We start from the raw sequence: 57671 nt of genomic DNA, 5'->3' as shown, positions 1-57671 counted from the left end.
TGCCGAGATTAATCTTCAAGATCGAGATGGTGAAACTGCCTTACACCTTGCCGTTGTCGAAGGCTACGTTGATGTGGTGCAAGTCTTACTCAACAAGGGTGCAGATGTCCAAATTAGAAACCACCTGGGTGATACCCCATTGCTGGTAGCAGCGTTACAGGGACACAGCCAAATTGTCGAAGCACTGCTGCGTTCTGGAGGAAATATCAATGGCAAAAACCTCGGTGAAGTACCTTTGACGCTGGCTGCATCACAAGGGCACAGCCAAACAGTGAAAGTACTGCTAGATTATGGTGCTGATGCCAATATTTCAGCAGATGATGGCAAAAGTGCTTTGATTAAGGCAACCGAACGCCGGCACGCACAGGTGATACAAATGCTTTTAGCAAAGGGAGCAGATGTGAATTTTCAAGACTCAGCGCGAGCAACAGCATTGATGTGGGCTGGTTCGGCGGGTTATGGAGAGATTGTGCGGTTATTAGTCCAAGCTGGAGCAGATGTAAATTTGAAAAACTGCGGCGGTTACACTGCTTTGATGATTGCAGAATTTAATGGTTATCAAAATGTAGTGCGAAGTCTGCAAAAGGCTGGAGCACAAGAGTAAGCTGATGCACTTTTAAGTTGCATAGTTCAATCGCTCGTTGTGAACGCAACTTAGTATGAGTTCTGATAACTGACGAGTTTATTCTCTTTTGATAAAAAAATGTTACAAACATCTTGACAAACTATTAAATCAAAGTTATTTACTTAAATACCAACAAGGTTTACAAGAACTAAAGTTGGAGTTAATTAATTTATTGCGTTTGGCTAAAGCGTGAAAGCTTATTCAAGGGTAGCCGCTCTCATGCTACCTATAAACTAAGAAATAAATGTCTAGATTTATTTAGCATTTATATAGCAGAAACTAAAGAAAGCAAAAATCCGTCGCAGCTGTTGTGAGCTTGCTGCAACGGATGAAGGAAAAATTAAAACGCCAAGATGGAGCAGGGAAAATGCTTGCGCCATAAGGATAGAAAGTGAGCAAAAATGAAGAAGGAAATTTACCTTAATAATTTTGTACCTTTTACCTTATACCTTTTACCCAATCTCCCCCTCGGCGTTTCCTACTGTGCTAGATGTGCAAAATATATAGTTTTTATTTGAAAAGAAAAGTATTATAAAGCTCATTTTTGATGTATAATATTACACGTTAAATACAAACAAGTTATCAAAAAAGCCTAATCTACCAGTGTTTGAGCGATCGCTACGTAAAGTACCACAGAAAATAAATAAAATATTAAATTTAGTAGAATCACTGTATTTAATTCTCAATCGTTAGTCATTCGATGAGTATCGAAATTCCGAACTAGCAACTACCTAGCTTGAAAAATAAAGTAAAAGCTGACACTTTTGGCTGCGGCGAGCTGCGCCAACAAAGCAAACCTAGCAAAAGACTTTTTGCAAAATCTAAAATTTTCTGAAGTAGGTAGGCACAAATAAGCCTAACCACGTAAAGAGAGATGAATAAGGTTCAAACCTTTTTGCCTTCTGCCTTATGCCAAGGAGAAATTTTGCCGCTCGTCTACTTAGTTTTAAATTATTTAATAGCAGCATAGTTAGCTTTATAAATAGGAAGCGTTTCTTTAGCTTGTATAGAGACAGAGCTATTCTCTGGAATAGCTTCTAGTATATTAATTGCTTGCTTCCATTTATTTTTTGCTTGCTGGCGAATTCTTAGTGAATAAGGCGAATTTTGTACAAATAAAGTTGCTTCTATTGCTAGTTTTTGGGCTTGTTTGAAGTTAGTGACTGCTTTTTTTTCAGTTAAGACTCTTTGGCTGATAGCATTATAGTTAATTCGATAATCAGCTAATTTATTTTTTGCTTGCTGATCAACTGATGTTTGAGCGGGAATATTATCTAATAAGTAGATTGCCTGATACCATTTAGTTTCTGCTTCTAGCCAGACTGGGAGAGAATGTGGCGGTTTTTGAACAAGAGAAGCAGCCTGCATAGCGAGTTGTTGAGCAGATTGAAAATTAGCGATCGCTTTTTGCTCTTGAGTTAAGCTTATACTTTGTAATTGCGAGTTTTGGTCTTGCCTTTGCGAAAAATTAAAACTAAATAATAAAATTGAGATTAAAATAAAAACTGAACCTGCTATTTCTTGTATAAAAAAAGTTGTTAAATTTTCTAACCATTTATGAATAATTATTTTTTTAGTACTTTGCTGTTCAATCTTTTTCAGAGCATTTTCTGCTTGTTCCCTTAAAATGTCAGCCTGGATAATTAAAGTAGCAATTTGCTCTTTAAAAATATCACAATCATTCAAAATATAAGTCAATTCTTGAACTTTGCCATCACTTGAGATAATTAGTTCATGGTCATCATCTAGCCACTCTAAAGTAAATCCAGATTTTCCACAAAAAGCGGAAACTCCTAATAATATATCTAATAAACTATGACTATTTTTTATAGCATTATAAATATCATTTATTTTTTGTTGTAATTGTAATAATTCTTTTTGATAATTGCTGATTTTTTGAAGTTGACACTGCAAATTATTATAGTTGTCAATTAAGTTAATTTGTAAGTTTTCAGCAATTGCTTTAAATCTATTTGGCAAACTAAGATGCTGGCTATCAAAATTAAGTTGATTCACCAACTGAACATCACTGAGAATATCAGCAGCTAAAGCTTGTAAAAAATAACCCCATTCAATCCAAACTTCAATTTTTTTTTGTAAATCAGTTAATGAAAGTTTAGTTTCTAAATTACCAAAGTTTGCAGCTATACCTAGATTTACTAATTCAATATTTGGCATAAATAAACTAGTGACTGTACCAGTTCGAGGAAGTGTAACAGACGAACTTTTGATATTGTTAAAATTTAACTCTTGAGCAATTAACTTTTGAATATTCTTGAGTTGTTCGTGAGCATTATTTATTGGAATAATTTGTTGCATGATTTCACGAGAATTGCCAATAGTCAGCTTCAGACTTTGAATCAATTTTGGTAGTTCATTAACAAGTAATTCTAAGTTAGCCATAAATACCCCTTAGGGATTTTTCGAAAATATCTGCCAAACAATTAGAATGACTGGAGTAAGAACATAACCCCGCCTATTGCATCTGAACATCCTAAATGAATGACAAATTTCAAGAACTATAGAATTTATAGTTCCCGAAAATCCTACTAAAGTAACAATTTCAGTTTAAAAGTCCCAGACAAAGGCAAAATTACCAATTCACTAACGTATGAATGAAGTTGATTTAGCATTTACTCCAGCACTAGAGTTAGCGCAATTAATCCGTCGCCAGGAAGTATCACCGCTAGAGTTGGTAGAAATATATTTAGAACGGATTGAGCGGTTGAATCCCCAATTAGGAAGTTATTTTACAGTCACGGCGGAAATGGCGATCGCAGATGCCAAAGCCAAAACAGAATTACTGACAACTACCTTAGAACTACCGCCATTTTTCGGTGTGCCAATTTCGATTAAAGACCTGAATTCTGTAGTAGGTGTTACGTGTACCTATGGAAATCCGGCATTAATCAATAATATCGCTAACTATGATGATGGAGTTGTAACACGAATTAAACAAGCTGGTTTTACTATTCTCGGAAAAACAGCCACTTCTGAATTAGGTTCATTCCCTTACAGCGAACCTACGGGTTTTCCCCCAGCCAGAAATCCTTGGAATTTAGAATACACTGCTGGCGGTTCCAGTGGTGGTGCGGCGGCGGGGGTAGCAGCAGGATTATGCACCATCGCTCAAGGTTCTGATGGTGGCGGTTCGATTCGCGGTCCTGCGGCTTGTTGTGGTTTAGTGGGACTCAAACCATCGCGGGGTAGGGTGAGTAAAGCACCCGTCGGCGAACGCCTCGCCGGAATTGCCACCAACGGCCCAATAGCTAGGACTGTAGCTGATGCTGCTGCGCTTCTGGATACCATATCTGGCTATGTTACAGGCGATCCTTACTGGTTACCAGATCCCGAAACATCATTTCTCGCCGCCAGCCAAACAAAACCTGGCGCTTTGCGAATAGCTTTTGACACTAGCATTTTTCCTTTGGGAGAAGCTGACGCCAACTGTCAGCAAGGTGTGCGAGAAACAGTCGAGTTGTTAGAACAACTCGGTTATCAAGTTGAACAGAAATCTCCAGATTTTAGCGGTTTGGTTGAACCATTTCAAATTGTCTGGCAAGCTGGGGTAGCGGCGTCTGGACTTCCAGTTGAAGCCTTGCAGCCGCTGAATCGCTGGCTATTTGCTCGCACAGGTTCTGTGGCTGAATATCTACAAGCAGTTGCCAAAATGCAAGTAGTGGCACGGCAAATTGTAGCGTTTTTCGATACCGTAGATGTGCTGGTATTGCCAGTTTATTTACATTCACCCATCCGGGTTGGAGAATGGGCAAATTTGAGTCCAGAAGAAACATTCCAAAATATTATTCGATGGGTTGCCCCTTGTCCGCCAGCAAATGCAACTGGACAACCAGCGATCGCAATTCCTGTAGGATTTGATAGTAAGGGTTTACCCATCAGTGTGCAGCTAATTGGCAAGCCAACAGCTGAAGCTACACTCATCAGCCTAGCAGCACAAATAGAAGCGGCTAAACCTTGGATTCACCATCGTCCAGCCTTGGTAATATAAAGCAGCTTCCCAACAGGCAGCAATCCCTCAATGCTGCCCAGTTATTTGCCTAAGCAGTTAACTACCAGCAGCAGCAGTTCGACCAGGCACTAACTCCTTATCAACAAGTCTTAGCTATTGATCCCAAATACAAAATAGTACTAGTATACTATTCACTTGATGCTATAGATAAATCGGAAACACTGAGTATGTGTACTTAACTCAATCTCAAACTACTTTAAAAATAGACAGATAGCTGCTATTTCTTCCACTCGCGATCAAGGATAGCGTAAAGAAAATTGTCGTACCATTTACCTTTAATTAACTCTTTTTCTTGCAGATGACCTTCACGACGCATACCAATTTTTTCTAGTACCTTAAAAGAAGCGATATTTTCTGCAACACACCAAGACCAAATACGATGCATTTGTAATTCTTCAAAGCCGAACTTTAAAATGGCCTCTGCTGCTTCTGTTGCATAACCTTGTCCCCAATACTCAGGGTTTAGTTCATAACCGATGTTTGCTTCTCTCAGTTCTAAGTCGTTAACACGGATACCACAATTACCAATGAGTTGATTTTCTTGTTTGAGAATAACAGCTAACTGAAACTTTGTTCGTGGCAGCTCTTTTTGTTGATTAATAAACATTTGAACAAACTCACAGGTATCTTTCTGTGTACGATGCATCCAGTTACTATAAAGCAAATATAAAGGGTCAGATTGATAAGCAAAAATTGCTTGCAAATCTGCCTCGACAAACTCACGTATTAGCAAGTGGCTTGTTTCTAATTTCATTTCTTTTTTTATCTGCTTAGCACAGGCTATTAATAAATATTAAAAGAGGAAATTATTTGCTTAATTTTTATGATCCTCTTCAATCTCTAATCTCCCGTTGGACTTATACATTTTGCACCTTGAGGAGTAGCGTCAGGATAATAGGTCATAATTGCTTTTTCTTCTCTGATAAAAACTGTAGGAAAGGATTTACCAGTTTGGCGATCGCGTACATCATAAATACACGTTCCCTCATTGTTTCCTTGAAGTTTAAATATTTTGGTGGCATCTAAAAGTATTTCTTCAGCATTACTAAGATAGCCATAGCCTTTGATAACATCTGTGACTGTATGATTTTTTTGCTTAATCACTACACCCATAGTATAAATAATCCCAGGAATAACTTCCTCTCGCCCTTGATTATTTGGTAGACGTCCTCCTATACCGTCATTTTGTAACTGTAAATATCTGTCATAAAAATGTAAGCCACCAATATCATTAGCATTATAGATTTCGCCGCAAAATATATGTTCAAAACCGTGACGTTTGAACCAAATATTAGTTAAATCTTCAATAAATTGTGCTTTATTCTTACGCCCCTGACGCAGCTCACCGCCGCTAGCTTGTTGAACTTTTTGTAACACATTTGGATAAAAAGATAATAATTTTTGAAAATTGTTAGCACTTACTCTTGTACCAATGGTTCCACAAATTTTTAATACAGATTCGTCAAAAGAATTTAGCTGCGGTGGTGGTGGTGTAATATCGACTTTTTGTCCTAAAGGAAAATGAACAGTAACTGGATTATCTACATTATCAAAAAATGGTAGAAGCTTGGTAGTTGGCTGTGGTTGTGCCTCTACTGGATTTTGGTAGTAAAAGAGGGAAAGTAGTAGAAAAAATACTTTCACCATCTGCTTTAACCTATTGATTATAGAAATTGGTTGCATAAATTTTAGTTTAATTACTGGAATGATAGTGCCATGCCAAGTTTAATTTAATGGATAGTCTACTTGATAAAAAACCCGATTTATTAAAAAACCGGGTTAATAAACTATTTTATAAGTATGTTTATTTGGAATATTGATTAAGTTGCCTGATCAATTTTTTGCACTTCTTCATCAGATAGTTTTACATTGATAGCTTTTGCTGAATCTTCAATGCTGGAAATTTTACTAGCGCCAGGAATAGGCAAAATAGCAGGCGACTTTGAACGCAACCACGCCAAAACAATATTATACACTGATACGCCTTTTTCTTTAGCTAACTGAGCGATCGCTGGGATATCTTCCAAGTCCTGATGACGACGCTTACCGCCAAAGGGACTCCAAGGTAAAAAGGTCAATCCTTGCTGTTCGCAATACTCCAATACGCCGTCAATTTCTGGCTGTCGTTCCCAAGGACTGTATTGATTCTGTACTGAGACAATATCTACCACATCCTGCGCCCGCTTAATTTGTTCAACCGAGAAGTTAGAAACTCCTACAAACCGAATCAAACCTGCTTCTACTGCTTCTTTGACTGCTGTAAGGGATTCTTTAATAGTGTAATTATTATCTGGGGAATGGTACTGCCAGACATCAATAGGTTTAGCGCCACCCAAAGCTTCAAAGCTGACTCTAATTGTTTGACGCAAGTGTTCTGGGTTACCATTGCGTGTCCAGTTACCATCGGGACGCATTAAACCGCCTTTAGTTGCGACAATCACTTGGCTAATATCGCCTTTGTAACTAGCAAGTGCCTTGTGAATTAGCCGCTCGTTGTGATGCTTATCTGACTCATCTTTGCAGTACGAGTCAGCAGTGTCAATAAAAGTAATACCAACATCTAAGGCACGATGAATCACTTGGATTGATTCTGATTCGGGAGGGCGATTAGAGATTGACATTGGCATACCACCCAAACCGATCGCACCCACAAAGATACCAGTTTTTCCTAGCTGTTTGGTTTCCATGCTTTTAGTCATAGCTTTCTGCCCCCAATTATGAATCAGCTAGTCACAGATTTTGTAGCGATTCATCAGAAATCCTCCCTAGTACTTAGACTCGAGAATAAGTAATAAAAAAACTACGACAAAATACTTACTCAATATTTAACTATTATATACACATTTACCGATGAAAATTGTAGAGGAAACCCGTACTATCTTGCAGCTAAAGCATTGACCTCTTAGGAAATAACGAATAAAAATATCCCCTTGCTCATACTAAACAGTCAACAGGAGCCAGTGTGTTGGGCGGCTCTGCCGACAGTCAAGCAAGTGGCTCTCATCAGTCAGCAACTTCAAGTGATTGTTTTTATTTCTTGGAGTTCCTTTAGGTTATTAAATCCGCCTGGATAATAGCTGCAACTTCCCGATCCTCAGTCTTGCGGATGATTAACATTACCTCCTCAACTACAAATACCTATTTTGTCAGTTTGTCTATTTCAGATATGTTTGGTAAATAAAATAAATAGCCGACAAAATTGGCTGTTATTCTACACTTGACATAAAGCATTGTGAGTGCCAAACGTTTGCCAGAAACCATTGCCCATGTCAAAATTACCCGCCAATCCTGGCAACACGGCTTCCTTGAAGGTGAAGTGAGTGCAGGTGAGTTTGAGTGGCATTTCCAGTGGCATTTTCGTAGGGGAGAACTTGCCGTCAAGCCTTCCCAAGGTCGCGCTTTAATCAAAGAACCCCTCGGTCGATTTTTAGAGAAACAGGATTATCAGTTAGAGCCTGGAGGAGACTATGCTTTTACTATTCGGGCAGAATTCTAAGAGTTAGCAGCCATTAAATTTTGGATTTTAGATTTTGCACATCACCAGCGTCAGCTTTTGGCACAGACGCTGGGTCGGCTTGTCGTCAGATATTGTTAGCGTAGCTCTGTTCAACGCAGGGCAAAGTCACCATCTGTACTCCTTAAGAGTAGGTAACAGAGGCTTCCGACACTAGAACACAAGAGGGTGTCACACAAAAGACTCGGCTAAGCTGCGCTATCAGATTGAAACTTTGTCACAGAGGAGCATCACTTTCCAAGACAGATTTGAGATTTAAAATTTATCCTTAAATCCAAAATTTAAGATTTTAAATTTTGGATTCAGTGAGGCGATTTAAGTATCTTTCGATTAACAGAATGGCAACAATGTCATCTATCGGTCTTGGAGGCTGTCGCATTCCCTGTGGCAGTAGTTTTATAAGCCCTTTGGGTGGATACATTTGCCAATAGCGATCGCGTGCTTCTAAGCTTGTGTAACGCTCATCTACTAAAATGATATTCAGCGGTTCTGGTAATTCTTGAGATATTTGCTGTTTCCACTGATTAGCTGTAGTTTGGTTGCCCATCACCATCAAGGAAATGGGAAATCTCTGACATAGTGTCTCAATGCTAACTATCGCCTCTTTTGCCAGCACAACTTGATGATAATGTAGTTGCCTATCCAGCCCCATCACCGCTAAACCACACTTATCTCGACCTGGATCAAAACCCAAAATCGCTGGCTGTGTCGGTAAAAATTCACGGAAAGTCATAAGTAATTTAAAATTAACAAGAAAAAATTTAGAACTCAGGAGCTATAATTCAGGGAATTCTGTGCGACTGGTGAAGCAGTGCGTCTATAGCGGTAGTCCAAATTTACCAGACGCTACCTGAACGGAGAACCAAAAGGGGTAGCTGTTAATGGTGACTTTTTGCTGAATCTTCCACTAATTGTATTCTGACTTCTAACTCCTGAATTCTATAGTTGTGAATTCTTTTTTAAGTACTAAAAATAATTTGTCCGTTGGCTACTGCAACTAATTTCACTCTCAAAGGGCCGGCCGTATAAGTGTCCTCTGCGGCGATCGCTTTAATTTCCAATGCTTGATTGTACTGCCTTAATTGGGTGACAAAACGCAGAAAAGTGCCATCTATCTGCACATTTTCGACAATTCCGGCGTTACGCGCACGAAATTGGGAAGCAGAAATCAGTAGTTCCAATCGCTGTTGTAACTGATAGGATGTCATGGTTCTGGGGTCAGCAGTAGTTGTGGCTAGCTGAGTGCCTCCAGAAAAAACTAGTTCATTGCGAGCTATATCAGTAAAAAATTCTATTTGCTTTTCTCCTCTAACGTAATTACCCGCAGAGAAAATTCGCACTACGTAGTCTCTACCATCCTCAATTTGCTTGCTCAATTGCTCAACTCTCTCTTGAGTCACGCGCACAAGCTCTACATTTGCAGAATTTGTCCCAGGTTCACTTAATTCTAGATTGGCATTGCGATTAGCTTGTTGTAAAAGTTGTACCACCGCCTCACGAGCCGCAGCAGGTTGGGTAACCCGAACGACACCAGCAGCCAAAACTTGACCGCGAACCAAGGCCAGTTTACCCAGACGCAGGTCTTGGTAAGACTGATAATATTTTTCTAACCTTGCAACTTCTTGTTCTAGTTGCTCCTGTTGTCCTTCCAATTCTTTGAGGCGAGATTCCCGTTTAGCAATCACTTGTTCTCGAACTGTAATTTCTAGATTACGCTTTTGAATCAATTGATCGAGTTGGGCTATTTTGCGATCGCGCTGTTCTATGGCTTCTTGGCGGTTAGCAAGTTCTTGATCACGTTTTTGTATAGCTGTTTTGGCTTCATCAATCGCTTTTTTGGCCTCAGCATACAGTCGCTGACGTTCTGTCTTTAGTAGTTCAACTGCTGCCTGTAGTTCCTTTCTCTGATTGTAAACGCTTTGCAGTTCTGCTATAGCTTTTTGGTACTGACTGACAACTTGATCTAGTTGCCCTTGAGTGCGTTGAAGTTGAGTTTGAGTTTGAGCTTGTTGGCTAATGGTGCGGTTGAGCTGGGCCTGGGTTTCTCTTTGCTTGGCATTCACTGCCTGCAAAGATTGATTAATTGCTTGCAAGTCTTGTTGTGCCTTTGCTTGGGCAATTCTTGCTTGATTTAGCTCACTCTCTACCTGACTTTTCTGGGTTTCTGCGGTTTTTAGCTGTTCCCGCTTTTGCCTGAGGTCTGTTTGAATATCTTCTAACTCAAATACTCCCTGCCGTAATTTATCATCGGCAGTGAATAAAATCCCTAAGGTTGATGCTGAAATCAGGCCACCAGTAAAGATAGTTACTAGTACTGCGGTATTTTTGGGACGAAGGTTAAAAAGTGAGAGGCGCGCTTTACCAACCCGTGTGCCGATGCGATCGCCCACGGTTGCAATTACGCCTCCCAAAATTAAAATTGCTGCGATGAGGATGTATCCGGTGGTCATGTTTAGCTACCGAAATCCTTCCAGATACAGCCTACTACTTTTAACCATTGTCTGTGGAGAAGTGGAGGTTGGCAATAGCTGAAATTACTCAATTTTAGATTTTCCTTTAGCTATTAGTGCGACCTTGAAAAACACAACACGCGCCGACTCCGCTAACTCCAATTGTTTTTATGTGAACTGCCTACTTAAAGTAACGGGTTTATGCACAGTAATCTTCTTCTTGTGGATAGAAATCATCTTCTTTTCACGCAAATCACCAAGTAACCTAGTAACTGTAACACGAGTCGAACCAATTGCCTCAGCGATCGCTTGATGAGACAATTTCAAATCAATTGTGATTCCATCTGCACAGGGAACTCCAAAATCACGACAAAGAATTAATAAAAAACTCACTAACCTAGAACCCATGTCTCGGTGAGCAAGAGTTTCAATCATCATCTCTGTTTGTAAAATTCGCGAAGACAGACCCCGCAACATTAACATTGATAATTCTGGATTTTCCTTTAGTGCTTGCTCGACTTGTTCGATTGGTGCCGACAGTAATTCCACAGGCGTAAATGCAACCGCATGGTAAAACCTATCCGATTTATTTCCTGTCAGCAATGACAATACACCAAAAACACTATTTTCCCGCAGCAGTGCTACCGTTATTTCCTCTCCTGCCTCGTACACCCTGGAAAGTTTAACAGCACCTTTTAAAAGAAAATAAACTCGTTCGGCAGGATCGCCAGGAAAAAAGATCGTTTTATTGCGTTCAAACGTTTCCACAACTGGTGGAAACGCCCCGGTCGCCATCTGACGAAAAACATTTGCTAGGGCTTTATCTTGTGCCACGATCATCTCCCTTCCCCTACCCAATGCCGGAAAAACAAAAACTGATTACCTAAGAATACACCTGAAAATTCAATAAAGCACCGTCAATCTTTCTGTACTTTCCTATACTTCAACTAATTGCTTCCTAGCTCTTTGTTTATAATGATACATAATTGTCGATCTATTCAGTTATAAATTATTGATAAACGCTTCCAATTAGCTGTATTAAAAAGTTTTTTTAATAATAGATAAAGACAGTTTGAGAATATCTTTAGAAAAAATCAAGAATTTTATGATCATAAACATCCCGATCAATAATTCATTTTTGCAAATCCTGTGTAAAACAAAGACAAAGTAGCCTCAGATTCTAGTATGCTCCTAATCATTGATCGCATTAACAATTTCTATGCTGAATCTGACTGGAAAAAATGCTCTGGTTACAGGTATTGCTAATAACCGCTCCATCGCCTGGGGCATTGCCCAACAACTACACAAAGCTGGAGCAAATCTCGGAATTACCTACATGCCCGATGAACGCGGCAAAATGGAGACAAAAGTTGCCGAATTAGTACAACCCCTGAACCCCAGCTTATTTATTCCTTGTAATGTCCAAAATGACGAACAAATTCAATCTACTTTCAAGACAGTACATGATAAGTGGGGAAAGCTAGACATCTTGATTCATTGTCTTGCTTTTGCCAACAAAGAAGATTTGAGTGGAGATTTTAGCCAAACTTCTCGTTCTGGCTTCAAAACTGCTTTAGAGATTAGTACTTACTCGCTAGTGCAGTTAAGCGGTGCAGCTAAACCATTAATGACACAGGGAGGTAGTATCGTCACTCTGACATATTTAGGTGGTGTCAGGGCAATTCCTAACTATAACGTTATGGGAGTTGCCAAAGCGGGGTTAGAAATGAGTGTGCGTTACCTGGCCGCTGAATTAGGGCCCCAAAATATCCGCGTTAATGCCATCTCCGCAGGTCCCATCCGCACTTTGGCATCTTCAGCAGTCGGTGGAATTTTAGATATGATTCATCATGTAGAGCAAGTAGCTCCCTTACGACGTACAGTCACTCAGCTTGAAGTTGGCAACACTGCAGCTTTTTTGTGTAGTGATTTGTCTAGCGGCATTACCGGACAAGTTCTGTATGTAGATGCAGGATATGAAATTATGGGAATGTAATTAGGGACTGGGGATTAGGTACTGGGTATTAAAAAAATTGAGTCTTTAATCCCCAGTTCTTATTGCCCAGTCCCCAGTCCCTAGTCCTTAGTCCCCATTCTCCATTCCCCAATCCTTATGCAAATTACCAAAGTTAATTCAAACTCCGATCAGTTAACTAGAACCCCTCGGATTGCCACTGTTCATCGCATTACTGGAGAAACTGATGTCCAAATCACTATCAACCTTGATGGCACAGGAAAATGCACAGCAGCAACAGGTATTCCGTTCTTGGATCATATGTTGCATCAAATAGCTTCCCACGGGTTGATTGACTTAGATGTCCAAGCTAGGGGAGACTGGGAAATTGACGACCACCACACCAACGAAGATGTAGGCATTACCTTAGGACAAGCTCTCAACCAAGCATTAGGTGACAAAAAAGGCATTGTCCGCTTTGGTAATTTCCTTGCCCCATTGGATGAAGCTTTAGTTCAGATAGCGCTGGACTTTTCCGGTCGCCCTCACCTGAGCTACGGTTTACAAATTCCTACTCAGCGGGTGGGAACTTATGACACCCAACTGGTACGCGAATTCTTTGTGGGATTGGTGAACCATAGCCAAATGACACTACACATTCGGCAACTGGATGGCATTAATTCTCATCATATTATTGAGGCAACATTTAAAGCCTTTGCAAGGGCAACACGCTTAGCAGTGGAAATCGATCCTCGTCGTGCTGGTTTAATTCCCAGTTCTAAAGGCGTTTTATGAGAGCAGTCAAATGCGCTATAAGGTATTGGGCATGAGGCATGGGTCAAAGAGGGAGTGTGATAAGGATAGGAAGGTTTTTTAATTTTCCTACACTCCCGCAATCTCCCCACTCCCTTATCTGTGACATCTCCCTGGTCTCCAGCCCCCTGTTTGGGATAATTATCAAACTAGGTAGTGATTATTATCAGTCTACCGGGTAACTTGTAATTAATATCAAGCTGCTAATTGGTGATTGAACCGAGATGAAGTCTATTGCAGATGACCCCGATTCTCAACTGAATATGACAAACATGCCGCCAGTAGTTCTAACTTCTGAGTTAGCAAAAGTATATCGTACTGGTTTTTGGTTAAATCAAAAAGTCGTATCTCTTAAAAGCTGTTCTTTAAAAGTTTACAAAGGTGAAACCTTTGGGTTGCTAGGGCAAAATGGTGCTGGTAAAACTACCCTTTTAAAACTTTTATTGGGGATTATTCGTCCGACTGGTGGACGGGGATTATTGTTAGGTAAGCCACTTGGCGATCGCAATGTTAAGCAACATATTGGCTACTTACCAGAAAATCCTTATTTGTATGATTATCTCACTGGCTGGGAGTTTTTACAGTTAGCAGCGGGGCTATTCCAAATTCCTGAGAATATACAACGCCGACGCATTCCCCAACTGCTGGAACTAGTAGGTTTATCCCAAGCTGATGCCCGCAAAAAGCTACTGCGCCGCTACTCCAAAGGAATGTTACAGCGTGTTGGTATGGCACAAGCGCTAATTAACGAGCCAGACTTGGTTTTTCTAGATGAACCAATGTCTGGTCTCGATCCGGTGGGACGTTACCAAATGCGGGAAATCATCTTAGCGCTAAAAGCCGCTGGCAAGACGATTTTTTTTAACAGCCACATTCTCAGTGAAGTAGAACAGATTTGCGATCGCATTGCGATCCTCGCTCAAGGTGAATTAATTTGCTCTGGTTCCCTGAATGAACTTTTAGGTACAAACAACACATATCAGGTTAAAGGTCAAGGAGGTGACTGGGAAATTCTTAAAAAATGGCTACCCACTTTTATATTTGAGCCTGATGGTTCCTGGCAAGGTACACTACAAGATGATTACTATGATTTTCTCGCTAGTGTCCGTTTAATGGAGGGTAAAATCATTGCCATGAGCTTGTCCCGCCAGTCTTTAGAGGAGTTTTTTATTCAACAAATCCAAATAAAAAATAACTCACTTAATTAAGCTGATTGCCAAATAATTCTCTATCTTAAAACTTAATAGTGCCAATGATAATTTTGGCAATCACTGTTATTATGAGCCAAATTGAAATCATAATTCAACTATTATGTAATTTTTTCTAAAACAAAAAACATATTAGTAATTAACTCATCTGATTTACAGATAACTTAATGTATTTTATACATTAAGTTATCAAGATATTATATTTGATGATTTTTGTATTGCAACAAAATAAACTTTCAATTAAATTCACTAAAAATTCAAATGTTCACAACAAATTTTATCCGGAAAATCACACTGATAAAGGAAAATAAGAGTGTTGGGGAACTTGAATAATTAGGTATAGTCAAAATAAAAATGTTTAGACAGTACTTTATTAATCGTAATTTGAGAATCTCAGTGAAATATGCTTAACACAAATTTGTTTAAATTACTTACTCAATCACTTGTGGGTGCGGCTTTATTAACTACTGTCAATGCTGCGACACCTTTTGCTAGCTTAGCTCAGGGACAACCAGCATCACCAGCTACAGAAACAGCAAATACACAAACACAATTAGATACTAATTATTTATTAGGAGGGGGCGATCGCATACGTGTAAATGTATTTGAAGTACCTGAATATACAGGTGAATATCAAATTCCCCCAGGAGGAGCGATTAACTTACCTTTAATTGGCAGTGTTCCAGTTCTTGGATTAACAACTGAACAGGCCTCTGATGAAATAGCCAGAAGATATGCTCGCTTCCTCAAACGTCCTTTGATCTCAGTCAATTTATTATCGCCTCGTCCGATTAATGTTTTTGTAGCTGGAGAGGTAACACGTCCAGGAGCTTATACATTGAGCTTGAGTGGAGGCGCTGGAGACAATCCAGGCGTACAATATCCTACTGTATTAGCTGCATTGACAACAGCCCAAGGAGTGACACTGGCTGCGGATGTAACTCAAGTTCAATTACGGCGTAAATTCGGACGTTCTTCAGAGCAAGTCGTCACCCTAAACTTGAAGCAACTTATCCAAACGGGTACATTATCACAAGATATTACCTTGCGGGATGGAGACACAATAGTTGTGCCAACAGCAAATAACTTTGACGTAGCAGAATCTCGCAATTTATTTGCAGCTAACTTTGCCGCCAGTCAAACCACACCCCGCACAGTAACAATTATTGGTGAAGTTAACCGTCCAGGTTCCTATCTAGTCACCCCTGGTAGCCTAAACGATCAGGGAGGTGCAACTCCTAACAGTGGTACAGCTACTCCCACTGGTTTACCAAATGTCACACGAGTAATTCAACTAGCTGGTGGAATTACAGCACAGGCAGATATTCGTAATCTTAAACTACGCCGACTTACAAGAACTGGCTCAGAACAAGCCATAGATATCAATCTTTGGCAATTGTTGCAGAGTGGTGATGCCAATCAAGATATCATCGTCCAAGACGGAGATACAATTATTATTCCAACAGCAACTGAAATCAATCCAGCAGAAGCTACTCAACTAGCTACAACTACTTTGTCGCCTGCAAACATTCAAGTTGGTGTAGTTGGGGAAGTTAAAAAACCAGGATTAACGCAAATTCAGCCGAATAGCTCTTTAAATCAAGCTATCCTAGCTGCTGGCGGATTTAACGATGCCAGAGCTAGTGATGATGCTGTTGATTTGATTCGTCTTAATCCTAATGGTTCTGTCACTAAACGTGTAGTAAAAGTCGATTTCTCCGCTGGGATTAACGAGCAAACTAATCCCATACTCCGCAACAATGATGTTGTAGTAGTCAGCCGCTCTGGAGGAGCAAAAGTCGGCGATACTGCAGGCCTTGTTGCTTCACCTCTAGGTCTTATTTTCAGTGTTTTGAGGCTGTTCGGACTTTAGTTTAACATTGAAATTTAAATTGGGGGCTTTGGTTAACTTTTCCTGTCCCCATAATCTTATGATCATTACATCCATACTCGTAGAAAAGCAAGTGCTTCACAATAAATCAAGCTATCAGTTAAGGTTCAATAGTTTAAGATAAACACAAAACAACTATACACTAAATGATGCAAAACAAGAGTAGGTTATACAATAGGCTGTCCTTAGGTTATCGCCTACTTAAAAATAAAATTTGAGTATAAAACAAAGATTTTACATCTTGTTGAGTACTATTACTTATTGACAAATATTATATATTCTCTAAGCTTAGCCAAAATTTTTACACTGCATTCATAGTCTTTTTAAAAGTTTATTATAGTTACTCTAAATTCTTCTGATAATGAGAATATTTTAGAACCTAAGGTGAGCAATACTAGTCTGTGTCTTGTTTTTACCCATATGATGATTCTTATTAATATAAGTATTATTTAAGTAAATTAACTGATTGATGAGATATACACGATCTTAATTACAGATCCCACATATACACAGTAGAATGATGTCCAATTAGAAATGACGCCATTTGTACGGGTGCTTGGTGTCCATTAAAAAGGTAATTGTGAATACTGATAATCTATTTTCAGTATTTTTCATACAGCTTTACCAATTTTTGAAACACAATCTCAAAAAGCATTTGCACAATGATTTACGCGGAAATTCGCAGGTGAAAACCTAAAAAAACGTGTATAAACTTACAAACGGCAGTTATACGCTCGTATTGAACGCTGAGTTACTTACTAAGGCTAGAGTTAGTAACCGTTGACAGTTCAGTTTTTGCAACATAACCTTTTTTTCCCTATGATGATTCATGGTTTGAGTTTTCTCAGTTTGAGTGCATCTGCTGTACTTCCCTGGGCATTGACTGGTATGCTTCAAGGGCAGAAAATAAGAGAGTCTGTAGTTACAGATGTTCCTCAATCATCTACTGTTCAGGAAAAGAAACTACCTAACCGTAACCTAATTAGTGCTACTACGGCTGCTACAACAACATACTATGTTAGCGGTAGTGGAAAAGATACAAATAGCGGACTCACTGCATCATCTCCCTTTAGAACACCTCAAAGGGCGGCAAACCTTACCCAACCTGGTGATACAGTACTCCTGATGAACGGAGTATACACGAATTCAAACCCAAATGGGTCAGGAATAGATATTACACGATCTGGTTCGGCAAATGCATGGATTGTATATAAAGCATATCCTGGACATTCGCCGAAAATTCAGTTCAATGGATGGCATGGAATTTGGATTAAAGACGGAGCTTCCTATATCGAAGTAAACGATCTGGAAATTGAGGGAAACAATCGTAATATAAGTCTTAGTTATGCCCTGAGCCAAAAAAAGAACACTAACAACCCGCTAACAAGTGGAAGCTGTATCACTGTAGATGGACGAACCAAATCTCATCCTCATCATGTACGTATTCTCAACAGCAAACTACATGATTGTGGAGCGGGAGGCATTTCCGCAATTGAAACTGACTATCTGACAGTGGATGGGAACGAAGTATTCAATAATGCCTGGTATTCACCGTTTGGGGGTAGTGGGATTTCGATGCTCAGAAATTGGAACTATGGCAATGACAATAGCCAGAAGTATAGAAATATCATAACAAGGAACAAGGTCTACAGAAATCAAATGTATGTTCCCTGGATTTTTAACGGCAAAATCCAAGATGGTAACGGAATAATTTTTGATCGCTTAAGAGAATCTGGATATCAAGGCAGTAGTTTGGTTGCGAACAATGTCGTATACCTAAATGGTGGTGGCGGCATTCATTCATTCAGAAGTGACAAGCTCGATATTATCCATAACACTTCTTATCTAAATAACCAGTCTCCAGGAATTCCATATGGAAATGTCTCCCTGAATGATGTTAGGAATGCCAATGTTCTCAATAACATCCTTTATTCTCGGAGTGGCGCACCGATAAACGTGGACAGCAGCAAAAATACCAATACTACTTTTAACTATAACCTTTACAACGATAACGGTTATGATGCAAGTGGTAGTGGACCGAATGATATTATCGCAGATCCACAGTTTATTAATGCATCCGGAGGTGATTTTAGACTTAAATCAACCAGTCGAGCAATCAATAGTGGTTCTAGATTTAGTTATTTGACAACCGATATTTTAGGCAACCCTCGTGTAAGGGGTTCAGGACCCGATAGAGGAGCATACGAAATGCAGTAGTAATCAATAGCATAGTATTGGGTTGTATGACGAAATTCTGATTTCTACAGAGTTTTTGTCTACAACCTGTTTTGTAATTTATAAATGAATGGGAAATGGGCTATTTTGGTGATGCGATCGCTTTTAGAACTTACCCATTATACAAGTTAATTATAAAGTGTGTTCCTGGATTTGGTTGTTTCAGGCACTTTATATAACCCTGATTTATTTGCTGGCTTGGCCTATACGTAGGTAGTCCCTCGTAGAAATCAGTGGGTGCTAAAGATGGCTAAAAATAATCAAATAGCGTAATATTTGTGTGTATACATGATTTTTACCTTTTATTCCTTGATCTCATGTCCACTCAAATAATCTTATTGCAACCTGATGTTAAGTAATCTAGAAAACATTGCGATTATGTCGTTTCACTCACAATTCCTATAACTGATGATTTGGCAATAAATCATAATCAGACCATTATTACAATCATCTTGTACTATTAAACCTTGCCCATAAGCGGAGCTAGGAAAGCTCCGCTTATTTTGCCTTGTCATATAAAGGAATTGGTACAAGTCAAGATAAACTCTAAAAGTTTTTATTTTTTTGCAAGTCCCTTAAGCTCTTTTTTCAACTCTCTTGGTTGAAAATATTCGTGACCATGATACAAATAAGTACTAGATTCATTTTTGTCAATGATTCCATTGACCACTAAACCTAATACATTATAGTTAGATCTCTCTAACATTTCTTGAGCAGCATTAGCACTGTTAGAATCAATTACACCAGGTCGAGCCACTAATAAAATCCCATCAGTCATTTGGCTTAAAGTCAAAGCATCAGCTGCTAAAAGAAGCGGAGGAGCATCAATAATTACAAAATCATAGTTATACTGAGATGAGAAATTGTCAATTAATGATGCCATGCGTTTTGAGTCAAGCAGAGCAAGTGGGTTAGGAGGTCTAACTCCAGCACTTAAGACATCAAGATTATCCATTACTTTGGATACAGCTACATTAAATTCAGCTTGACCGACAAGAACCTCACTTAAACCAACTGCATTTGTTAGTTGCCACAGATGATGCTGAGAAGGAACTCGCATATCTGCATCAATTAATAAAACTTTACGTCCTAACTGAGCGATCGCTGCTGCCAAATTAGCTGAAACTGTAGATTTACCTTCTTTAGGAACTGCGCTAGTTACTACAATCGTTTTGAGTACTTTATCTGAACTCAAGAATTTTAGATTAGCTTGAATCATCCGATACATTTCACTCGTTAAGGAGTAAGGTGTATCTCGGACAGCAATCTTTTGAGTTATTGATTCTGCACTTGAATAACGAGAACGAAGCTTTTTAACAGATAAAGGTACAATTCCCAGTAAAGTATATCTAAATATATCTCTGACTTCCTTAAGCGTTTTTAGAGATCTATCTCTCATACCTAACAACATAACAGTTGTAGCAGCCAAGAATAAACCAAACATTACTCCTAGCAGCAAAACGATAATTTTTTTAATTATTAGGGGGTCAGTAGGCACTATAGCTTGAACAATAATTCGGGAACTGGGCGTATTTGTATTCTCAACTAACTGTAATTCTTGAACCTTTTTCAACACAGTTTGATATGTTGATTCTGCAACTTCAACTTTCCGCTCTAACTCACGCTGATTCTGTATTAGCTGTGGTATAACTTTCACGCGCTGTTCATAATTAGAGCGGGAATTATACAAAGAGGCGAGTCTTTGGCTTAAGCCAAAACGTTGGACTTCTGCTTGTAGAAAATTTTGGATGAGGGTTTGTCTGAGTTCTCCAATTTGCAATAAATTCTGAGGAACTTGTGTGTTGTTACCAACAGTCTGAGAAATTTGCTGCTGTAGCAAAGCTCTTAAGTTAGCTTTTTTTGCTTCCAGATTAATAATTGTTGGGTTATTATCTTGGAAGCGGCTACGCTCAGTAGCTAACTGTCGGTCAGTATCTTGAAGTTGTGTCAGGATTCCCTGTACAGCAGGTGACTGACTAAGACTGCTTACAGCAAGGGCGTTTTGGGAATTTAAATTTACTTTCTGCCGCAGTTCATTGGTTTGAGCGTTGACCTCATTTAATTGAGCCTGAACAGTATTAATATCGTTGTTTAAATTTCCAATAATCCCAACTGCTGACCTTGTTTCTTCTGATAAATCTGTAATGCGGTTTTTCTGTTTAAATATACGTAGCTCTCGTTCTGCTTTATCAACAGCCTCTTGAGTTTTCGGAATCTGCTTAGCAATAAACTGACGAGTTAGTGATGCCTCTGAGCGATTTGTACTTATATCGTTTTCTAGATAATTATTCATCACTGTATTGACAATTGCTGCGGCTTCTTCAGGATTATGGCTGGAATAAGTAATTCTCACCACATCTGTTCCGGGGACAATTTTTAGTACCAGTGATTTTAGTAGATCTTTTGCTGTCAAAGGTTCGCCGTCATCGTCTTGGAGTTTTAATTTATCTATTGTCTTCTGCAATAAAGCAGGGGAAGAAATAACTTCTATTTGAGTATTTATAGGATTTTGAGTGGCTAATAGAGATTTTAAATCTCCAGGAGATTCTCCTTCAGTGGTTGTCGGCAAAAGATTAGATCCTAATACTTGATAAGAGGGAATTTTAAACAAGAGTTTTCCTTCTGCTTCATAGGATGGCCTCATAAATCGTGTAGCTACCGCACTCAGTGCGACTGTAGCTAAGAATACAGCTGCACCAGGAAGCCAGTACCGTTTCAATGTCGATAAGTAACGACTAAGGTCTAAATCAATAGATTCTCTAGATTCGGTAGATTTTTCTAACATAATGGTCAAAAGTAGGGTTTTAAGCGAGCAATTCAATATCGGTCTTTATCTAAACTAGATACAATGCACAGCTATTAGTAAAACTAACGTTATTTTACAATATGACACATAGTATAAACTATTTAAGTAATAAAGCGCTCAAATAATCTACAGGCTTTGGTTTTATCGATCTAAAGCCAACATTTATTAATCTTGAGGAGCGTTATTAAAAGTAAAATGCAATGCTAGTTGAAGTTGATTTAGCTTGCGGTTACCATTGAGTGATACAAGGTCTTAATGTAGCATCATCACCAGGGTTGGAATCACAGCAAGCAAGTATAGCGATCACTTAATCCTGTATTCACAACAGGGATCGCTGGTTTGCTTTTGAGCAAAAACTACCTGAGAATTCTAAATTTCAGACAAGATTGTTATCAATGACTTGCCGCATCATAAATCAATTATTTAGAAGCAGCAAGTTCTTTCAAAAATTTTGAGCGTAGTGTTAAAGTTGCTTTCTGGATTCAGGGCTGGAATCTTTCTTACCTTGCCAAGCTTTGTTGTAAGCCTCTAACAGCTTAGGTACTTGATGTCGCCACTCTAGTTTGTCCACCATTCTTTGTCTACCTAGCTCTCCCATCTGCTGTCGCCGCTGAGTATCCTCTAGAAGTTCAAGAATGTTCTCAGCAAAATCCACCACGTCGTTACCTTTTGCATAAACAGATGCTGCTTCTGCTGATCGCCTTCCTTCCAAAAGGTCAAACTGAACAATGGGTTTTCCCATTGCCATATACTCCATAATCTTGTTCATCGTCGAACGGTCATTGTAGGGCATTTTTTTATCAGGATTAGCACATATATCACAGCTGGAAAGTCTTTCTAAAAGTTCATTATCAGGAATACGACCTGTAAATTCTACATATTCATTTACTTCTAACTCTTGAGATAATTCTTGAAGCTTTTCAAACATCGGTCCACTACCGATGAGCATAAACTGAATGTCGTGGCGATTTTTTTCATAGATAATGTAGCGCACTGATTGGAGTAGATAATCGATTCCCTCTGGTTCTCCCATGACACCAACATATCCCACCAAATAGTTTCGTCCTTTACGGTAAACTGGGTTGGGGGGTAGGGGTTGAAAGCGGGAAAGATCAGGTCCGCTGCGAACAACAAAGACATCTTCTGGACTTTTGCGTCCACGGGTAAGTGCTACCGAGAGGTAAGACTCATTAGTCGATATAACTACGTCAGCTGTGGCAAAAGTCAGTCTTTCAACCAAGGAGAGTCCATAGTAGAATATGTCTCGTCGTCCATACTTAGCTTCGTACATCTCTAGATTGATATCATGATGATCAAATATGACTTTTACACCTTTGAATAACTTGAACCACCCTGCTATCAAAAATAGTAAATCTGGAGGATTACAAATGTGAACAATATCAAAACCGCGCTCTTGCCACACTCGATGAGCGAGGCGAAACTCCCAATAAAGTGCTGTACCGTACTCCCGTAGATAACCAGAGACCGAACTAATATCAGGTGGCATTGAGTGGCGATAAATGTGAACGCCATCGATCACCTCGTATTCTTCTTCAAAGCCTTTACCTTTGGGACAAATTACTGAAACTTCATACCCAGCTTTTGTTAGGGTATTAGCTTCCATCCATACACGCCGATCAAAGGGAACAGGCAGGTTTTCTACAATTATTAATACTTTATTAGACATGTCTCATTCCCCTTTAAATTAGCTTCTCATTTTTAATTTATTTTGCTAGGTTTACAATACCTTCGGCAACTTAACCTGAGTCTTTAACGAAAGTACACCTACGGGAACGGCGAAAGAAAACTGCGTTTTTTTAGGAGTTCGATGAATCCCTTGCCCACCTCACAGAGGGGCTTAAATTTCTTTAATTTTAAGGAAAAATCAAGTTTTTAAAGACTCTTTCCTTTACTAGGAAAGGTTAGCAGAGTATTTTTAAATACGTCGGATTCACGTCAATTTACGAGTATTGACATAGATAAACTTACGAGAATACACCCTTTTTTAGTAAAAGTCAAAAAACTGAGTTACTAAAATCCTGTATGGTTTCTGTCTCAATAAATGATACTATTTTATCCATCTGATCTGGATTTTACCTTTTGCCTAAGAATTAAGCACGCTCTTATTTTGAATTGTTTTGACTCCTGAAAACATTAGGTAAGCGCATCTAAATTCTTCTTGATAAAAGACCTATTTAATGTATAAACAAAAAATAGGATTTATCCTTTGATTGATTTTCCAACTCTGAAGGCGATCGCTTAAAATTTTGTACATTCAGTGATCCTGAATGCAAGATTTTTCACTTTAATGATAGCGTTAGCAACCAAAGTTAAAAAATAAGGCAAAAATTATGATTTGTCGTTTGGTTTAGTTTTCTAGACTTAAAGCGATGCTTATAACAAGCTTCAGAGTGTCTAGGCTAAATTTGTGACAATAACTTGAGCTTATTGAACATAAAATCTTTTTATTTACATAATACTGACACCCTGTATATCCAGAAAATAGTTAAGTTATTTCATTAATTATTTCTTTGTTTACCAAGCAATACCAGAATAATTTAACTCTTTAATCGGTTCACTAAAGACACCAGCCAGATCAAAAATTTGTTTTTCTTTGACCGCTTCGTGTAATATCTGCCGAAACTCTGGACTAGCATAGGTAACTATTACGACTTCTGCATCCTCCAGAGCTTGTTGGGGTTCTGCAACTAATAGATCCTCAAAATGAGGGAGGTTATTTTGGATATAAGCTAAATTGGTTCCCATTAATCGAGCTTCATAGACAGCTTGGTCATATATTTTTACCTGACATCCTTCCCCAATCAATCGCTTAACTAACAACACTGCTGGACTTTCTCTCAAGTCATCTGTACCTGGTTTGAATGCTAATCCTAAAACAGCAATCTTTCTTACCCCAAGGCGTAATACCTGCTGGGCCGCCAAATCAACTTGGAGGGTGTTAGTAGTCGGAAGGGCGTTTAGTAAAGGTACTGGTATATCCATGCTACGTGCGTAGTAAAGCAAAGCACTCAAATCTTTGGGCAGACAGGAACCACCATAGGCAAATCCAGGACGCATATAAACAGGGGAAATATTTAATTTTGTGTCTTGTATGATGATGTTCATTACTTCTCGTCCATCTACACCAAAAGCTTTGGCAACCCGTCCGATTTCATTAGCAAAGCCTACTTTGGCAGCGTGCCAGCAATTAGCTACATATTTAACCATTTCTGCCACAGATGGTTTGACTATCGTGAAGGGTGCATCTACAGTGGCGTACATCTGCCGCACTGCTGCTTCTGCTATGGGAGATTCAGTACCGATAATAGTATAAGGTGGTTGATCGTAATCTTTGATAGCTGAACCTTCCCGTAAAAACTCTGGGTTAAATGCTAGATGGATAGAGCTATTACCTGTAATACTCTCTATCAGATTTTGACACTTTTCTAATGTTCCTGGAGGGACAGTGCTACGCAACACAACTACATGGTTTTCACTCTTATGGCTAGCAGCTTTCCCAATTTGCTTGCAGACACTCCAAACGTAACTAAGATCGGGTTCTCCCCTCTCTGTTGGAGGTGTGCCAACACTAATGAGCGAGACATCTGATCCTAGCACTGCTGCTTCAGTATCAGTAGTAGCTGTGATTAAGTTAGCCGCCACTCCGTCTACTAACAACTGACTCAACCCTGGCTCTACAATTGGCGATTCTCCCTTGGCGATCAAATCTACTTTTTCGGGGTTGACATCTACGCCAATGACTTCATGTCCGTCTCGTGCCAAGCAAGCTGCTGTTACAGCACCAACATATCCCAAACCAAAAATGCTAATTTTCATATCTATGGTTGTTATGCTTTCATACAGTACAAAACACTCAAGCCCTAAGAGTGGCCTTCTCTAGCATCCTAATTTAACACTGACTGATATAGATTTATAAAAGAAATCCAATGTTTTTTGATATCTAGAGGAAAAACACTTATTCTAGCTTTTTCTCCAAGAGAAAGCCTCAAAATTTCATTTTCAATCAAAGACTTAACAGCACTTGATAATTCTTCAATATTACCTGGATTAACGATTAATCCATTTTGAGATTGAGTTACTATTTCAGGTATACCTCCTACTGGTGTTACTATGACTGGTAGTTCCCAAGCCATTGCTTCCAACATTGCTAATGGAAGACCTTCATTGTAAGAAGGCAATACAAAAACATCTGCCTGAGTTAGAAGAATATCACGTTCATCTGACCCTATCCAACCAGGCAGTTTGATATAATTCTCTAGATTTAAAGTCTTAATTAAATTGTCTGCTTGCTCTAAATCTCCGTCACCTGCCATAATTAAATTAGCTCTATTTCTATATTCAATAGGTAGAAGAGAAAAGGCTTTGATCAAATCAAATGCTCCTTTGCGTTGCCCAATTCGTCCTAAGAAAAGTAAATTTACTTTTTCGGAATCTGAACGAGGTGGAACTTCCACAGGAACTTTTACTGGATTATATAAAACTACTACTTGTTCTGGTTTAAGACCAAGGTTTTTTATATAAAAGTTTTTCCAACTTTCAGATAAAACAATTAATTTTTGACACTTGCCAAATATCCAACTTAACAATTGCTGGAAATATTTTGGAAGCCCAGCAAAAAATATATGAAATTGACTACCATGAGCATGTATTATTATTGGTTTCTGAAATACCCAAGCTAAAATTATCATAATTGCTTGTCGTAAAATACTACCACGCTGTGATATCTGAAGTTGAACAAGATCAACTTCTTGCTTGAGTAATATCCATACTAATTTCCATATAGCTTTCAAAAATATTATGATTTTGATTGCTAAATTTCCTTCTTGATGAGTAATAATATGGCATATTTCAACTTCTGGAGGAGCATATTCTAAAAAAAGCTTTTCGTAACCAGAAATTCCACCCTGTTGAAGCAAACTAGGACCTAACATAATAATTTTTATAGCATGACTTTTATACATAACTTTAATTTTGTAAAATTTTATAAGCAGTTAATAATATAACAATCCATTCTTAGGAAATTTTAAACGTATTCAGTATGTGTATTAATTAGATATTTATAACTTTGTTTTGGAAGGAAGAGATATTTGACTTGATAATATAGCTGATACATAAAGTGTCCATTCAATAGAATTCTGTTCTAGTAATATGGTTTCAGTAAAGTTTGAAACAATTGTAAAGGTTAGATAAATTAATAACCATACATTATTTTCAGGCATTTTATTCAGCCTAATTAAATATATCCCTCTGAAGAAATTTACTAACAATCCCATTAAAAAAACCAAAACTCCTAATAAACCCAAGGCTAGCCAGAGATCCAGAAATCCATTGTGAGCACTAGGAGCCGGCCATCCTGCTGCTGCTTGTACATAAGCCGCGCCTGAGGTATCAGAGCCGTACCAGAATGCTCCATAGCCATACCCTAACCACGGTTTTTTTGCAATCAGATCTAACACAGCAGGCCAGATCTCTGAGCGTCCAGTGAGTGTTGTATCCTTACCGACACTTCCCAAAATTTGATCCGCATACGTTATGAACCAGGCATAAAAAGCTATGCTTGCAGCGCTGATGAATGTCAAAGTAGGTATTAACGTTGTATACTTGAAGCGTAAAATTTTGTGATATATGGGGAAAGCCGCTGTAAGTATGAGCAAATTCCCTAAAGATGTTGTTGAGCTTGAGAAGAATACAAGTATTCCTGAAGCAATATAGCCAAGCCATGAAACCCAGCGATTTTGTCGAGTAGTCATAGCAACGAAGAAAAATATTGCTCCACTAAGTACAAATCTCCTACCTAAAATATTCTTCTGTGAGTATATTCCTCGCCAAGCACGTGCATGTTCCTCCACTCCAAGACCATACTGTGGCATCAACAAAACAATTAAAAAACACGCTACTGCTGAAATACCAAGCATGTAGGTACATAACTTCAATTGTTCTTTTAAGGTATAACGTGAAGCTAAATAAACTCCAAATAACGTTGTTCCTATGAGACCAAAAACCCTACGTATAGTAGTATCTGAATCTAAAGACCAAAAACTAGAAAGTGCACAAACTCCAATTAAGACCCAAACAAGTTTATCTCTGCCAATAACACGGATAACCTTCTTCCAGCGTAGAGCGATTAATAAAAAGATGACTATATATGTAAAAGTGTAAAGTAATCGAAATATAGTTCTATCACCTTCTTTTACAGTAAAGCCATTAGTTAAAAATGGATCTAATGGAGTTCCTGAATAAATTATTAAACAAGTAATTGTAATTAATTGTTCGGCAGAAATTAAAAGTTTCCTCATTTTATATAATGTTTATCATTGTGTAGATAGACAATAAGTAAATAGGTAGCCAATCGTTGATTGCTATTTTTCATGAATTTGAGCAAATACTTTGTTTTTTAAATTTGCAATTAATGGCTTTTCCAAATAAGTATGGACAAAACACCCCATAACTATTGCCATTATGACTGTTACAAGTGCAATTATATTGTCACTTGTATAATTAGATAAAACATTATATTTAGTAAGTTTACTAGTAAATTTACTTATATTATTTAAGAAGAAACCGTGTGTTAAGTATATAGAATAGGATGCATTTCCTATATAAATTAAAATTAATGGTATATTTATCTTACTCGACATTTCTAAATATACAGATCCAATAATAAGAAATGTAAAAGGAATGCCATAAGCTATTAATGAGGAAATACCTGAGACATCATACTCTCCATACTTTGTATTTATAACTGATAATATTAAAATAAAAATAGAAGTGTAAATTAATAATTTTTTAAACTTAAATCTAAATTTAGAAATAATATATGCAGCTAAGCAACCAAGAACAAATTCTAAATTATGTTCGTCAAATATAAACATTAATATCAAATTTTCTCCTGGTAAACCATTTAAAAAACTGATAATAATACCAACAATCCAAATAAAAATTATTGGCTGAAAAATTTTTGTGTTGAACAATATTAGTAAGGCAAATAGGCAGTAAAAAAAAATTTCATAACTAAGCGTCCAACTAACACCAATAAAATTATTCTCTAGAATGGATCTGTCTTGTGGTAGTAACAAAAAAGCTTTAATGATTTCGTCTGCACCTGGCTGATAAATTGCATTTTTACTAATAGTAAATATAGAAACTAAAATTTTGCTAGCTAATATAATCCAATATAATGGATATATACGAATGAATCTTTTCACAATGAAAGATTTTAATTTATTTGGTTTACCTATATCATATTGATGAATGTAAAATATGATAAATCCACTCAGTACGAAAAAAAAATCAACACCTATCCAGCCAAAATGAAATATTTGCAATAAAGTATTTTTATTAAATTCACGAGTAAGTATATGATTGGCGTGGCATAAAACTACCAGAATAGCAGCAACACCACGATAAACTTGTAATAAATTTAATTTTTTATTCATATCATTATGGGTGTAGGCTATAAAAACTAAATTGATAATTTAATTCTGTAAATTGCTATATAAATACGTTTGTATCAATGTCTCAGTTTTTGGATTTTTGATAAACATCAAATGTTTGAGCGATTTTAAGTATTGCTGGTAGGAAGCCACTATCAAAGTTTACATAAGTTGCCAGTTAGTCATGCTCATTACCCTGCTGAACTGACAACACATCTTTTTTGTACCTCACTATCTAACTTAATAAACTCACTTCAGGGTTAACATTTTCTATGTAAACAGCCTTTCATGTTATGGGATTTTTATTCAAAACAGAACGAATTTGCTGTCTAATATTCTGAGGAATCAACCAGATTGTTAAGTATAAGCATATATCTATTGGTCGAGGCTTGCCCCAACGAATAGCTTCCCACAATAAAGGAAAGAAAGCTCTCCAGTCACCTACTAATGACGCAGAATGACTAACAATTGTTGCAATAAAGCCAGAATAAGCTTTCCGTGTAACTAAATTACGGATTGAACGAATCCAATCTAAGGAATATTTCCAGTCATTGACGTTGCTTAAGCGCTTGATTCCCATTTCTGAATGCCAGATTGCCATAGCTTCAGGTACAAACTCTACTCCTACACCTTTAATTGCACTAACTCGAAGCAACCACTCCCAATCCTCATGTCTATAAAATTTTTCTTCCAAAGGCATTTTTTCCATCATCTCTTTTTTCACAAAAATAGTGGAGGTTTGTATGCATCCTTCTCCTTTAAAAAAGGAGTTACGAACAAAAAGATATTCGCTTAAAGGCTCAGAGAGTTTTGGTAGCCTTCTTGGACAAATAAATTCCCCTTTTGGAGTTAGAGAAATGAAACGACTAGCAACTACTGGAAAATCATAATTAGAATTATTTGCTACTTCTAGTTGAAGTTGTAATTTTTGAGGGAGCCATTCATCATCATCATCTAAAAAAGCTATCCAAGTACCTTTTGCTTCCCTAACCCCAGTATTTCTAGCCCCTGATGGTCCAATATTTTTTAATAGTTCTATCACTCTCAGTCTTGGATCACCTATTTTACATAGTGCATTGACTGTTTCCTGGTCTGGGCCGTCTATTATTACAATCACTTCAATTGATTGCAATGTCTGACTTAACGCACTTTTTACTCCTCTGACAACAATTTGTGGTCTGTTGCGTGTAGGAATCACAACACTGATTACTGGTTGAGAACTCTCATTTACCATTGCTAAACTTTGAGTTTTTCTTCCTGATTGAATAAATTCCATATTCCTTGCTTTAGCTACTTTTATTTTGTAAATTAAGTAAAAAATTAGGTTGATAATCTTAATTCAATATTTTTATTTTTTTACAATTTTTTGCCATGCAACATGGATTCCACCTAAAGTATGAATCATCAATAAGCTCACAAATAGAATATAGCAAAAAGTCGCAATTGCTATGGTCAATAAAAAGTCTAACTCAATTTTTTTTAGTATAAAAAATACCATTGACATCAAAATGCTAATTAATAAAGGTGATCGCATAATTTGCCAGTAATTTAATGGAAATATAAGAGTAGAGGTGAAGTAAATATATTGGCTAAAAGCAATAAAACTCATTAAAAAAGCCATTATTGCTGCACCTAATAAGTTATATTGTGAAACTAGTATCACACCTGCCAAACTTCCTAAGGTAGTGTTAACAGCTACCTGACGAAGGTTTACAATCTCAAAACCATTTGCTACAAGTAAAAAAGATAATGACTGATTAAAAGGTATAAAAATTAATGATACAGCAATGACACTTAGAGCTAAACTTCCTTGAGCAAAGCTAGGATTATAGACAAAAGTCAGTAAATTTTTACTAAGAAACAGCATACCAATAGATAAAGGTAATGCAATGATTAATAACATCTCAATACAATTTGAGATAATTTTTCGCTGACTTTCGCGTCCTTTAGTTACTGCTTTTGATAATCCTGGAAACATTGCTATGCATATACTATTAGCAATAATAAAAAAGGGCTGGAACAATTGTGTTATTCCACCATATATACCAATTATAAACTCACTCCCTGATAATGAAAGAATTAAAATTTGAATTCTACCATTGACTACAGCTAGTGCTTCAATAGCAAAGAATGTACGTGCATTTTTGATTATACTGTAAATAAAATCTTTATCAATTTTCCATTTTGCTTTAACTAGTTTATTAATTAAAATCCACTCAATTACCAGAATTAACGATTCTGAAAAAACTAGAATTCCTGCAATATAATCGATTCCGTAATTCATTTGCATTGCCCAGAGCATGAGGAATAAACGTATTACATACACTGGAACTGTAGCAATGGCAATTAGATGCATTTTTTCTTTAGCTTGAAAAATGGCCTCAGTAATATTGGAAAGTGAAAACGGAATGATGGTTAAACCCATGATGTAGCAAGCAGTCGAGGTTTCGGAAGTATAGGGTAGTAAAAAAACTAAGATTACTAGAACTACATAACTCAGCAAACTGAAAATTAACTGCAACCAAGTTCCACTTATTAAATAAAGTGGTGTTTTTTCTGGATAACGTGCTATTTCTCTGGTAAATAAAGTCTTTAATCCTTGTGAGGCAATACTTACAAATATAAAATAATATGTAAATGCCAGTAGATATTGACCTAAAGCTTCAGCTCCTAAGATGCGAGCAATAGATGCAGTTAAAACAAAGGTTGTAATGCTTTGCGCTAATCGATTAACTACCATTGAAAGGGAATTACTTATTAACTTTCGGTTTTTTCCCATATAGTAATAAACTTAATTTTGATAATTTTTATGCCATGATTTATGTTGTTTTTTATACAAAGCTCTTAATAACGTTTCAATGATATATTTCTGATTTCTACAAAGCGTCATTTCTGCCTTATTTTATTAATATTATTAGATATACCAAACATTAAATTCAGTTAATTTTTTATAGTGTTCTTTTTTAAGAAAATATTTGCTTGGTACTACAAAATTAAATATCCAGTTTGCTTCATTCAGAAAGTTCCTCGTTCCTCAGACACGAACGGTCAAAATAATACGGCCTTAGCTAAAAAAGAAAGTATGCTACATTAAGTTATTGCATACATTTTTGTAAAAATTTTCAGACTTAAGGATAGCAGAGTATTTTTCCTTATAAATTTAATATGCACCTTCTTTTTTCAAAACAACCATAATTGTTTTGAGTAGAATTTCAAAGTCTAAACTAAGTGACCAATTTTCGATATAGTTCATATCTAGAGCTATTACTTGTTCAAAATCTAAAATATCTGAGCGACCTGAAACTTGCCAAAGACCAGTAACACCAGGTAAAACTTCATGTCGAATAAAATGATGTTCAGAAAACTTATCTACATCTCTAGTTGGTAAAGGACGAGGTCCGACTATACTCATTTCTCCAAAAATCACATTAAAGAGTTGCGGTAACTCATCTAAACTGTATCGACGGAGAAATTTTCCGACATTAGTAATGCGGGGATCGTCCTTGATTTTGAAAATAATCCCATCTTTAGCCTCATTTAAGGCTTCTAATTCTTTCTGTAATTTGTCTGCATCAGATCTCATGGTTCTGAATTTCCATACTTTAAACTGTTTTCCATGTAGACCTATACGAGTTTGTTTGTAGAATACAGTGCCTGGAGAGTCTAATTTGATAGCTATAGCTATAACTACATAGATAGGGAATGTTAACATTACGAATAAAGCGGCGAAACAAAAATCACAAATACGCTTTATCCAAAAATCTTTACCTGTAATTATTGGACAATCTAAACTTATGCAAGGCATTCCTCCTACTTTATTAAATTCGACGTTTCTATAAATTGGTTTTAACTCCATCGGTATAATGTGTACTTGGATACCTGATGCTTGAAATAACCAGCACAAAAACATTCTATTTTTGAGAGCATCCCAAGATATAAAAACTTCTGTTACACCTAGCTGATTAAGTTGATCTAATGTTTGTTGACGTTGATATCTGTCTAATGAATTAGCATTCGCCGTTCCAGATACAATATAGTGCTTCTCCTTTTTCACAAAGCTAGCAATCTGCTCGTGGTCTTGAGGATCGCAAATAATGAATACAGAAGAACGGACTATTTTCTTTTGTTTACGCAGATATTCAAGAATAATATTTACAGCATACCTACCACTACAAATAAACAATGTACTGAACAACCAAGATAATAATAACCTTGAACGTGTAATATCTACGAATGGCTGATATAAAAAACAAATAAGTAGTATTAATCCATGAGCAAAAGTAAGCGATTTTATAATATTTAGATAGTCATAGCGTTTTTGACCTTCTCGATAAATACCTTCAATAGCTAACGATCCTATTTGAATTGCAATACTGATTAAAACAGGTAAATAATCATTCAATGTATGCCAAGTAAAATTTCCGTAAGAAGATTGATATCCAGCTAAAACCCAAGCAAAGGATAAAAGAGTACAGTCTACTAGAAATAATGTTGTTAATCTCAGCCACCACGAACCTTTGCGTACTCTCACATATGCAGATGCACGTAGATCCAAAGGTATTTCACTTAATTTATTTGTTTCAATACTTTGATTACTCATAGTTAGTAACACTTGGTGTTTTTAAAATTTTTCTTGGAACTATGTCAAGTAGAGTATCTCACATTTTGTTATACAAAGGTAACCTTTATATTTGACTGTTACTCATTATTTATAAGTAAGGCTGACTCTGTATCAAAAATATATTAAAGGGTCTAAGTATAAGTATTAGGCAAATAGTTAGCATTTATTACAAACTTTCGTCTAGTTTGATCTGCAAACTTTGAGCTTTGATGTGAAGCAAAGAATTTGTTGTTGACTTAATTAGAGTTCTTGCTGTTAATAATTTTAGAGAAACCGGATAAAGATATTAGAATTTGTAACGTACGTAATTTATGGACTGAATCCTTACAGTTCAATTGGAGAGGTGTCCTTGCAGAAAAATGATACTCCTTCCGGAGTTACTGTAGCATGTCTAGCTAAACTAATTTAGTTTTGCTAAAAAGCTTCTCCGTTTTTTCACGCGTCATTTATAGTAAGTTAAAAAAAGTTACAGACACAACATATAACAAAATACGTCAAAAATGTTATTTTTTTTTACAAAAATTTACATTTTTTGGAAAATTTTGTTACAATAACAATAGTTTTTGGACATCTTAAGTACAAAATTGCTCCTAGAGTTATTTCTTAATCGAGTAACCTTGGACTAAGAAATAACTATTATGAAATGAGCGTTTTCTCAGGCTAAATACATCAAGCAATACGCCTGTATTACAAAAATAATAAAATTATTCTGCAAACATACAGATCTAAAAATTATTTTTAATCCCTTCGAGTTGTAAAAAAGATACTTGAAATTTATAGATATTTTTATATTTATATGACAGAGATTTTTGCTCCTTTACTTAGAGACTCAACTATTTTTACAATTTTTTTTGTTCCGACTGGACTCTAGACTGAATTTAATTTCATTTATGATAAACTACGGGCTTACGCTATGAAATCTATTTTCAAAAATTCTACTTATTTTGCGTAGTGAAGGCAACGATTGATATCAATACTTTACAGTAATTTTACATATAAATAAATACGATGAAGATTCGGTAATAATTATTTTTTGTCTCTGCAAATTTATATAAAATAAATATTGAGATATTTGCCATAATAGAAAAAAGCAAATATTAATTTACTAACTAAGAAGTAAAGCACTTGTTTATACTTAGTCTATTGAATTTATTTAATTATTAATCTGATTATAAATTTTAAGTAATAAGGTGAAATTCTAATAATTTACACATTAATATAATGTAATTGATGTGAAATATAAAAATATGTAATTTTTAGTAAAAAAGTATAAAAAGAATTCTGGGCTAGATAAGCAAAACTTTCGATCACTCAGCAATTATACACCATTGCTGCTGATTCAAGCGATCGCTAAAGCCGTTTTCGCCTTCATGAGAGTCTGGATAAGCTATATAGAAGCTTACTTAAAGTGCTTTGATGATAAATTTACAGATAAAAGAAAGTTAAAAAATCCTCAGCAAACATTGGCTTTAGCAGAAAGATCAAGTGGAACCACAGACTTTAGTGAGTTATTGATATATAGAAAATGCAAATAAATAGTAATACTTCAGAATATAAAGAAAATATTCCATTAGATAGCTTAACTCACATCCTTGGCACTGAAGTTGCATATGAATCGAGTAATATTCAGCCATTTGCTCAGAATCTATGCATTCATCAAATGTTTGAAATGCAAGTAGACCGATCGCCCCAAGCAATTGCTGTAGTATTTGAAGACATACAACTTACATATCAACAGTTGAATCAACAGGCAAATCAGCTAGCGTACTATCTACGTACTTTAGGCGTTGGACCGGAAGTACTTGTGGGTATTTGTCTAGAGCGCTCCTTGGAGATGATTGTAGGACTGTTGGGAATTCTCAAAGCTGGAGGCGCTTATGTGCCTTTAGATCCATCATATCCAAAAGAGCGTTTAGCTTTCATCTTGGAAGATACACAAACACCAGTGTTGTTAACCCAAGAGAAATTGATTAAGAACCTACCACTGCATCAAGCGCAAATAATTTGTCTAGACTTGTTTTTGGAGGAAAACGCTGAAAATAATCAAGATAATCCTGTAAACCAGACAACACTTGATAATCTAATCTACGTAATTTACACATCTGGTTCTACAGGACAGCCCAAGGGTGTAACGATTCCTCACTCTGGAATCTGCAATCAATTGTATTGGCGGCAAACAACCTTTGGTTTAACTCAGACAGACAAAGTTTTATTAACAATTTCTTTTAGTTTTGACCCCTCAGTGTGGCAGATATTCTGGCCATTGTGCTTTGGGGGGCAATTAATTATGGCTCGCCCTGGTGGACATCAAGACGCTGCTTATCTTGTAAAAGTGATTACCGAGCAGCAAATCACTGTTTTAGCCTTAGTACCCTCAATACTGCGTGTTTTATTAGAAGAAAAGGGAATTGAAAATTGCCAATTTCTCAGGCACGTTACCTGCGGTGGTGAAGCTTTACCTGGCGAACTAATACAGCGGTTCTTTGCCCAATTGAATTTAGATAATGTTCTACACAATTGTTATGGACCGACAGAAGCTTCCATTGATACCACTTTCTGGACTTGCCAGCGTGAAACTAATTATATCATTGCTCCCATTGGTCACCCTATTGCTAATGCACTAGTTTACATCCTTGATGAAAACTTACAGCCTGTGCTTGTTGGTGAATCAGGTGAACTGTATATTGGTGGTATTGGTCTAGCGCGGGGTTATCTTAACCGTCCAGAACTAACTAAACAGAAGTTTATACCCAACCCCTTCAACTTTTTGTTAGGCAATACTGGTGAGGATTTAGAATCTTGTAAAAATATTGAATCTGAAAACAAATTTCAAAATTTAAAATCAGCCCGCCTTTATAAAACGGGAGACTTAGCACGTTACAACAGCGATGGTAATATCGAGTTCCTTGGTCGCATTGACCACCAGGTAAAGATTCGCGGCTTTCGGATTGAATTGGGAGAAATTGAAGCTGTACTCAGTCAACATCCAGCATTGACGCAGACTTTAGTCATCGTCAGAGAGGATGTTCCTGGCGACAAAGGACTTGTGGCATATATCGTTGCTAGTTCAGAGCAAATTCCGACTCAGGTTGAATTACGACAGTTTTTGCAAGGTCGGCTGCCAGAATACATGATACCTAGCTACTTTGTACTTTTGGACACCTTACCATTAAACCCCAATGGGAAAATAGACCGTCGCGCTTTACCTGCACCAGATATATCCGATCTTGATTTATCGACTAACTTTGTTCTACCTCAGAATCCTACAGAAAAAGTTTTAGCTAACATCTGGGCAAAAGTTCTGCGTCTGGAACAAATAGGTATCCACAACAATTTTTTTGAATTAGGAGGGCATTCACTGCTGGCTACTCAAGTCATGTCTCGAGTTCGCCAAGCTTTCGGGATAGAAATACCTTTGCAACTTTTGTTTGAGAATCCCACGATCGCTAACTTAGCTCAAGCGCTCGCTCAAAACCAAATTTTAGAAAATAATCCCCAAAACCAAATCATTCCCGAAATAGCCAGCCAAAAATCAGCCCCATTATCTTTTGCTCAGCAGCGAGTCTGGTTTTTGCAGCAGTTGGAACCCAATAGCCGAGCATATATTATCTCGGATGCACAGCGCTTGACTGGTGAATTAAATATCGGTGTATTGCAACAGGCACTAGATGCGATCGTTGTTCATCACCAAGCACTGCGAACAAACTTTATTAAATCAGTTGATGGTAGCCCCATACAAGTAATCGCTACACCTCGACCAGTCGAACTCAAGATTATTAAACTCACACAGGAGCAAGCGCAATGTCTCCTCAATCAAGAAGCGCAAAGCCCCTTCAACTTAGAATCTGACTTGATGCTGCGAGCTAGCTTGCTGCAAATAAACCAAACAGAGCAAATACTTTTGTTGGTCATGCACCACATTGCCTCAGATGGCTGGTCGATGGGCATTCTCTGGCAGCAATTAGCAGCAGTTTATGAAGCTTTTTTAAACGGCAAGCCATCCCCGTTAGCAAAATTACCGATTCAGTATCCCGATTTTGCTGTTTGGCAGCGTCAATGGTTATCGGGTGAAGTCCTCTTAAGCCAAATCAACTACTGGAAAACCCAGTTAGCAGGTGCTAATACTGTACTGGAATTGCCCACTGACCGACCACGGCCACCAATCCAAACTTACCAAGGGGCGGCTCAATCTTTAATGCTACCCCAAAGCTTGAGTGCGTCTCTGACAGAACTCTCCCGTCAGGAAGGTGTCACTTTATTCATGACCTTGCTGGCAGCCTTTGGAGCAATACTGCATCGCTACAGTGGGCAAGAAGATATTCTCATTGGTTCTCCGATTGCTGGACGTAACCGTTCTGAAATTGAAGGATTGATTGGATTTTTTATTAACACTGTGGTTTTAAGGACTGATTTTTCTGGCAGCCCTAGTTTTCGTTCAGTGCTGAGTCGAGTCCGCCAGATGGCATTGGGTGCTTATGCCCATCAAGATATGCCCTTTGAAAAACTGGTGGAAGAACTGCAACCAGAACGAGATACCAGCCGCAACCCACTATTTCAAGTATGGTTCAATATGCTCAACTTAAAGGACATCCAATTGGAAATACCTGGAGTGGCTGTAGAACCAGTGTCAATGTTAGAAACAGCTTCTAAGTTTGACTTAACTTTGTATGTTACAGAGCAAAACCAAGGAATCAAACTTGATTTAGTCTACAATACCGATTTATTTACTCGAGAGCGGATGATGGAAATGCTCGAACAATTCCATTATTTGCTCAAGCAGATTGTTGCTGCTCCAGACAGACAAATCAATTTGTATTCTCTTGTCACACCACAAGCCCGATTTTTGCTGCCAGAACCAAGTGCAGTGTTGCCAGAACCAGAGTACGAATTGGTAACAACAATGTTTACCTCTTGGGTAAACTCGATTCCAGAACATTCAGCAGTTGGTCAAGGATCTCGCAGTTGGAATTATGAGGAATTAGCCAAAATAGCTCAAGCCTTAGCACAGGTTTTATTATCCCAGGGAGTCCAACAGGGAGATGTGGTAGCCGTGTTTGGGACGCGAAGCTTTGGGCTGATTGCAAGTATGGTGAGCGTACTTTTGAGTGGCGGTGTGCTGTTGACACTCGATCCGAAACTACCTAGCGAGCGCCACCAACTTATGCTACAAGAAGCTAAAGCTAAATACATATTATATATAGATAGTCAGGATCAAGCAGATAGGGGTATAGCTGAATCTTTAATCTGTATTTGTGTAAATCCAGATACAGGAGAAATTTTAAATTCATCTAAGGGCAATAATCAAACCGTCAACTTACCCCAAATCACTGGTGAGGATGCAGCTTATATTTTCTTTACTTCCGGCACCACAGGTGTACCAAAAGGAGTGCTGGGATGTCACAAAGGAATGGCACATTTTCTTAACTGGCAACGACAGACATTTAAAATTGGTCAGCAAGACCGTGTTGCCCAATTAACAAATCTTTCCTTTGATGTCGTCCTGAGAGATATTTTCTTACCTTTGATTAGTGGTGCAACCCTGTGTTTACCAGAGGAAGGGGATAATTTAGAACCGAGTAGAATTTTGCCTTACTTAGAACACGAGCAAATTTCTGTGCTGCACACAGTTCCTTCCTTGGCACAATCTTGGTTAGGTAATGTACCCTCAGGAGTTTTTCTACGTAACTTACGCTGGTTATTTTTTGCTGGAGAACCTCTTAAAGAAACACTTGTACTTCGGTGGCGAGATGCTTTCCCAGAATCAGGAGAGATTGTGAATCTTTATGGCCCGACAGAGACAACTTTAGCCAAATGTTATTACCGAGTACCTGTTGAGTGTACACCTGGGGTACAGCCAGTAGGATCGCCATTACCACAAACCCAAGCACTGGTTTTCACACCAAATCATCAACTGTGTGGCATTGGTGAACCAGGGGAAATTGTTATCCGAACTCCATTCCGGAGTTTGGGCTACATCAATGCCCAGCAAGAAAACCGTTCTCGGTTTGTTCAAAATCCCTTTGGGAATAACGAACAAGATTGGATTTATTATACAGGCGATCGCGGTAGCTATCGTCCAGATGGTTTTCTAGAAATTCTCGGTCGCCAAGATTATCAAGTCAAAATCCGTGGGATACGCATTGAACCAGGAGAAATTGAGACGGTATTAGCCCAACACCCAAATGTACTTCAGACTGTAGTAGTTGCCCGTGAAGATGTTCCTGGCGATCAACGTTTAGTAGCTTACATTATCCCAAATCAAGACTCAGTAACTACAATTAGTGAAATCCGGCGCTTCCTCTCGACAAAGCTGCCACAGTACATGCTACCTTCAGCTTTCGTCTTGCTGGACACCATGCCCCTAACTCCTAACGGCAAGGTAAACCGCCGCGCTCTACCTGCACCTGATTTATCAAGGCAAGAGCCAGAAGGAACTTTTGTTGCTCCCCGCAATCAAGTGGAATGTCAGCTAACAGAAATTTGGGAACAACTTTTAGGCGTCCAGCCGATTGGCGTTCAAGATAACTTTTTTGAACTAGGAGGACACTCTCTACTAGCAGTAAAACTATTTTGGCAAATTGAGAAGACATTTAATAAAAATCTACCGCTTGCCATTCTTTTCCAGTCAAGTACTGTAGAGGCTTTGGCCAAAATAATTTGCCAACAAGAAGATTTAGCAACAAAGATGGGTTCAGTAGAGGATAAATCAACAACTACTTGGTCATCCCTGGTAGCAATTCAACCCAATGGTTCCAAGCCACCTTTTTTCTGTATTCACGGACTAGGTGGAGAAGTCTTGTGTTTTCGTGAATTGGCACTACATCTCGGCTTAGAACAACCATTTTACGGACTACAACCACGGGGGCTGGATGGAAAACACCCTCTCGATACTAGTGTTGAAGATATGGCTGCACACTACATTCAAGAAATTAAGACCCTTCAACCGAATGGCCCTTATTTTCTCGGAGGTTATTCTTTTGGAGGTGCAGTTGCCTTCGAGATGGCTCGACAGCTCCACGAACAAGGTGAAGAAATTGGTATTTTAATTATCCTTGATAGTTGTCGTCCTGGTTATAGCAAGCGATCGCCATTTTTCAAACGAATGTTCTTGCATTTAAATAAAATAGCTCAACAAGGGCCTATGTACCTTTGGCAAACGGTCATGAGATGGAGCTATTGGAAGAAGTCACGTTTCCAAAATAAATATAAACGTTACTTAGAAGTAGCACTTAATTTACCTGAAACTGACAAACATTTAGAGATTATAGATAGTAACACTCAAGCTATTAGTAAATATATTTACCCAATTTATTCTGGTCGAGCTATCCTCTTGCGAACTGAGGATCGGAATCGAGACGAAGCTATAGGTACACAATACGATCCTCAATTCGGTTGGGGTGACTTATTTGCTGGAGGATTAGATATTCATTACGTTCCTGGATCTCACCTTTCTCTATTTGGTGAACCCCACGTACAGGTGTTAGCCGAGATATTGAAAAATTGCTTAATTCAAGCGCAGTCTCCAAAAAATTAAGTTTATTACCTGCTGACTGTCAACATCACTAGTTAACAAACCTCAAATAATAACGCTGAGACAGCCTTTTTTAATATAATTACAGTTTCAGCTTTTTAACTTTTTTAAATTATCGAACTCATGATAATTTAGCAATAAAGTTCATACTATCTTTGAGAAGATTCGGATGTTGATTGAGAAAATTATGGACTTTTCGTTTTTGATCATCATCTACAAAAAAATTATAACTCTCCACAAAATTTAAACTTCCCACCAGATATTTAGCTCCTAAGTTGGTTCTAGATAAGATAAATTTCTCAGTCACATCGCTATGATTAATTAGCCAACCTTTTCGATGTGACAAATAAAGTAATGTGGGGTCACTACCAGTAGTGGCAATTATTAGTGACTCAGATTCAGTATTTTGTTTTACTTGTTGTGCTAGTTGAAAAACAGCCGATTTATCTATTCTTTCTTTTAACATATAATCAATAGTATAAATAGTACAACTAGCAGCTAAAGTTAGGTATAAGCACAATATTATAGCTTTTTTATAATTCACTTGCTTAATAGTTTTATCCAAGTATTGATTACAAGCTTTTCCCATGAATATTACTCCAGGAAGCATAAATTGGAGTTGATAATATTCATGAACTAAACTAGTAATAGGTACTAAAATCCAAGTTAATATTACTGAAAATAACCAAACATCTAAAACATATTCTCGTCTAGTTTTTCTAGAAATGAACAATCCTAATAAAAAGATGACAAAGCCAAAAATAGCAAAATGTCTAATAGCAGTTCTAAATAATATTTCTGTCCAAAAATGTAAAGTTAGTACAATATTGTAGTTATATCTATTTGTTGAGCCTGACCAAAAACCGAAAGTATTACCATACTCTAAAAGTAGCTGGTGAGCATGGTAGTACCATATAACTAGAGATACTAATATTAATATGCTATAAATCCATAGAGATATTTGAAGAAAAACTTTAATACCAAATTTAGTCCATGCTAAGTAAAAAATTGGAATTCCTAAATATATTATTGGTAAAACTTTGATTAGGCAAGCCAAGGCTACAAAGATTCCTGATATAATTAATTCTTTCCATTCTTCTGAGTCCAACCAATGAATAAAATAGTAAATACCAATAATTGAACACATTAAAAGCATCGCTTCTGGCTGAAAAGTTCTACTATAATAAACATTCAAAGGTAAACTTATAAAAAATAAGCAAGACCAAAATGCAACTTTTTTATTTAATATTTTAATAACTAGTTGATAGAGGAAGTAAAGAGCTACTAAAAAACAAATAATTGATGTTAATCTTCCCCAAAATTCTGAAACTCCAAAAATTTTATAAATAAGAGCGACGATAAATGAATAAATTGGAAACTCTGTTTCGCAATAACCTAGTGAATTACCTCCCCAATCAATTTGAGGATAAAAGAAGTTAAAACCATTCTCATAAAAATTTCTAGCTATCGCTGCTGTGTCTGACTGACGCCATGAATGAATACCGATAATTGGCGAATTAATATTGTAAATTCTGAGAACTATAGCTAAAATTATTAAGAAAAGTATAGGCAAGTCTTGAGATTTGTTTTTAATAATATTAATTTGCATATATTTATATCAAGTAATATCCTCAATCCTAACTAAAAATAGATTTTAAAAAAATTACAATGCCTTTTCTTCAATTATCCTACCCAATGGTTATTGCCCCAACGATACCATTGTTCGACTAATCCTAAGCTAGAAACTAAGATACATCCGTAAAGAAATTCTCGTGTTTTTGGAGTATCAAGGTGGTCTGCCATCATACCAAAAGCAATAAAAAAGAAAGGCGTTGCAAAAACAAATCTTGCTAAGCTGTAGAGATAACCCGAAGCCGCTAAAAATCCAATAGCTGCATTAGCTATACAAATGAATAAGCAAAAAAAGAATACATAATTTGTTTGTAGTTGGACAATAGTTTGAGTTACAGATTGAGGAGTAATTTTACCAGCTTTGGCTAACTGCCAAGAACGAATAAAATAAATCAAAATCGCTATGGGAGGATAAAAAAGGGTTATCCATAATAGAGGATGTTTAGGTGTATATAGCAAAAATTCCTTGCGTTTGGCATGAAAGTAAATAAGGATAATTGCTAGGAATAATACAAGAAATGGAAAGTACAGGCCGTGTAAATCATTTAACAGGGATCTGGGAAACAGCAGAAATAATGGTCGTAGCTGAAGAGTTCTTCCCCACTCTATCTGAGCTTGAAAGGGAGCCAAAAAGTTGCCTGTTGATAATAAACAATAAATGCCATAAATCGAATAACCTACGACAGCACATATAGCAATTAATCCAGTTGGGATAATATATTTTTTCCACTGCCTAATTTGGGAAGAAGTTTCAAATTTTAAATGACTTCCTAAAACTACGCAAAGGAGTGCAGAAAATGAAGCAAACAGAAGTTGTACTAAACTCGGTCGAGACACAGACATTAAAATCACGGATATGGCTAAAATGCTATTCCAAAGCACAGAAGTTGGAAATAACAGAGCTACTACACTAATAATTGCCCAAAGCGAGAATAAGCTTTCAGTGTAGCCAATACTATGGAAAATAGAATTAGGATTAAGAACGTAAAGTATGAGAATGATAAAGCTCAGGCTTTCTGATTTAATTACTTTTCGTAAAACAAATAAAATGATAGGCAGTGATAAAACAAAGAGGATGTTACAGAGGATAAAAGCATACCGAAGGCCAACGACGGGATTATCTGGAGCAAATAAATGATTTATTTGAGACCAAAGTGGATAGAAGGCTTGACAACGAGGATTTAAACCCAGATTGACGTAATGAATTGCATCCCAATATTGAAACTCTTTTCCCTCTTGTACTGCTAATTTTGCAATTCCATTCGGTGAAAGCAGGATACCTATACTACTGCAAACAACATAAAACAGGAGAGCAAGAAGAATTTGCTTCAAAAATGAAAAAGAAAATAAGCTTTTCATGTGAAATTTGGCAATTAAAGCCCGAACACTTGATTGATAATGGTACTATTTCGCATATATGATATTACCTTTTTTATATATTTAAATATTAGAATCCAAGTCTACGATTAAAGAAAGAGCTAATTGATAGAGTTGGCGGCGGGGAAGAGAAGTAACTTTTGCTAATTGACGGCTAGCTTGCGATCGCGATATTCCTTGATTAATTAATTGTTTCAATTCAGCTTTTAATTCCTCTTGTGTTAGTTGGGGCTGACTTGGTAAAATTCCTGCAACAATTAAGGTATATTCACCTTGGGGTTCTCGTTGGCTGTAATCCATGATCGCCTCGGCAGTTGTTCCCCGCCAAAATTCCTCATACAATTTAGTTAACTCACGTCCTAGCACGATTTGGCGATCGCTTCCCAAAACCTCTGCTAAGTCTTGTAAAGTGTCTCGCAAGCGGTGGGGCGATTCGTAGAAAATCAATGTGCGAGATTCTGTTTGCAGAGATTCTAAATATTCTCGTCGCTGTTGACTTTTTGCGGGGAGAAAACCTTCAAACACAAATCGATCCGTTGGTAGTCCAGCTGCACTCAAAGCGGTTATTGCGGCACTAGCGCCAGGAATCGGCACTACAGGAATCTTTGCGGCAATACAGGCTTTCACCAATTCATATCCAGGATCGGATATTCCTGGCATTCCAGCATCACTGACCAGTGCGATCGCTTTATTATTAGCCAAATATTCTAATAATTCTGGAATCCGACTGGTACGATTATGTTCATGGTAACTTACTTGGGGTGTCTTAATTTCAAAATACTGTAGCAATTTCCCTGTGTGACGCGTGTCTTCCGCAGCAATCAGATCCACAGTTTGTAAAATTCGCACAGCCCGAAAGGTCATATCTTCTAAGTTGCCAATTGGTGTGCCGACGACGTAAAGTGTTCCTGGTTTGGGATCGGTTTGCATGAGCAAAAAGTTAGAAATTTAGAGTTAGTAGTAGAGACGCGATTAATCGCGTCTGTTAATAGTTAGAAGTTAGGACAAATAATTCATACACTACTACGAACACAAATGACTAATCTATATCGTGGGTTATTTGTAGGTTTAGTAACCTTGGATTTGATTTATCTGGCTGACTCTCCCCCGAAGAATAATCAAAAAATTGTTGCTTGTGACTATAGTGTCGCAGCAGGCGGGCCAGCTACAAACGCAGCTGTAACTTTCAGCTATTTAGGTAATCAGGCTACAGTTTTAGGTGTGGTGGGTTCTCATCCGATGACACAACTAATTCGAGGTGATTTGGCAAATTATCAAGTAGCGATCGCCGATTTAGAGCCTACCACCGATTTAGCACCGCCTGTTTCTTCGATTATTGTCACCCAAACCACAGGGCAACGAGCAGTGGTTTCAATCAATGCTGTGAAAACTCAAGCCAGTAGCGGATCTATCCCAGCTAACATTTTAGAAAATGTTGCCATAGTACTAATTGATGGACATCAGATGGCGGTTGGTTACTCCATAGCCCGAATGGCAAAAGCGCAGAATATTCCAGTAGTTATCGATGGCGGTAGTTGGAAACCTGGATTTGAACAAATTCTACCATTTGTAGATTACGCCATCTGTTCGGCTAATTTTTATCCTCCTAACTGTCAGAATTTAGAAGAGGTTTTTGCTTATTTGAGCAAATTTGATATTTCTCATATCGCCGTTACTCACGGAGAAAAACCAATTGAATACTTAAGTTGCAATAAAACTGGTATTGTGGATGTGCCCCAAATTCAAGCCGTTGATACCTTAGCCGCTGGAGATATTTTTCATGGTGGCTTGTGTCATTACATTTTAAGGGAAAGTTTTATCGATGCACTGGTACTAGCAGCAAATATCGCTGCTGATTCCTGTCAATTTTTTGGTACTCGACGCTGGATGGATTTTACGTAGAGACGCGCAGCTAGTCTGACCCTACTCAGGTTACATGTTTTAAATTAGACCAGGCTAAATTAATGAAAGACTTACAAGAAATATTAGCGATCGCTCGTCAGGTAGGTTGGGAAGCAGCTGATATACTGCGATCGTATTATCACGGCACTGGTAAAGATTCTAATTTAGCAGTACAGTACAAACAAGATGAACCTGTTACTATTGCCGATGTAGCTGTCAGCCAATATATTTTAGAAAAGCTGCAAGCAAATTTGGGTGATGAAGATTTTATCTACATCAGCGAAGAAACTTATCAAGCCTTAAGTAAGTCTGCACAGCCGTCTACTCCTTGGGTATGGATTATTGACCCTTTGGATGGTACACGGGGCTTTATCGAAAAAACTGGGGAGTATGCCATTCACATTGCTTTAGTCAAGGAAACACGCCCAGTATTAGCAGTGGTGGCAGTCCCAGAAGCACAAAAGTTGTATTATGCCACAAAAGGCGGGGGTACATTTAGAGAAACGCGTGATAGTTGTGTTCGTTTACAAGTGTCCTCAGATAAACCAGTTGAGGATTTAACCTTGGTTGTGAGTCGTTCTCACCGTAACCAACGTTTAAATTATTTACTGCAAAACTTGCCGTGTCAAAATCAAAAAGCTGTTGGCAGTGTCGGATGTAAAATTGCCACAATTGTCGAACAACAGGCAGAAATCTACATTTCTCTCTCCGGCAAATCTGCTCCCAAAGACTGGGATATCGCAGCCCCAGAACTGATTTTAACCGAAGCTGGAGGTAAATTTACTCACTTTGATGGTACAGCTTTGGAATACAACACTGATGATATTAATCAGTGGGGAGGTTTGCTGGCTAGTAACAGTGAATATCACCATGTCCTATGTACGCAAGCCGAAAGGATTTTAGCCCAATTCAAAGATAGCTAAAACTGCTTAGGGTATTTGAAAATAAATATTTTCTAATTCCTAACACAGTTATTTATGGTAAAATTAACTCCACTAGTAAATAATCGTTAAGGCATAGTGCATATCTGAATATCTAAAAGACTGAGTTATTTGAGCGATCGCCAGTTTATACTGATTGATTTTTCAGATTGAAACTATCATAGTGAAAGCAACAAAAGCATTTTATTTGAAGGGCTGCAAGCTTGCCCCAAAGCTTTTATTGGAAATAAAATTCAGCACGAGTCCATATTCAAAGGCTGTGCTACACTTATCCATATAAGGATTATGTTCGGTTGAGTAACTCGTTTTGATTTCTAAAAAGCGTCTCTCCGAATTTAACTCTCTACACTCCCTAAATTCGGAGACTCTTATGTCAATTTACATTGGTAACCTGTCCTATCAGGTTACGGAAGAAGACCTAAAACAGGCTTTTGCAGAATACGGAACAGTAGCGCGTGTTCAATTACCCACAGATAGAGAAACGGGTAAGCCGCGTGGGTTCGCTTTTGTGGAAATGAAAACAGATGCAGAAGAACAAGCTGCGATTGACGCACTTGATGGTGCTGAATGGATGGGACGTGATTTGAGAGTAAACAAAGCTAAACCTCGTGAGGAAAGAAACAATTCCCCTCGTGGTAGCTGGGGTGGCGGCAATGCCCGTCGCAACCGAAACTACTAAATCGATTCCTAAAATCACATCTAGAGTCTCCAGCAGAAAAAGCCAAAGGCTCAACTCTGCTGGAATATTTTATTTTGTATCTAGTTCCGAATTATTTATCCACATTCAGGAGGAATCAGAATGACACAAGTAGTCCTAGGGGAGAATGAAGGTATTGAATCGGCCTTACGGAGATTTAAACGGGAAGTTTCTAAAGCAGGAATTTTCCAAGATATGAGAAAGAAACGTCACTTCGAGACGCCAATAGAAAAAGAAAAACGTAAAGCAATTGCTAGGCACAAGCAACGTCGTAAACAAAATTCTCGTTTTAGATAAGAATGAAGAGCAATTTTGCTCTTGGATTTGACATTTAGTCAGTATCTCTTCATCGTGGCAATACTAGTATGAAAAAGAGAGTAAGATATATTCCTTTTTTATACTACGCTGTGGAATTTTCTCACGAGCGACTGTCTTGAAAATTGGAAAAAAGGGTTTAGCATTGCTAAACTCTTTTAAAATTTAGCAACCAAAAGATTTTTAGAGGCTTATTGTGTAATAGTCAATTAAGATCAAAATATCTCTGTATCAGAAACTAACTATTTATAAACTAAATCTTAAGGTAATAGTGTGGCAAGGCTAATGCTATTATCCACCACTATTTACATGGTGCGTAAGCTGCTTTATCATCTTTTTGGTGACAAATTATCTAAAAATATGCGCCTAACACACCTTACGGTAATTTAATTTTTACTTTGTAAATCATCTCTGAGAGGATCGATTAATTTTCAACTGGAGTAATACTTAGTTCCTATCGAGTTACCAGCTAAATACGCAGTTGTCCAAGCACTTTGAAAGTTAAAACCACCAGTTACACCATCAATATCTAAAACTTCTCCAGCAAAATAAAGACCGGGAACTAATTTACTTTCCATTGTTTTAAAGTTTAGTTCTTTGAGATTAACACCGCCACAAGTAACAAATTCTTCTTTGAAAACTCCTTTACCACTGATTAAATATTCTCCCTGAGTGAGTTCTTGCACCAACTGATTTAAAGTTTTATTAGATATTCCTGCCCAACGGTCTTCTATGCTAATGCCTGCACGGGCAATGATATATTGCCAAAGACGATGGGGTAGGTCAACACCACGATGCAATGCAATCGCTTTTTTTGCCCATTCATTCTTGATTGCTAAAATTTGTTGTCGTACTTGTTCTTGTGGCAAATGAGGCAGCCAATTAATTAATAATGTTGCTTGATAGCGACTTTCGTGGAGAATTCTTGCACCCCAAGCAGAAAGCTTCAAAACAGCGGGGCCACTCAAACCCCAATGGGTAATTAGTAATGGGCCAGTTTGTTGTAATTGGGATTTTGTACCTATAGATAGCCGCAATTGTACGGAGTCAACACTAATTCCAGCCAGATCTCTCAGCTTTTGGTCGAGAATGTTAAAGGTAAATAAAGAAGGAACGGGTGGCTCAATTTTATGCCCTAACTCTCTAGCAATTTTATAACCTACCAAGTTACTGCCACTAGCAAGAAGTAAACGATCGCATTTAATTATCTCTCCCGACTTCAGCAGGATATTAAATCCCCCGTCTTGGGAAGTGTGTTTCACCGAAGTTACAGGTGTAGCGATACGAAGTTTGACTCCAGATGTCGCTGCCGCTTTAATCAGACATTCCACAATCGTTTCTGAAGTATTGGTAACAGGAAATATCCGGCCATCGGCTTCAGTTTTTAAATAAACTCCGTGGTTAGCAAACCAAGCTACTGTATCTTGAGGTTGAAACCGAGTAAAAGCACCCCGCAAGGCTTTTGCACCTCTGGGGTAATTTTGTACTAATTCCCCAGGATCGAAGCAAGCGTGAGTAACGTTACAGCGTCCGCCACCAGAAATTAGCACTTTTGCTAGGGGTTGGCGACTAGCTTCGAGTAAAGTAACTTGGGCATCGGGATTGACTTTAGCACAAGCGATCGCACCAAAAAAACCCGCTGCCCCACCGCCAATAACTACAATTTGTAACGGTAGCAATTTCAAAAATATCTCTTTTTGAGCATCTACTCTCTAGGCTAGCTGTTATCTTCTACTCATCATAAGGTTCAAAGTCTGATTTTTGGGCACCACAAGTGGGACATGACCAATCATTTGATATATCTTCAAAAGGTGTTCCTGCTGATATACCGCTGTCTTCGTCACCTTGTTCTGGATCGTATAGATAGCCGCAAACAGTACATATATACTTTTGCATTTTCTATTCTCCTAATAAATTATTGTCATTGCTTGACTATTAAATACCTTGAGAACAAAGTTACAATAAGCACGCCACAATTCTTAAATTAACGTTGTAAATTTAGTGTAATTATTCTGTCTGCGTACCGACTAACACCAAACCAACGGTATTGGCGTGCATTGTCAAGATTTAATCAAGCGGCGACTTATAAGGAATAGTCACTGTCGATCCAACTTCAGCAGATTTGCCGCTTTTGATAGCATCAAAAGTGCCTTTAATGGTACCAGCAATTGGAACAGCAACAACTGTCCCGAATAATCCGGCAATATCATACCCCATTAAAATAGCAACAAAAATCCAAATAGGATTCAGTCCGATAAAGTTGCCGAGTAATCTAGGAGCCAATAGATTATCTTTAAGCTGCTGCATAACAATTGCAGCTAAAGCAACTTGAACTGCTAACCACCAATTTTGCAATAATACCAAAATTGTCACTAGACCGATGCCCAGAGAGGCTCCAATAAAGGGAATCAGTTCTGAGATTCCAATTAATATGGCAAACAACAGAGCAAAAGGCACCTTTATGATTAAGAAAATTGGCGTTAAGGTTACTATCATGAATAGTCCCAACAACAACTGGCTGAGGAAGAAGTTTTGGAAATTTAGCCGCAAGGATGTAGTCAGGGGATCTCCTATACTAGAGGGCAAAAGATTCACCAGACCATACCAGACGCGCTCGCCATATAAAAGCATATAAAAGGCCAGCACTACTATTAGTACTAGGTCAAGTAATCCTGACAAAAGCGTCCCTGCAAATCCTACTGCACCAGAAGCTAGCTGTTGCACTAAATTCTGAATGTTGGCATTAATTTGATTGCTCACAACCCTCAAATCAATTGGCAAACGTCTTTGTTTGGCAAGTGCTTCAAACTGCTCTAGGTTTGTTTGACTGGCAGTTAACCAATCGGGAATCTTGTTTAATAATTGGATCGTTTGGTCAATCAGCATCGGTACTAATGTTACCCCCAGGATTACCAAAATGGTCAAAGTGGCAAGCAGGACAACAATTACCGCCTGAGTGCGAGTAATCAGAGCGCGTTCAAAGAACTTAACCGCGTAATTTAGTAAAAAAGCCAAAATTGCTGCAATACTCAAAATGCTAATTGGATGCTGGAAATATTGAAAAAACACGGACAGCAACCAGATATTGAGAGCGATCAGCGGACCGCTCAAACCATAGATTAAGACACGTTTAAGGGAAGCGGAACGGCGCATCTAATGCAATCTGCTTTCAAGACTTCTAGAGATAAATTGTAAAACTAGTGTTGATGCCGATCGCGATCGTAGATATTTTTAACAAAGATATTTATTAGCCTATCTGATAGCTAGGAGGCAAATTAGAATGGACAAAACCATAGGCGACCTTCGCAAGGATTATACCTTACAAGGTTTAAGCGAACTCGAAGTTGACCTCAATCCTTTTATTCAATTTAAAAAGTGGTTTGATCAAGCACTATCAGCGCAACTTCCCGAAGCCAATGCCATGACCGTTGCCACTGCCACGCCAGATGGTAAGCCTTCAGCTAGAATGGTGCTGCTCAAAGATTTCGACCAACGGGGCTTTACCTTCTTCACCAACTATAACAGTCACAAAGGACAAGAACTGGCTGAAAATCCGCAGGCGGCTTTAGTTTTCTGGTGGGCAGAACTGCAACGTCAAGTGCGGATTAGTGGCTATGTGGAGAAAGTTTCTGAAACCGAGTCTGATTTGTATTTTCAGAGTCGTCCTGTTAACAGTCGCTTGGGTGCGTGGGTATCTAATCAAAGCGAAGCGATTGAAAGTCGAGAAATTCTTGAGCGGCGCTTCCAAGAGTTTAAGAACCAATATGAAAATCAACAGATCCCCCGGCCACCTCATTGGGGAGGCTTACGAGTGATCCCTACAGAAATTGAATTTTGGCAAGGGCGTCCTAGCCGTCTTCACGATCGCTTACTCTATACCCATTTAAATAATGGCACTTGGAAAATTGAGCGGTTATCGCCATAAAAAAGACGCACTGACGCCGGGAATGGGAGACACGGGGATGGAGTGAGGGGGTGAGAATTTCTGATGTGTCTTTGTGTCAGAGTGTCCCCGTGTCCCTTTTACTTACCACTGAGTGATTAAATCTTGAATCACTGCTCGTGCTTGTGATAGAGATTGGGTACGGCTATCATCACCCTCATCTAAACTATTAGCGTTAATAAATAGAATGTCAGTAACTCCAATAAAGGCAAAAATTGCCCGCAGGTATGGTTCTTGGAAGTCATAGGCAACTAAAGGAGATGTAGCGCTAAAGTCACCGCCGCGAGCAGTGATGAAGACTGCCTTTTTACCCTCGACTAAGCCTTTATAACTGCCTTGAGCATCTACAGCAAAAGTTCTGTTAGGGCGAACGATTTGGTCGATGTAAGCCTTAAAAGTGGAAGGTACATTAAAGTTGTACATTGGCACTCCAAAGACGTAGCGATCCGCAGCTAAAAACTCATCAACTAAGTCGTCTGAAATCTGAATCGCTTCAGCTAATTCTGGAGTGTGGCTTTCTGGTGGTGAAAATGCAGCTGCAATCCAAGGTTCATCAACGTGAGGAACTGGGTGATGCCCTAAATCTCGATAGGCGATCACATCTTCAGGATGCCCCGCTTTCCAAGCACTGATGAATTGCTTAGATAGTTCTCTGGAGTGTGATCTTTCAGTACGGGGACTGGAATCAATATGTAAGATGTTTACCACAAAATATCTCCTTGTTGCCTGGGATTTACTACTTTTGAGGCTAAATTTCAAACCATTACTTCAGATACTAAAAGTAATTAATTACTAAAATAAAGTAGTTTCTAAAAAGTAACTATAGGACTTTTATTTGATTGCGTCAAAAAACTTGCCCTCAACAGGAAAAGACTGATTCTTTACTCCTTGTAGCCCATCTATACTACTTGTATAAGTTGGAAAATCAAAATCATTTACTATATCTACATTTTTGACAATATATATTTATCAAAAAATTAGTATTAGTAAAAAAGCCGATGTATTCTCCATCGGCTAAACTCACAGTATTAAATAGATGAGTTATCTACTACTCTTGGATCGCTGCTGCTTTAGGAGAAAACTGAATCCTAGGGTCTGGCATAAAATTGTATCTTAAGTACAATCCTCCCCAAACAAACAAGATAATTAATAATGCACCGATCCCCAGAGGACTAGGAAGCCAAAAAACAGCTTCTATATGATTTAACTGACCAGTTTTAAGTTTCCAGAGCAGTTGATTGCCAATCTTTTCTGGCTCGATCGCAGTTTCAGTTTGGGAAATATTTTTCGCTCCCCAAGGAGTTTTTAAGGCGAATTCTAAATCCAGAATTGAACCAGCGTTAGCTAGGACATTACCTTTATTGGAAATTAGAGACAGCGATCGCAAATCCAAATCATAAATCAACCGATTTTGTATTAACAGTAAAAAATTGTTCTGCTCCAAAATTACGTTTGATTCAATTTTTGGTAGTTCGGAGTCAGATTGGTTTTGCACAGGCTCAGCAGATTGATTAGCATGAGAGTTAAAAAATTCGTTGAACTTTTCTTGCAATTCCCTACCATTGCTAAAAGGAATTGTCACAATGATTTCTTCTTGAGAAACTCGTTGTGCTTTTCCCTCAAGTTTCCGGGCACGGCGCTCTATGCTGTTTAACCATTCGTATACAGAATCGCCACTAAAACTGGTTAGCTGCTCTCCTAACTTAATATGTTGTACTAGTTCGCCACTATTTGAGTTGTCAAAGTTAAGCCCTACATCGTATTTAACACAGCCAGTCAATAATAGGGATGTTAACAGCACTAGCCAGAGAATAGGATTTCGTATGGGAAAGACGCGGTTCATTCGATTTCGACCATTCAGTGTCAATAAAAAACTAAATGGTCTGATTAACCACAAGAAAATCTGTCTGAAAATGGAAGAATTCATAACTATAAGTCTCTCCAAAAGTCAAACTTTTTAACCAATCTTGACTTTTACCTCAACACAAGGCAATCTGGTTTAAAGGTTTCCACACCAGTTTCTATAATTTTGAGAAAGTTCGCAATAGATTAGTAAAGTTTATTCAATACCTACAAATTTACAAAAGGTAGTATAATCTTTAAAGAATATATACTTAAATTTAAAAAACTATTTTTCTGAAGATTACATCAATCACTTAACTAATAATATTTTACTTTCTCGTTTTTGGATTAAAAAATTTGGATAATAACTAACACAATATAGAAAAATTTAGTTATATCACAAGAGCATCGAAGTATAGTTGCAAACCAAACAGACGATTTAAACATACACAAAAAGCTACATTCATTATAATAGCTTATCTCAGGGGTTAACTCTGTAATGCAATCAGGTAAAGATTCATCAAATTTACGACAAAAAGCTGTTAAGGGAGTATTTTGGTCTGCTCTAGACAGTTGGGGACGTCAAGTTATTGCCCTTGGTATTTTCTTCATATTGGCACGCTTGCTAGGACCAGAAACTTTTGGTCTAGTTGCTCTATCTACCATATTTTTGAATTTTTTGCAAATTTTTCTTGATCAAGGTCTGTCCCAAGCAATTGTGCAACGTCAAGAGATAGAAAAAGAACATTTAGATACTGCCTTTTGGACTAATTTAGGAGTTAGTGGACTGGCAGCAATATTAAGTATTGCTTGTGCTGGATTGATTGGTGATTTATTCAAAGAGCCACAGATTACGCCAATAATCCGCTATTTATCTCTAGGCTTTTTAATCAGTGGTTTTAGTAGTGTTCAAGAAGCAATTTTTCAACGAAAATTAGCTTTCAAATCCCTTGCTATACGCTCATTGGTAGCAGTAATTATTGGCGGAATAGTCGGTGTAACTATGGCGTTTATGGGATTTGGAGTTTGGAGCCTTGTCGGTCAGCAATTAACCAATAGCTTTGCACAAGTTTTAGTACTTTGGTGGGTAAGTGACTGGCGTCCAGGATTCAGATTTTCCTCACAACACTTCAAAGAATTATTTGCCTTTGGAGTGAATGTAATGGGGATGAATTTATTTAACTTTTTAAACCGCCGTTCTGACGATTTTTTAATCGGCTATTTTCTGGGTTCTACTGCATTAGGGTATTACAGTGTTGCCTATCGTTTGCTGCTGAATTTAACACAATTACTAACTGTTATTGTTTCAAAAGTTTCTCTTACTACATTTTCAAAATTACAAGAAGAACCCGAAAGATTACGTAGCGCACTTTATAAAGGAATCCAACTTACAAGTTTAATTACTTTCCCTGGGTTCATGGGCACGGTAATATTAGCGCCTGAAATAGTATTGGTTATCTTTGGAGAAAAGTGGTCACCAAGTATTCCAGTAATGCAAGTTTTGAATCTTATGGGTATTATTTATGCTTATTTTTATTTCAATGCCCCTGTAATCATGGCTGTTGGAAAACCTTTTTGGAAATTGGCTTTAGATTTTGTACAAGCCGTCTGTAATGTTATTGTCTTCGCTCTCTCAGTTAAATGGGGAATTGTTGCTGTTGCAGCAGCTTACGTTCTCAGAAGTTATTTAATGGCACCCCTCGATATTTGGGTAGTTTGGAAGTTGATTCACATTGATGTACGAACTTATCTGCGCCAAGGTTCTATCCCTCTAGTAGGAACAATAATTATGCTGATTGCTATTTTTATTGTTAAATATTTTTTGAGTACATTAATCAGTTCTTCTGCGCTACTAGTTCTTTGTATTTTTGTAGGTATTATAGTATACGTATTGTCAATTTTCCTGATTGCACCAAAACTATTTTGGCAGGTAGTAAATATTGCCCGTTAAGGCAGCAAATATAGGATTTGTAAGCTTCATGCTCAGCTAACAGTTAACCCAAAACTGCTGCCCTGAAAAGTTAGTAATGCGATAAACAAAGCTCTGCCTCCTGATTCGACTGGAGACAGAGCTTCCGTTTAACAGAAGTTTTTTATCCAAAACGGCTGACCAGAGGATATTGCCTTTAGGTTTTGTAGCTGATGTGTAAGTCCTATTATACTGGCGTAATTTGTTAGCGCTCGCCTACAAAAAAAGCACCAGTAGCAACAAGTCAAACAAAGAACTGACATTGAGTTGCAGCTTTAAGTATGGTAAAAAAACTTCTTATAACTCTTGACTTTTAATTTACAAACAGTCACAAAATTTACATCTTTTTGACACAACATTGACAAATTATTTATGTATGGTTTAGCAACTTTAAGTATGGTGAAAAAACTTCTTATAACTGTTGACTTTTAATTTATAACCAGTCGTAAAGTTTACATCTTCTTGACACAACATTGACAAATTACTTATGTAGAGTTTAAACGACTTATAAAATGTGAAATGAAAAATGGAAAATATAAAATCGATTTTTCTACCTAAAGCATTTGTCGAGGGAAACCCCTACATAACACAGCTAACTAATAATTTAGAAACAGTAGGTATTGAATTGGCACTCCCAAGCCTTTCATCTTCAACAACCTTCTTTTTCCCCTTAGTATTTTTACGTGAGAAGGCAGATTTTGTACATTTGCATTGGTTAGATCCATTCTTCACATACCCAAATCAATTTAATCTACTTAAATTATTAATAGTTGTATTTCAGCTAGTTTTACTAAAATTATTTGGGATAAAAATTGTTTGGACTGTACATAATCTTAAGAATCATGAAAGCATAAACTTTATTTATGATCGGATATATAGTATTGTGATAGGTGAATTATCTAATGCTATTATTACTCATTGTCAAGTAGCAAAAGAACAGGTTGTAAAAGAGTTTTATATCAGGAATAAACAGAAAGTCTTTGTTGTTCCACATGGTAATTACATAGACTTTTACGAAAATAAAATTGAAAAGGCAACTGCCCGAGAAAAATTAGGTTTAAAAGACTCTAATCTTGTTTTTCTCTTCCTTGGTTCGATTCGTCCCTACAAAGGAGTATTTGAACTTATAGATACATTCAATCAACTAGATAGTGACACAATCCAACTAGTCATTGCTGGCAGAGTTCACAACGATAGTCAGGAAATCACAGATATACTTAGGCAGAAGATTGTCAACGATCAAAGAATCAAGTTTTTTCCAGGCTTCGTTCCAAATGATGAAGTTCAACTTTACATGAATGCTTGTGATGTAGTTATTTTTCCTTACCGAGAGATTTTGACATCAGGTGCAGTACTTTTAGCAATGTCCTTCGGTAAAGCCTGTATAGCACCACGCGAAGGTTGCATTGGAGATGTACTTGACAATGCAGGGGCATTTTTATATGAGATGGATGATGAAAATGGCTTAACGAAAGCTATGAATTCTGCTTTAGATAAGCACCATGAACTATTTATTATGGGACGGCATAACCTCCAGTTAGCTGAAGAGTATAATTGGAAACACATTGCTAAGATGACAGCAGATGTATATCGTTATTGTTTATAAAAATTAATAATTTTGGTCTGAAGGGGTGACAAAGGGGCTGAAACAAAGCAAATAAAAGAGCGTGACCGTTTTGAGGTAAAAAAAGATAGGTCAGGTATTCTCAACAAGACCTATCAAATGATAATGTTACCTAAATTCTACCAAACTTGCTTTGAAAATGTACTGACACCTACGCAGTACAAGATGCTAGAAATCTTGCTGATGCTATTGCAATTTCATAAAACTGTGACAATTGAGAAGCTAGCAACAGTATTTCCGCAACCCATAAGATTTGAAAGTCGGCGAAGGAGTATTCAAAGATTTTTACTACTACCC

General features: G+C 37.6%; 40 protein-coding genes and 1 pseudogene (1 of these 41 running past the window's edge). 17 read left to right on the top strand and 24 right to left on the bottom strand.

What is annotated here, in order from left to right; translation table 11 throughout:
- Nucleotides 1–604, top strand: the final stretch of a protein-coding gene (locus tag FCR06_RS04055) for an ankyrin repeat domain-containing protein (protein WP_138497575.1). The gene continues 680 nt to the left of window position 1, outside the view; only the last 604 of its 1284 coding nucleotides appear in the window; its start codon lies off the left edge, out of view; the stop codon is at nt 602–604.
- Nucleotides 605–1576: 972 nt separating this feature from the next.
- On the opposite strand, the gene FCR06_RS04050 is transcribed toward FCR06_RS04055, so the two are convergent.
- Complete coding sequence (locus FCR06_RS04050) at nt 1577–3028, bottom strand: hypothetical protein (RefSeq protein ID WP_138497574.1); 1452 nt, start codon at nt 3026–3028, stop codon at nt 1577–1579.
- A 208-nt stretch (nt 3029–3236) separates the two neighbouring features.
- Between FCR06_RS04050 and FCR06_RS04045 the strand changes: the two genes are divergently transcribed.
- On the top strand, nt 3237–4634 hold the full coding sequence (locus FCR06_RS04045; protein ID WP_138497573.1) for an amidase: 1398 nt from the start codon (nt 3237–3239) through the stop codon (nt 4632–4634).
- Nucleotides 4635–4872: 238 nt separating this feature from the next.
- On the opposite strand, the gene FCR06_RS04040 is transcribed toward FCR06_RS04045, so the two are convergent.
- The 3 genes from FCR06_RS04040 to FCR06_RS04030 form a co-directional block, all read right to left on the bottom strand.
- On the bottom strand, nt 4873–5409 hold the full coding sequence (locus tag FCR06_RS04040; protein WP_138497572.1) for a GNAT family N-acetyltransferase: 537 nt from the start codon (nt 5407–5409) through the stop codon (nt 4873–4875).
- Between the two features lie 86 nt (nt 5410–5495).
- Entirely contained in the window at nt 5496–6302 is an 807-nt protein-coding gene (locus FCR06_RS04035; RefSeq protein WP_138497571.1) for an EndoU domain-containing protein, read from the bottom strand.
- Nucleotides 6303–6475: 173 nt separating this feature from the next.
- The gene (locus tag FCR06_RS04030; protein WP_138497847.1) at nt 6476–7342 is read right to left on the bottom strand and encodes an aldo/keto reductase; all 867 of its coding nucleotides are present in this window, start codon (nt 7340–7342) and stop codon (nt 6476–6478) included.
- 545 nt (nt 7343–7887) lie between these two features.
- Here FCR06_RS04030 and FCR06_RS04025 point away from each other — a divergent pair.
- Complete coding sequence (locus tag FCR06_RS04025; protein WP_138497570.1) at nt 7888–8151, top strand: DUF3146 family protein; 264 nt, start codon at nt 7888–7890, stop codon at nt 8149–8151.
- Nucleotides 8152–8458: 307 nt separating this feature from the next.
- Here the strand turns inward: FCR06_RS04025 and FCR06_RS04020 are convergent, their stop codons facing one another.
- From FCR06_RS04020 to ntcA, 3 genes are all read right to left on the bottom strand, one after another.
- Entirely contained in the window at nt 8459–8902 is a 444-nt protein-coding gene (locus tag FCR06_RS04020; protein ID WP_138497569.1) for a pre-16S rRNA-processing nuclease YqgF, read from the bottom strand.
- A 226-nt stretch (nt 8903–9128) separates the two neighbouring features.
- Nucleotides 9129–10619, bottom strand: coding sequence for a DUF3084 domain-containing protein (locus FCR06_RS04015; RefSeq protein WP_138497568.1), 1491 nt, complete (start codon nt 10617–10619; stop codon nt 9129–9131).
- A 168-nt stretch (nt 10620–10787) separates the two neighbouring features.
- Nucleotides 10788–11459: a global nitrogen regulator NtcA gene (gene ntcA, locus FCR06_RS04010; RefSeq protein WP_138497567.1), complete on the bottom strand. Its 672-nt coding sequence runs from the start codon at nt 11457–11459 to the stop codon at nt 10788–10790.
- A 379-nt stretch (nt 11460–11838) separates the two neighbouring features.
- On the opposite strand from ntcA, the gene fabI reads away from it, so the two are divergent.
- From fabI to FCR06_RS03985, 5 genes are all read left to right on the top strand, one after another.
- Nucleotides 11839–12615: an enoyl-ACP reductase FabI gene (gene fabI / locus FCR06_RS04005; protein ID WP_138497566.1), complete on the top strand. Its 777-nt coding sequence runs from the start codon at nt 11839–11841 to the stop codon at nt 12613–12615.
- A gap of 117 nt (nt 12616–12732) precedes the next feature.
- Nucleotides 12733–13368 carry an imidazoleglycerol-phosphate dehydratase HisB gene (hisB, locus tag FCR06_RS04000; RefSeq protein ID WP_138497565.1) on the top strand — a complete coding sequence of 212 codons (636 nt, stop codon included), beginning with the start codon at nt 12733–12735 and terminating at the stop codon, nt 13366–13368.
- A 242-nt stretch (nt 13369–13610) separates the two neighbouring features.
- Nucleotides 13611–14594, top strand: a complete 984-nt coding sequence (locus tag FCR06_RS03995; protein WP_138497564.1) for an ABC transporter ATP-binding protein — start codon at nt 13611–13613, stop codon at nt 14592–14594.
- A gap of 403 nt (nt 14595–14997) precedes the next feature.
- Entirely contained in the window at nt 14998–16467 is a 1470-nt protein-coding gene (locus tag FCR06_RS03990; protein ID WP_138497563.1) for an SLBB domain-containing protein, read from the top strand.
- 837 nt (nt 16468–17304) lie between these two features.
- A complete protein-coding gene (locus FCR06_RS03985) occupies nt 17305–18702 on the top strand; it encodes a right-handed parallel beta-helix repeat-containing protein (protein WP_223280034.1) in 1398 nt (465 codons plus the stop codon).
- Between the two features lie 574 nt (nt 18703–19276).
- Here FCR06_RS03985 and FCR06_RS03980 read toward each other — a convergent pair.
- The 9 genes from FCR06_RS03980 to FCR06_RS03940 all read right to left on the bottom strand — a co-directional run bounded on the left by FCR06_RS03980 (nt 19277) and on the right by FCR06_RS03940 (nt 33580).
- Nucleotides 19277–21505 (bottom strand): GumC family protein, encoded by a 2229-nt coding sequence (locus tag FCR06_RS03980; protein ID WP_138497562.1) that lies wholly within the window; start codon nt 21503–21505, stop codon nt 19277–19279.
- 484 nt (nt 21506–21989) lie between these two features.
- Nucleotides 21990–23213, bottom strand: a complete 1224-nt coding sequence (locus tag FCR06_RS03975; protein ID WP_138497561.1) for a glycosyltransferase family 4 protein — start codon at nt 23211–23213, stop codon at nt 21990–21992.
- A gap of 848 nt (nt 23214–24061) precedes the next feature.
- On the bottom strand, nt 24062–25363 hold the full coding sequence (locus FCR06_RS03970; RefSeq protein ID WP_138497560.1) for a nucleotide sugar dehydrogenase: 1302 nt from the start codon (nt 25361–25363) through the stop codon (nt 24062–24064).
- Between the two features lie 68 nt (nt 25364–25431).
- Nucleotides 25432–26508 carry a glycosyltransferase family 4 protein gene (locus FCR06_RS03965; protein ID WP_138497559.1) on the bottom strand — a complete coding sequence of 359 codons (1077 nt, stop codon included), beginning with the start codon at nt 26506–26508 and terminating at the stop codon, nt 25432–25434.
- A gap of 96 nt (nt 26509–26604) precedes the next feature.
- Nucleotides 26605–27843: an O-antigen ligase family protein gene (locus tag FCR06_RS03960; RefSeq protein WP_138497558.1), complete on the bottom strand. Its 1239-nt coding sequence runs from the start codon at nt 27841–27843 to the stop codon at nt 26605–26607.
- Nucleotides 27844–27906: 63 nt separating this feature from the next.
- Nucleotides 27907–28983, bottom strand: coding sequence for an acyltransferase family protein (locus FCR06_RS03955; protein WP_138497557.1), 1077 nt, complete (start codon nt 28981–28983; stop codon nt 27907–27909).
- Between the two features lie 283 nt (nt 28984–29266).
- A complete protein-coding gene (locus FCR06_RS03950) occupies nt 29267–30214 on the bottom strand; it encodes a glycosyltransferase family 2 protein (protein ID WP_138497845.1) in 948 nt (315 codons plus the stop codon).
- A 114-nt stretch (nt 30215–30328) separates the two neighbouring features.
- Complete coding sequence (locus FCR06_RS03945; RefSeq protein ID WP_223280033.1) at nt 30329–31759, bottom strand: oligosaccharide flippase family protein; 1431 nt, start codon at nt 31757–31759, stop codon at nt 30329–30331.
- Nucleotides 31760–32140: 381 nt separating this feature from the next.
- Nucleotides 32141–33580: a sugar transferase gene (locus tag FCR06_RS03940; RefSeq protein ID WP_138497555.1), complete on the bottom strand. Its 1440-nt coding sequence runs from the start codon at nt 33578–33580 to the stop codon at nt 32141–32143.
- Nucleotides 33581–34887: 1307 nt separating this feature from the next.
- On the opposite strand from FCR06_RS03940, the pseudogene FCR06_RS34745 reads away from it, so the two are divergent.
- Both FCR06_RS34745 and FCR06_RS03935 read left to right on the top strand, forming a co-directional pair.
- Nucleotides 34888–35136 (top strand): annotated as a pseudogene (locus tag FCR06_RS34745) (hypothetical protein); the annotation flags it as partial.
- Complete coding sequence (locus tag FCR06_RS03935; RefSeq protein ID WP_138497554.1) at nt 35127–41135, top strand: amino acid adenylation domain-containing protein; 6009 nt, start codon at nt 35127–35129, stop codon at nt 41133–41135. The pseudogene FCR06_RS34745 and the gene FCR06_RS03935, both read left to right, overlap by 10 nt.
- Before the next feature lie 118 nt (nt 41136–41253).
- Here the strand turns inward: FCR06_RS03935 and FCR06_RS03930 are convergent, their stop codons facing one another.
- The 3 genes from FCR06_RS03930 to rsmI all read right to left on the bottom strand — a co-directional run bounded on the left by FCR06_RS03930 (nt 41254) and on the right by rsmI (nt 45071).
- Nucleotides 41254–42741 (bottom strand): ArnT family glycosyltransferase, encoded by a 1488-nt coding sequence (locus FCR06_RS03930; RefSeq protein ID WP_138497553.1) that lies wholly within the window; start codon nt 42739–42741, stop codon nt 41254–41256.
- A gap of 74 nt (nt 42742–42815) precedes the next feature.
- Nucleotides 42816–44123: a mannosyltransferase family protein gene (locus FCR06_RS03925; RefSeq protein ID WP_138497552.1), complete on the bottom strand. Its 1308-nt coding sequence runs from the start codon at nt 44121–44123 to the stop codon at nt 42816–42818.
- An 81-nt stretch (nt 44124–44204) separates the two neighbouring features.
- The gene (gene rsmI, locus FCR06_RS03920; RefSeq protein ID WP_138497551.1) at nt 44205–45071 is read right to left on the bottom strand and encodes a 16S rRNA (cytidine(1402)-2'-O)-methyltransferase; all 867 of its coding nucleotides are present in this window, start codon (nt 45069–45071) and stop codon (nt 44205–44207) included.
- A gap of 105 nt (nt 45072–45176) precedes the next feature.
- Here rsmI and FCR06_RS03915 point away from each other — a divergent pair, with 105 nt between their 5' ends.
- From FCR06_RS03915 to rpsU, 4 genes are all read left to right on the top strand, one after another.
- Entirely contained in the window at nt 45177–46043 is an 867-nt protein-coding gene (locus FCR06_RS03915) for a sugar kinase (RefSeq protein ID WP_138497550.1), read from the top strand.
- Nucleotides 46044–46105: 62 nt separating this feature from the next.
- Nucleotides 46106–46966, top strand: a complete 861-nt coding sequence (locus FCR06_RS03910) for a 3'(2'),5'-bisphosphate nucleotidase CysQ (protein ID WP_138497549.1) — start codon at nt 46106–46108, stop codon at nt 46964–46966.
- 388 nt (nt 46967–47354) lie between these two features.
- Nucleotides 47355–47663 carry an RNA recognition motif domain-containing protein gene (locus tag FCR06_RS03905; RefSeq protein WP_138497548.1) on the top strand — a complete coding sequence of 103 codons (309 nt, stop codon included), beginning with the start codon at nt 47355–47357 and terminating at the stop codon, nt 47661–47663.
- A gap of 120 nt (nt 47664–47783) precedes the next feature.
- Nucleotides 47784–47978, top strand: a complete 195-nt coding sequence (gene rpsU, locus FCR06_RS03900) for a 30S ribosomal protein S21 (RefSeq protein WP_073645277.1) — start codon at nt 47784–47786, stop codon at nt 47976–47978.
- Between the two features lie 449 nt (nt 47979–48427).
- Here the strand turns inward: rpsU and FCR06_RS03895 are convergent, their stop codons facing one another.
- From FCR06_RS03895 to FCR06_RS03885, 3 genes are all read right to left on the bottom strand, one after another.
- Complete coding sequence (locus tag FCR06_RS03895) at nt 48428–49675, bottom strand: NAD(P)/FAD-dependent oxidoreductase (RefSeq protein ID WP_138497844.1); 1248 nt, start codon at nt 49673–49675, stop codon at nt 48428–48430.
- A 52-nt stretch (nt 49676–49727) separates the two neighbouring features.
- Nucleotides 49728–49892: a rubredoxin gene (gene rd, locus FCR06_RS03890; protein ID WP_138497547.1), complete on the bottom strand. Its 165-nt coding sequence runs from the start codon at nt 49890–49892 to the stop codon at nt 49728–49730.
- 171 nt (nt 49893–50063) lie between these two features.
- Nucleotides 50064–51149 carry an AI-2E family transporter gene (locus FCR06_RS03885; protein ID WP_138497546.1) on the bottom strand — a complete coding sequence of 362 codons (1086 nt, stop codon included), beginning with the start codon at nt 51147–51149 and terminating at the stop codon, nt 50064–50066.
- A gap of 127 nt (nt 51150–51276) precedes the next feature.
- On the opposite strand from FCR06_RS03885, the gene pdxH reads away from it, so the two are divergent.
- Nucleotides 51277–51921: a pyridoxamine 5'-phosphate oxidase gene (pdxH, locus tag FCR06_RS03880; protein WP_138497545.1), complete on the top strand. Its 645-nt coding sequence runs from the start codon at nt 51277–51279 to the stop codon at nt 51919–51921.
- A 102-nt stretch (nt 51922–52023) separates the two neighbouring features.
- On the opposite strand, the gene FCR06_RS03875 is transcribed toward pdxH, so the two are convergent.
- Nucleotides 52024–52647, bottom strand: coding sequence for an FMN-dependent NADH-azoreductase (locus tag FCR06_RS03875; RefSeq protein ID WP_138497544.1), 624 nt, complete (start codon nt 52645–52647; stop codon nt 52024–52026).
- A gap of 340 nt (nt 52648–52987) precedes the next feature.
- Nucleotides 52988–53866 carry a DUF3153 domain-containing protein gene (locus FCR06_RS03870; RefSeq protein WP_138497543.1) on the bottom strand — a complete coding sequence of 293 codons (879 nt, stop codon included), beginning with the start codon at nt 53864–53866 and terminating at the stop codon, nt 52988–52990.
- A 414-nt stretch (nt 53867–54280) separates the two neighbouring features.
- Between FCR06_RS03870 and FCR06_RS03865 the strand changes: the two genes are divergently transcribed.
- Nucleotides 54281–55732 carry a lipopolysaccharide biosynthesis protein gene (locus FCR06_RS03865; protein WP_138497542.1) on the top strand — a complete coding sequence of 484 codons (1452 nt, stop codon included), beginning with the start codon at nt 54281–54283 and terminating at the stop codon, nt 55730–55732.
- 544 nt (nt 55733–56276) lie between these two features.
- Nucleotides 56277–57356 (top strand): glycosyltransferase family 4 protein, encoded by a 1080-nt coding sequence (locus FCR06_RS03860; RefSeq protein ID WP_223280032.1) that lies wholly within the window; start codon nt 56277–56279, stop codon nt 57354–57356.
- The last annotated feature ends 315 nt before the right edge of the window (nt 57357–57671 follow it).

Source organism: Nostoc sp. PA-18-2419 (genome assembly GCF_005869855.1).
Lineage (GTDB): Bacteria > Cyanobacteriota > Cyanobacteriia > Cyanobacteriales > Nostocaceae > Nostoc.
Note: the sequence above shows the minus strand (reverse complement) of the source record. Positions and strands in the feature narration are given on the sequence as shown.

Bases quoted from the DNA above. Each gene is read 5' to 3' on its own strand.
- FCR06_RS04050 (WP_138497574.1), bottom strand. From the start codon at position 3,028: ATGGCTAACTTAGAATTACTTGTTAATGAACTACCAAAATTGATTCAA.
- FCR06_RS04045 (WP_138497573.1), top strand. From the start codon at position 3,237: ATGAATGAAGTTGATTTAGCATTTACTCCAGCACTAGAGTTAGCGCAA.
- FCR06_RS04040 (WP_138497572.1), bottom strand. From the start codon at position 5,409: ATGAAATTAGAAACAAGCCACTTGCTAATACGTGAGTTTGTCGAGGCA.
- FCR06_RS04035 (WP_138497571.1), bottom strand. From the start codon at position 6,302: ATGGTGAAAGTATTTTTTCTACTACTTTCCCTCTTTTACTACCAAAAT.
- FCR06_RS04030 (WP_138497847.1), bottom strand. From the start codon at position 7,342: ATGGAAACCAAACAGCTAGGAAAAACTGGTATCTTTGTGGGTGCGATC.
- FCR06_RS04020 (WP_138497569.1), bottom strand. From the start codon at position 8,902: ATGACTTTCCGTGAATTTTTACCGACACAGCCAGCGATTTTGGGTTTT.
- FCR06_RS04015 (WP_138497568.1), bottom strand. From the start codon at position 10,619: ATGACCACCGGATACATCCTCATCGCAGCAATTTTAATTTTGGGAGGC.
- ntcA (WP_138497567.1), bottom strand. From the start codon at position 11,459: ATGATCGTGGCACAAGATAAAGCCCTAGCAAATGTTTTTCGTCAGATG.
- fabI (WP_138497566.1), top strand. From the start codon at position 11,839: ATGCTGAATCTGACTGGAAAAAATGCTCTGGTTACAGGTATTGCTAAT.
- hisB (WP_138497565.1), top strand. From the start codon at position 12,733: ATGCAAATTACCAAAGTTAATTCAAACTCCGATCAGTTAACTAGAACC.
- FCR06_RS03995 (WP_138497564.1), top strand. From the start codon at position 13,611: ATGAAGTCTATTGCAGATGACCCCGATTCTCAACTGAATATGACAAAC.
- FCR06_RS03990 (WP_138497563.1), top strand. From the start codon at position 14,998: ATGCTTAACACAAATTTGTTTAAATTACTTACTCAATCACTTGTGGGT.
- FCR06_RS03985 (WP_223280034.1), top strand. From the start codon at position 17,305: ATGATGATTCATGGTTTGAGTTTTCTCAGTTTGAGTGCATCTGCTGTA.
- FCR06_RS03980 (WP_138497562.1), bottom strand. From the start codon at position 21,505: ATGTTAGAAAAATCTACCGAATCTAGAGAATCTATTGATTTAGACCTT.
- FCR06_RS03975 (WP_138497561.1), bottom strand. From the start codon at position 23,213: ATGTCTAATAAAGTATTAATAATTGTAGAAAACCTGCCTGTTCCCTTT.
- FCR06_RS03970 (WP_138497560.1), bottom strand. From the start codon at position 25,363: ATGAAAATTAGCATTTTTGGTTTGGGATATGTTGGTGCTGTAACAGCA.
- FCR06_RS03965 (WP_138497559.1), bottom strand. From the start codon at position 26,508: ATGTATAAAAGTCATGCTATAAAAATTATTATGTTAGGTCCTAGTTTG.
- FCR06_RS03960 (WP_138497558.1), bottom strand. From the start codon at position 27,843: ATGAGGAAACTTTTAATTTCTGCCGAACAATTAATTACAATTACTTGT.
- FCR06_RS03955 (WP_138497557.1), bottom strand. From the start codon at position 28,983: ATGAATAAAAAATTAAATTTATTACAAGTTTATCGTGGTGTTGCTGCT.
- FCR06_RS03950 (WP_138497845.1), bottom strand. From the start codon at position 30,214: ATGGTAAATGAGAGTTCTCAACCAGTAATCAGTGTTGTGATTCCTACA.
- FCR06_RS03945 (WP_223280033.1), bottom strand. From the start codon at position 31,759: ATGGGAAAAAACCGAAAGTTAATAAGTAATTCCCTTTCAATGGTAGTT.
- FCR06_RS03940 (WP_138497555.1), bottom strand. From the start codon at position 33,580: ATGAGTAATCAAAGTATTGAAACAAATAAATTAAGTGAAATACCTTTG.
- FCR06_RS03935 (WP_138497554.1), top strand. From the start codon at position 35,127: ATGCAAATAAATAGTAATACTTCAGAATATAAAGAAAATATTCCATTA.
- FCR06_RS03930 (WP_138497553.1), bottom strand. From the start codon at position 42,741: ATGCAAATTAATATTATTAAAAACAAATCTCAAGACTTGCCTATACTT.
- FCR06_RS03925 (WP_138497552.1), bottom strand. From the start codon at position 44,123: ATGAAAAGCTTATTTTCTTTTTCATTTTTGAAGCAAATTCTTCTTGCT.
- rsmI (WP_138497551.1), bottom strand. From the start codon at position 45,071: ATGCAAACCGATCCCAAACCAGGAACACTTTACGTCGTCGGCACACCA.
- FCR06_RS03915 (WP_138497550.1), top strand. From the start codon at position 45,177: ATGACTAATCTATATCGTGGGTTATTTGTAGGTTTAGTAACCTTGGAT.
- FCR06_RS03910 (WP_138497549.1), top strand. From the start codon at position 46,106: ATGAAAGACTTACAAGAAATATTAGCGATCGCTCGTCAGGTAGGTTGG.
- FCR06_RS03905 (WP_138497548.1), top strand. From the start codon at position 47,355: ATGTCAATTTACATTGGTAACCTGTCCTATCAGGTTACGGAAGAAGAC.
- rpsU (WP_073645277.1), top strand. From the start codon at position 47,784: ATGACACAAGTAGTCCTAGGGGAGAATGAAGGTATTGAATCGGCCTTA.
- rd (WP_138497547.1), bottom strand. From the start codon at position 49,892: ATGCAAAAGTATATATGTACTGTTTGCGGCTATCTATACGATCCAGAA.
- FCR06_RS03885 (WP_138497546.1), bottom strand. From the start codon at position 51,149: ATGCGCCGTTCCGCTTCCCTTAAACGTGTCTTAATCTATGGTTTGAGC.
- pdxH (WP_138497545.1), top strand. From the start codon at position 51,277: ATGGACAAAACCATAGGCGACCTTCGCAAGGATTATACCTTACAAGGT.
- FCR06_RS03870 (WP_138497543.1), bottom strand. From the start codon at position 53,866: ATGAATTCTTCCATTTTCAGACAGATTTTCTTGTGGTTAATCAGACCA.
- FCR06_RS03865 (WP_138497542.1), top strand. From the start codon at position 54,281: ATGCAATCAGGTAAAGATTCATCAAATTTACGACAAAAAGCTGTTAAG.
- FCR06_RS03860 (WP_223280032.1), top strand. From the start codon at position 56,277: ATGGAAAATATAAAATCGATTTTTCTACCTAAAGCATTTGTCGAGGGA.